This is a genomic window from Bartonella sp. AP88HLJMH (assembly GCF_042195605.1).
Classification (GTDB): Bacteria; Pseudomonadota; Alphaproteobacteria; order Rhizobiales; family Rhizobiaceae; genus Bartonella.
Genome location: NZ_JBHIOR010000002.1, coordinates 1 through 57671 on the forward strand (window position 1 = coordinate 1; position 57671 = coordinate 57671).

Genomic DNA, 57671 nt, shown 5'->3' on the forward strand with positions numbered 1-57671 from the left:
GGTTATGTGAGTGATGGCAAACAAACCACTATTGGCTTTGATGGGAATAGATATGACTTTGTAAGCAGAATTATTGGCGGCAATGGCTATACCTACGGGACACTCCCTGCTGGCAGTAACGTTTGGACAGAATGGTTGAGAGTGGCTACAAATCCCATAAGTTCCCATACTTGCCTTGGAGATGCGAGCGATATGTGCCAAAAGACTTATGGCTCATCTCATCGTGAACAAGTTCCTTCAAGTAAATCATGGAGTAAAAAATGAAAAAACCTTTAAAATTATTGAGTACATTAACTCTATTAATCATCACTGGTTGTCAATTTAATAAAACTCCTACCTCCTCTATAGGAGCCTGGGAGAAACCGGGAGCAGATTTTACTGAAATAGGAAAAGCCTTGTTAGAATGTGGCATGCCAACGCCTTATGATGTCGATCCAGAAAACAGAAAGCAGAGCATTAATGCAAAAGCAACAATTTATGCTTGCATGGTTCAATCAGGTTTCCGTGATAAAGTGGGGGGAGGGACTTGGTGCGAGAATCATAGAGCCGAAAACTTACCCATATGTCGTCCAGGTGCTGTCATACCACAGCGCAGTGTCAAGAAGCGCTTGAACAGCCCTTTTTGTAAAAAGCATCCAGAACAATATGAATGTTATCCTTAAGTTTTGCTGTTTGTGATGATTAACAATCCGCTATCCTTGCCTTCACTTGGAATGGCGCGATTGTTTTCTCAACTAATCATCTCAATATTGTTCACCGTTGTTTTAAGCAGCGGTGACAGAAAATATCAACAGGCTTATGAGCTCTGTTTTATTGTAAATAAATCCATTGAAAGAGGGGAATAATGAAGAAAATCTTAAAACTATTGAGTTGTATAGCTCTCTTAAATACAGCTGGATGTGTTAACCAACCTCCTCCATCAACTTTAGCATTATGGGAAAAACCAGGTGTCGATAAAGCGATGATCCAACAATCCTTATCAAAATGTGGCTGGAAACCGGTTTATGCTTCTTCTAGTGATATGAATTCGTATGCGAGTGAATTTGCCTCAGTTTATGAGTGTATGAAAAAAGCAGGTTTCCGGTATAAATTGCAAGATTCAAAAGGGCTCTATTTTGTACAACCTCTGAAAAGTGACTCGTTTTTAGCTAATTTGATGCTAGCTGGATATCAGCAATTTATGGACAATGATACCTTTGGTGTGACCAACAAAACGAAACAGGAACGCGCTTTACTAACGCATTTTGAGGATGAAAGAAAACGTCAGCAAAAGCAAAAAGCTTTACAAAAGCGATCACCAAAGCGTCCTCCCCATCGTTAAAAAGGTCGTTGGGTAAAATCACGAATGAAGTAGGGGATCAAAGCCGTCTCCTTCTTTATTCAAGCGGGTGGCACTTTAAATAAGGCAGTATCCATGGTGTTGGAGCCGATATTATCGCTGGGACCAATCCTGTTTATGCAAATGGTGAGCAGAGCGGGAATATCACCTTGGGAGAAGGTAAAGATATCATTTTTGAAAGTGTACAAAACCAGCTCGTGGGTGTTGCTACAGCCCTTGGCTCTTAAGACGATTCATAAGAATCATTTTTACTCCTTTCTTCTATAGTTTTTACCCACACATCAGCCCCGCTTATGATGTGCAAGCAAGTGATTTTGATTGATTCAAGATAAACAGATTTGAAATGAGAGAATCCTACGTTATTCGGGAGGCTAATTCAATATAAATAACGCTAGATTATTATTATAAATCAATATTTTGTTATATAAAAAAACTAATCCGTAGGAGATTGTTGAAAATGTTGGAACTATCCTTGGTACTTTTGCTGGGCTTAGCAACATCAGAGCGAAAGAAAATATCGTACGAGTAGGGCAGCGAGATGGATACAAACTCTATGAGTATAACTACAGGGGCTATCCAGAGCGTTATCGCGGGGTGATGGCACAAGATGTTTTGAAGTCAAAACCTGAAGCTGTTTTCTTGCATAAGGCGATAGGTTTTTTGCATGTAGATTATAGCAAGCGTGGCTGTGAGATGGAAAGGGTGCAGTGATGGAACAAGAAAACACAAATTCTCTTTTAAAGTTGTTTGATCCAAAATTTTTGCGTCCTTTAATGTATCAGGTTATACCGCAGTTACCTAGATATTTATTGCAATAACGCTCGATGCCTCCAAGCACACCGTTGGAAGGACGATACAAGCCAAGTTTTTTTAGAACGGGCTGCTTGTCGCACAAACCCTTTTGATGCGAGCAATGGGGATAATACTCCGCAAAAATTGAGTCCTATAGAGCTTATTCGCGGTTCTCAAGCAGGGACAGAACGAGCTGGGAAAAAACGCCAGCAGAATTGATTATGTCTATGGATGATTTAAAACGCCAAATGCCTCCATTGCCGGATGTTTCAAAGAATACTGTTAAGATACAAGAGGTGCCGGAGCAACAAAAACATGACTTCTCAGAGCAGGGAGGTGTTGCATCAATGATTCCTCAATCTCCACTTGTTGGGAACATTGATCAGTCTAGTGGGGATGAAGCTGGGCGACAGCAAAAAAATGTGATGGATTATATTGCTCAACTTAATGAGAAATCTATAGCGGAAAACTCTTTGAAAAATGATTCTGGAAATGATGAGGAAAAGCTTTTTGATGCACCTATAGGAGAAGAAAAACATTTGAATGCACACTTACCAGAAGAGGAGCATTTAAAAGCAAGTGGTGATCTTGAACAAAAAACAGATTATATCAAGTCACTTGATAACTTTGTTCAGACAGGAGCAAATCCAAGTAGCTTATGGGAGCGTTTTAGAAAATCAGAATTTTCCGAGCATTTAATGGATTTTTTTGCAGGGCTTGCGTTAGGAAAGACACCACAAGAAAGTTTTTCAAATGCATCTATCCTTATGCGGCAGGGCAACAAGGAACGCGCACAACATAAACAAACTTTGCAATTTTTACGCTCTAAAGGGTATAGCGATGAAGATGCGCAAGCACTCACGCAATATCCAGATCTTGCCATGAAAATCATAGGCAACACGTTAAGCCCTCAAGAAGGCTATAGAACACTACTTAAAAGGCTTAATCGGGGGATTATGAATCTGTACCAACCGAATTGCAGAAATGGACCAAAGCGGGAGGCAAACGTTTACAAGGTCTTGTACACCGGCGTGTAGCAGAGGCAGGACTATGGGCGAAAGGGGCTTATGTTTCTTCCAATTATCAAACAGTAGAAACGCAAGCACCAACGGGGGTTTTCAAAGCAGACGCATTGGCACCGATTATTGGTTCTTTCTCAGGTCTTGGTGGATTTTTAGTGGGCAATGGACCCATTCAATGGGCTTTAGCCGCCATTATGGTTTTAGCCGCATGTACTGGTATTTTCTTTGTTGCTAAACGCTTTCAGGAGCACCGCCTATGATCTTATGGATGAAAAGAAACTTGATGGTAACAGGTGCGGCTTTAGCCGCTTTTTTTATTGCCTTAGCAAGAGCTTTTACTCTTGGGAAAAAAGCAGAGCAACAAAAGCAAACAGAAAAAGCTTTAAAAGCAGCCACAACACGTCTGGAGGTGGAAAGTGAAGTTAATCAAAAAAGTGATGCTGATGTGCATGCTGCTCTCTCTGACTGGTTGCGCAACAAATCAATATGCTTCTTCTTGTGTTGGTTGGTTACCTATTTATTTAAGCCGGCAAGATCTGAACGCCATCAGTTCAAACTTAGCAAGAGAGATCTTAAAGCACAATAATCTAGGTGAACGCTTGTGTGGGTGGAAACATGGTTAGAAAAAAATCCAAAAAACACACAGAGCTTACAGAATCAGAAAAAGAAATGCTTCAAGAAATGATCATCACCTATCAAAGCGTGAAAATGATGTCTCGCTTGATGAAGTGGATAGCATTTTTTCTTTTTTTGCTTATCCTTGATTTTGCACGCCTCATGGATGCGCTAGATAATGTCATTGCACATTTAAAGCAGTGGTTCTTAAAGAATTAGAAAAACTGTCATACAAGCAAAACTTCGAAAAATTCTTTTTACTATGAATTGTAGATCCAATCATAAGCGTAGTTCAGAATGCAAACCAAGTCGTAAGAGCTCTAGTGTTTTGGTATCTGGCTTTCGATAGATCAAAACTAAATCTGGCTTGATATGACAATCACGACAATTGTGCCATTGACATGTTAGTGCATGATCTCTCCAATGCGCCTTTAGCGGTTCATTCTCCGCTAACGCTTTGACCACAAGCAGCAAATCCTTCTCTAGTGTATTAGCATACCTACCTTTGCTGTCACGTTTAAGGTCAGACCGGAATGAACGCGTATAGACAATATAGCAAGCTTAGGTTTTCTTTTCAGATTTACGCATTTCGGTTCTATCTTCGCGTATCATGGTCCTTAAGCTGTCTAATGATGTGTGTTCGATGCGTCCCATTTCAGCATCCTCGATAGCTCGTAATGTTTCCGGATTTGGTTGAAAGATCCAAGCGGTAATGTTCGATCTCTAGCAATGCGGGTCATAAACATGCGTACTGCATCCGATACAGTTAAACCCGTAGACTTAATAACTGCACTTGCAATTTCTTGAACTTGATCAGGTATGCGGGCTTGAATTTTTCCCATTTCTAAATCCCCTATTCAATTGTAGTACAATGTACTGCACGTTAAGTCTATGTCAAGAGTTTCAACAATAGCTTTTCACAAGAGAACTTAGCAAAATTCAAAAAATTATTAGAGAAAGTTAGAAGAATAAGGTATGTTTTGTAGAAGAATATTGGAAAATCCTATTCCCTAACCTTTATTTATGAACCCCATACTTAAAAAAACATATAAATCAATGTGATATATGAATAAAAAAGAGCATAATATCACTAAAAGAGTGTTATAGAAATGATGTGTCATGACGATTTTACCACTCGATAGTGCTTCGATAAGAGAGGCAATAGCGCTTCTTGAACAAGGGAAGTTAGTAGCGTTACCAACAGAAACTGTTTATGGATTAGCGGGCGATGCAACCAATGGGAGGGCAATTTCTTCTATTTATTCTACAAAGGGTCGTCCGCAAATTAATCCTCTTATTGCGCATGTTAGCGGCATCGAAATGGCGGAACGTTATGTTAAAATTGACTTTCTTTCACGCCAATTAATAGAGGAATTTTGGCCAGGGCCTTTGACATTGGTTTTGCCTTTAAAGGAACAGCATAATATCCATCCTTTAACAACCTCTGGTTTGAATACCTTGGCTGTTCGTTTTCCAGACAGTCGTTTTGCGGAAGTGGTACAACATTTTGGCCGTCCACTTGCTGCTCCTAGTGCGAATCAATCGGGGCGTCTTAGCCCTACTTCAGCTGAGGCTGTTTTTGCATCTTTGGGGGAATCTGTTCCTTTGATATTGGACGGAGGACCTGCTAAAATAGGGCTGGAATCAACGATTATTAAAATTTGTGGTGAAAATATTTATCTTTTGCGTCCAGGCGGGCTTGCGGCTGATGAAATTGAAGAGGTTGTGGGGAAGCCTTTAAAACGGATAGATCAAAGGGCGGCGATTGAAGCTCCTGGGATGTTAAAATCGCATTATGCTCCCAATGCTACGGTTCGTTTGAATGTAGAAAAGGTGGAAAATGGTGAAGCGCTTTTAGCATTTGGTTCAAAGCGTGTTATGGGGGCTGAAAATGCCGTTTCTATTTTAAACCTTAGCGAAGATGGAAAGTTGGAAGAGGCAGCCTCTCATTTATTTCAATATATGAAGGAATTAGATTCATTTAAAGTGAGATGCATCGCAGTAGAACCTATTCCATCATACGGATTAGGAGAGGCTATCAATGATCGTCTTATACGGGCTGCGGCTCCAAAGGAGAAATGAACATGGAGCAGGAATTAATTGAAGGGTTTAGGGAAATTGTTGGTGCTAAGCATGCTATAACGGATCAAGCTTTGATTGCACCGTATTTGCTTGAAGAGCGTGGGCTTTTTCATGGAAAAACACCTTTACTTTTACGTCCATCTTCTCGCGCAGAGGTCTCATCGATTATGCAGTTAGCGAGCAAAACGCGCACACCGATTGTGCCACAGGGTGGAAATACAGGGCTTGTGGGGGGACAACAACCAGATGAAGGAGGAGGGAGCGTTCTTTTATCCATGGAGCGATTAAATAAGATTAGAGCTATAAATCTTGAGGGAAATTTTGTTGTTGTAGAGGCTGGTGTTATTTTACAGGATTTACAGAAAAAAGTGGATGAATCAGGTCGTTTTTTCCCTCTTTCTTTGGCATCTGAAGGTTCTTGCCAAGTAGGAGGAAATCTTTCGTCGAATGCTGGAGGGACAGCTGTTTTAGCTTATGGCAATATGCGTGATCTTTGTCTTGGTTTAGAAGTTGTTTTACCGGATGGGCGTATTTTAGATGATTTGCGTTTTGTTAAAAAAGACAATAGCGGTTATGATTTAAAAGATCTTTTTATTGGTGCAGAAGGCACATTGGGAGTTATAACCGCAGCCGTTTTGAAGATGTTTCCAAAAATAAAAGGAAAAGCTGTTGCTTTGGTGGGATTATATAGTCCGGCGAAGGCCTTAGAGTTTTTATCTCTGGCTCAAGAATATGGAGGAGGGATGTTGACAGGTTTTGAGCTCATGGGAAATCCCAGTTTGCAAATGGCTTTAGATTATAAGATGTGTGAGAAGCCTCCTCTTCAGCGGAAACATGAATGGTATGTATTAATGAACATTTCATCGTTGCAAGGCAATGATGAGGCGTTATCGGTATTGAGTACTATTTTAGAAGAAGCTTTAAAGAATGCGGTGATAGAAGATGCAGTTGTTGCGCAATCTTTAAAACAGCAAGATTTTTTTTGGCAATTACGAGAAAGTATATCATCAGCACAAAAGTTAGCAGGAGGGTCCATTAAGCATGATATTGCAATCCCACTTGCTTCTATTCCTGATTTTATTGCTGAGGCAGCGCTCATTGTTGAAGATATTGCTCCAGGAGCACAGGTGATTTGTTTTGGACACATGGGCGATGGAAATTTACATTATAATATTACACAACCTGTAGGAGCTGATACGACAGTGTTTTTGCAGTTATGGTCAACAATGAATCATCGCATTCATAGTTTAGTGGTGGACTATAGAGGTGCATTTTCTGCTGAGCATGGAATTGGTCAGCTTAAGCGCGAAGAACTTTGTTCTTTTAAATCGCCTGTCGCATTGGATATTATGCAAGGGATTAAAAAAACACTCGATCCTTTAGGGATAATGAATCCTGGAAAAGTATTATAATTCAAGAATGGTGATCATGCATTTTTGTTTAGATTTTAATAACCAAAAAAGAAACCAGTTGTTTTTTATTCAAACTTTTAATAATCCAATGAGAAAAAGCTGCTAAAGGGTGTATGTTATTTAAGATAAATTGGGATAATGTATATGGCTAATCAATGCTTTAATCAGGCAAAAGCGGTGCTTGAATTTCGGTTAGATCCGTGCCATTTGCCACAAACGACGACATATTTTTCATCCAAAACGGGTAATCAGGTTATTTGTTCGTTAAATGAGCGTGGTGTTTCTTTTAAAACGGATATGCCTTCAAGCTTATCGCATTTAATACCCCCTTATCATTTTCAAGGAATTGCAGCACGTACCGTAAAAACGCGTTCAGGAGAAAGAGCTGTTGCATTAGAATTACTTCATGCCGATGAGGAAGCTTGTATACCGCTTTTGGTTTCCAGAGATTTGAATAATGTTCTTCTGGATTGGCGGTTATGGGCGGATACTTATGGCCTTCCCATGCTTATGATCAATGAAGATAATCGCATTCTGGTTGTAAAAGATCGTTCTGATTTACATCGATTTTTTGGTACAACAGCACATTCTAAACAAAAGCATTTTTTACTTCGTTATAGCAATCCGTTAGGCTTGCGTTTGGTGATTGCGAATCGAATTGCACTCCAGTAAATTAACATGCATTCATTTTTGTACGACCGTCAGCATTTATCTTGTTGTGCTGTAAAACATCGTTGTTTGGGGAGGTAACATAAGGCATGTAAACTTCACACATGAAGTGTTTTTAGAAGATATGGCGAATATTCTTAAGTTTGCTTGTTGGTCTTTGTGTAAGTGCAGCATATGAGTGGGAAGCAAGAGGAACCCGCTTAATGAGAATTCAGACCTTTACAGACGGGATTTGGTGTGACTTTTGGTTCTTGAAAACAAAGAGAAAGTCAATGATTGTAAATGAGAGTTTTTTGACACCATACATTGGCAGCAGGAATCGATGATGTAAAACGCTTTTTTCAGAGAGGTAAAAACGGTTTTCATAACAATAGAAACTGTTTTTTTGCGGTATAATTTTGGGTTTTTGCCACATTATTAAAAACACCAGAAGATTACTGGAAGTGTTTTTGAATTTTTTTTTATAAATCATTTCTCCATGTTGAATGAAAGCTTTGAATATTGCAGAATATTCTTATTTCATCTCTCTTTTATAATCAAAATCATTTAGATAGAAAGGGTTATCGTAATATTGAGAATTGGAAAATACAATGATGGTATCGGTTTTTATTTTTATTCCAGAAAGCTGGCAGAATGGATTTATACTATTTGCAGGTAGTGTCGTAAAATGGGAATGATAAGCATGAGAGATATTGTTTAAGAATTTGTATGTGAATAACATAACTATCTTTTTTGGGCATTTTATTTTTCGTAAAAGCGGAATTTCACTAAAAACGCGATAAATAAAAGAAATGATAGTATATACGTTTTTCCTCAGGATTTTATAAGAAAGAAAGTGTTTATAAAAATGATGAGAAGATGCGTTTAAAGTAAAGACAACAGTAAAATGATTATTTTATATTACATCTTCAGATTCAGAAAATTTTCCTATTTTATCATGAGTAGATATCCTATTTACAATATTTGATTGTTCAAAGGAAAGCACACTTATTTTTTCAAAATTATGGTCAACGTAAAACAGTGAGAAAATTTTTGTATCATGCTCTTATATAAAATAATAAAATCGTAAAAAAAGAATATTCAAAGGATTTAATTTTCTCGCGCAACGGCTCTCCATCCGATATCTCGACGAACAAAACCTTCTGGCCAATCAATACAATCAACAGCTTCATAAGCACGTTTTTGTGCATGCGTAATCGTTTTTCCTGTTGCAGTTATATTGAGAACACGTCCACCATTTGCAATGAGTTCTCCATCACGCAACACTGTACCAGCTTGAAAAACTTTCACATCGGGAAGAGAGTTTACTTGATCAACGTTACGGATAACAGTACCTTTTTGGGGAGAGTCTGGATAACCATTAGCAGCCATAACAACGGTGAGAGCAGCTTTTTCAGACCACCGAAGAGGCTTATTTTCAAGTTTTCCTTGAGCAGCAGCAAGAAAAATTGGCAAAATATCATCTTTGAGGCGCATCATTAAAACTTGACATTCAGGATCACCGAATCGTACGTTAAATTCAATTAATTCGGGTCCTTTTTGCGTTATCATTAATCCGACGAAGAGAATACCTTTAAAGGGGGCGCCTATTTCTTTCATGCTTTTTAAAGCTGGTTCAACAATTTCTTTGAGAGTACGATTCACTATTTCTTGGGTCATGATGGGCGCTGGTGAATAAGCACCCATACCACCGGTGTTTGCTCCAGTATCCCCATCACCTACACGTTTATGATCTTGAGCAGATCCAAAAGGAAGAGCAACTTTACCATCACAAAGGCAGAAGAAGCTTGCTTCTTCACCTTCAAGAAAAGATTCTACAACAATTTTGTTTCCTGCATCTCCAAATGTACTTTTGAAGCAGGCATCAACTGCGTTAAACGCTTCTTCCATAGTTGTTGCAACCACGACACCTTTGCCAGCTGCTAAGCCATCAGCTTTAATAACAATGGGAACACCTTGTTGCTGAATGTAAGCTTTAGCTTTAGAGGCATCATTAAAGCATTGGTAACTTCCTGTAGGAATGTTATTCTTCCGACATAAATCTTTTGTAAAGGCTTTTGAACCTTCTAGTTGAGCAGCTTTTTGAGTAGGACCAAATACACAGATGTTAGCGCTATTAAGAGAGTCTGTTATACCCGCCACCAAGGGTGCTTCTGGTCCTACAATTACAAGATCAATAGAATGTGCCTTACAAAAATCAATAACAAGGGGATGGTCATCAATGTTTAAATTAATATTTTCACCAAATTCTGTTGTTGCAGGATTTCCAGGAGCACAATATAACTTTGTTAGCAGTGGTGATGCTGCTATTTTCCATGCTAAAGCATGTTCTCGTCCACCTGAGCCAATAAGAAGAATATTCATTGCTTGCTCCTCTCATAAAAGATAATTAATCTCATCCCCTTCTCATAAGAATGAAATGTCTCTATCGCAAGACCAAAGGTAAATCATTTGATGAAAAAAAATAAAAATATCGCGCATGTTCAGTCCTATGATAGCCAAGGACGGGTTATGGATGCATCTTCCAAACAATGGGTCTACAGCTTCCTTCCCCGTTCTTTATGGTTTTATGCGCAATTGGCGCGTTGGGATCGACCTATCGGTTGGCAATTGTTGATGTGGCCTTGTTTTTGGTCAACAACAATGGCTTTTTTCTCTTATAACATGCATTACGATACTCTTTTATCAATGTTTCTTCATTGGGTTTGGTATCTTTTTCTTTTTTTTCTGGGATCTATTGCTATGCGAGGGGCAGGATGTACTTGGAATGATCTTATTGACCATAAAATTGATGCTCAGGTAGAAAGGACACGTTCTCGCCCATTGCCAACAGGTCATGTGAGTCGGTTTCAAGCGAGAGTTTTTATCCTTGTGCAATGTTTTGTTGGTTTAGTTGTTTTATCACAATTTAATAGGTTTAGTTTTTTTCTAGGTATTTCGTCATTAATAGCTGTTGCATTTTATCCTTTTATGAAACGCGTAACATATTGGCCGCAGTTTTTTTTAGGCGTTGCATTTAATTGGGGGGCATTAATGGGGTGGGCTGTTGTCTTTGGAAGTTTAAGCTGGGCACCAATCTTGCTTTATGTGGGATCAATTTTGTGGACCATAGGATACGACACAATCTACGCACATCAAGATAAAGAAGATGACGTTACTGTTGGTGTCCGTTCTACGGCTCTTCTTTTTGGTAAAGCAACCAAGCGTGCTTTAGTATTTTTGTATGGTGGTTTTGTGATGTTCATTAGTCTAGCATTTTATTTAGCTGGAGTCCCTGTTCTTAGTTTTTTGGGGATTTTTGTGGCAAGCATCCATATGTTTATTCAAATTAAAGTCATTGATATAGATGACAGTTCACAATGCCTCAGGCTTTTCAAATCTAATTCGCTTATTGGTTTTGTGATTTTTGCTGGTTTAGTATGTGGGGGTATATGGATGATATTTTATCCTGCGGTCTAAAAATAAGTTAGCTAAAATCATAGTTTCTACTGAATACAGTATGTTTTTTTTAATAAGCTTGTTGCTAATCTATTTTTAAGCGATACAGTAGAAAATATTACTAATCAACTGTTACAGTGAAAATAAAATTCTTCTATTTAAATAAAATAAATCATCTTCTTTTAGAATTTTTCGAATAAAAAATATTTGTTTAATTGTTGCGAAGAAAAAATCTTCATAACGATGAAGTTTGAAGGATTAGGGATAAAGTTTTTGTCTTTTCCAATCATTGTTTTCAATACAATCGCGTGTAAAAAGCAGACGATCATGTAAACGAAATGGGCGATCGCACCAGAACTCTATAGAAAGGGGTTTAACACGAAACCCAGACCAATAAGGTGGTCGTGGAATATTACCTAGAGCATAACGCGCAGTATATTGAGCAATTGCTTTTTCGAGCACAAAACGATTGTCTAAAGGTTGAGATTGTTTAGATGCCCATGCACCAATTCGACTACCACGTGGTCGCGATTGGAAATAGGCATCGGCTTCCTGTTGACTTACTTTTTCAACAATTCCTCTAATTCTGACTTGACGACGGAGCGATTTCCAATGAAAACCTAAGGATGCTTTCATTGATTTTAAAATTTCTTGTCCTTTACAGCTTTCATAATTGGTATAGAAGACAAAGCCTTGGGGACTGTAGTCTTTGAGGAGAACCATACGAACATTAGGGAGTCCTGTTTCGTCAACTGTTGCTAATGCCATAGCATTCGGATCATTTATTTCACTTATCGTTGCCTCTTCAAGCCACTTTGCGAAAAGTTCAAAAGGTTTTTGCATTTGCATAAAATGATCATCTGTTGGTATTTTTTTGCTCATAGTTTCTCCAAATATCAGTGAGCATGGGTGAGGCATTTTCTCATTTACTTTATCATCAAGAAGTCACAGTACCATTTTTTCTTATTTTCAAAAAGCCAATGCTATCGTGTATTTCTATGGTAGTTTAATTATTTTTACTTTAGCATAGACTACAAGGAGCTATATTAAATAAATATCTCATTTTATCTGGTATTTTAGTTTATTGATAGACATATAAAGAGAAAAGAAGAAATTATTCTTTAGAATAGACTGATGAAGCTATAAGGGATATTGAACAACGTATCAGTTGATATTTTGAAAACGAAGAAATTGAAAAGAGGGCAATATGCGTGATCCCTACACGATTCTGGGTGTGGCACGTACCGCAAAATCGCAAGAGATTAAATCGGCATTTAGAAGATTAGCGAAGAAATATCATCCAGACCATAATAAAGATGATACAAAGGCTAAAGAGAAATTTGCTGAAATTAATCAAGCCTATGAAATTATAGGTGATAAAGATAAAAAGGCACAATTTGACCGCGGTGAAATTGATATGGAAGGAAAACCGCTTTATCAAGCCTATGGTGCTGGTGAAAATTTTAGCAATAAACAAAATCCCTTTTCAGGAAGAGCAAAGGGATTTGATTTTTCCTCTTCAGGTGGTGCAAGTTTTGATGCGAGTGATATTTTTCGGGATCTGTTTGGAGGAGGTGGTAGCTTTTCGAATTCCACACACTATAACCGTCCCCAACAAGGAGCACATGTTCGTGCTAATCTTGCCATAACATTAGAGCAGATGGTTGGCGCAGAAAAGGTGGAAGCTGTTTTTCCAAATGGAAAAAAGTTAAAAATTAAACTGCCAGATTATATTGAAGACGGACAGACTATTCGTTTAAAAGGTCAGGGAGAAGAGGTACCTCACGGGCAAGCAGGAGATGCATTAATAACCATTCAGATTCAAAAACATCCTCGTTTTCGGGTTGAAGGAAGAGCACTCCATCTTGATTTACCAGTTTCTCTTAAACATGCTGTTTTGGGAGCAAAAGAAGAAGTTGAGACGTTGGAGGGGCGTGTGGTTTTAACGATTCCTGCGTGGTCAAGTTCTGATCGCGTTTTACGGTTGAAAGGGAAAGGGCTTCGTTTAAAAAATGGTACAAGAGATGATCTTTATGTGCATGTTCGCATTATGTTGCCGGGAGATGAAAATGCCGCCGCACTAGAACAGTTTTTGCAAATGCAACAAGATTAATTTTAAAAATTTTATATATAAAAGCGTAGTTTTTGTTTGATTTTAAACCAATTGCTTGAAGAAAAAGTTGACCTGTGTCATAGGCAGGTGAATAATACTAATTTTAAGTAACAATGGGGCAGTGCTGATGGCTAAGGGTAATGGTTTATTGTACGGTAAGCGTGGTTTAATTTTGGGGTTGGCCAATAATCGCTCCATCGCTTGGGGAATCGCTAAAGCGGCAAGTGGCGCAGGGGCAGAGCTTGCTTTTACCTATCAGGGTGAAGCAATGAAAAAGCGTGTCGAGCCTTTGGCTGAAGAATTAAAGGGATTTGTTTGTGGACATTGTGATGTTTCTGACAGTGTCTCTATTGATACGGTCTTTAGAGAAATAGAGAAGAAATGGGGAAAACTTGATTTTTTAGTTCATGCTATTGGTTTTTCTGATAAAGATGAATTAAGTGGTCGTTATATTGATATCAGCGAATCAAATTTTATGATGACCATGAATATTTCCGTTTATTCCCTAACAGCTCTAACGAAGCGTGCAGAAAAATTGATGCCAGATGGTGGTTCAATCTTGACACTAACCTATTATGGTGCAGAAAAGGTTGTTCCCAATTATAATGTAATGGGGGTTGCCAAAGCCGCTCTTGAAGCGAGCGTGAAATATTTAGCGGTAGATTTAGGTCCCCAAAATATTCGTGTTAATGCTATATCTGCTGGACCAATTAAAACGTTAGCGGCTTCTGGTATTGGTGATTTTCGTTATATTTTAAAATGGAATGAATATAATGCTCCATTACGTCGTACGGTAACAATTGAAGAGGTTGGTGATTCTGCGCTTTATTTTCTTTCAGATTTGTCTCGTTCTGTTACCGGTGAAGTCCATCATGTCGATTCGGGTTATAATATCATAGGTATGAAGGCAGTTGATGCACCAGACATTTCTGTCGTTAAAGAATAAAGTTTGGTTTATAAGATTTTATTAGACAGCAGTAATTTGACCAAATTTAAGGTGTCCAAGAGTATTTGGGAGAAAAGAGCTGTTTTGTGTATAGCACACAACATACGTTATCGTTGTATATATTTGACAGAGAAATGGATCTTTTTTCATGTCGCATAATACATTTGGTCATTTGTTTCGTGTAACAACATGGGGTGAAAGTCATGGTGCTGCTCTTGGTTGTGTCATTGATGGTTGTCCACCTGGAATTATTTTTACTCTTGCAGAAGTTCAAGCTTATCTTGATAAACGCAAGCCAGGACAATCAAAATACACAACGCAGCGCCGAGAACCAGATGAAGTAGAGGTCCTTTCAGGAGTTGTTGTTCAAGACGATGGAACGACATTGGTGACAACAGGTACACCAATTTCTCTGTTGATTCGAAACACAGATCAACGCTCTCAAGATTATGGAGCAATTGCTCATCAGTATCGTCCAGGACATGCGGATTATACTTATGATATTAAATATGGCATTCGTGATTTTCGAGGCGGGGGACGTGCTTCGGCAAGGGAGACGGCAGCACGTGTTGCAGCAGGTGCATTTGCTCGTAAAATCGTTCCTGGTTTGATTGTACGAGGAGCAGTGATAGCAATTGGTCCTCATAATATTAATCGTGATCGTTGGGATTGGTCAGAGGTTAATAATAATCCTTTTTTTACAGCTGATGCAGAGATGGTTCACATTTTTAGTGACTATATCAGTAAACTCCGTAAAGAGGGGACATCTGTTGGTGCGGTTGTTGAGATCGTTGCAGAAAATGTTCCGGCAGGTTTAGGAGCTCCTATTTACGCAAAGCTTGATCAAGATATTGCCTCGTTACTTATGTCGATTAATGCGGTAAAAGGTGTGGAAATTGGTGATGGTTTTGCGGCAGCCCGCTTGAGGGGAGAAGAAAATGCCGATGAAATGCGAATGGGAAATGATGGAAAACCGCTTTTTTTATCAAATCATGCGGGAGGTATTTTAGGGGGAATATCGAGTGGACAGCCGATTGTTGCGCGTTTTGCTGTAAAGCCTACTTCATCAATTTTAACACCTCGTCGTTCCATTGATGTTGATGGTCATGATATAGACGTTATAACAAAGGGACGTCATGATCCATGTGTTGGGATTCGTGCCGTTCCTGTTGGTGAAGCGATGGTTGCTTGTGCTATTGCTGACCATTATCTAAGACATCGCGGTCAAGTTGGGTGATTGAAAAGGTGAACAATGGCGTATGATGAAAAAAAAATTGTTTCTGCACTTAAAGCTTTTGAACGCGGTGAAATTGTTGTGGTGACAGATGATGATGACCGTGAAAATGAGGGTGATTTAACTGTTGCTGCAGCGCATTGTACAGAAGAAAAGATGGCGTTTATTCTTCGTCACACAACAGGTATTGTGTGCACACCTATGCCAAAAAAAGAAGCAAAACGGTTTAATCTTTCTCCTATGGTACCAGATAATAACTCTGCACATGGGACGCAATTTACGGTTACTGTTGATTTTAAACACGGCATAACAACAGGGATCTCAGCACATGACCGTACATTAGCTGTACGTAATCTTGCGAATTCAAATGCAAGTGCGGATGATTTTGTTCGTCCAGGGCATGTTTTTCCTTTAATTGCGCATGAAGGGGGAGTGCTCATGCGTTCAGGTCACACGGAGGCCGCTGTTGATTTATGTAAATTAGCTAATTTGCCGCCGGTTGGTGTTATCGGTGAGTTAGTTAATGATGATGGAAGCGTTAAACATGGCGATCAGATTATGAAATTTGCGCAAGAACATCGGTTGCATATTATAACGGTTGCAGATTTAATTGCTTACCGCCAACGTAAGGAAATATTGATCAAGCATGTTGGAGAAATGCCTATTGAAACATTCGTAGGTCCCGCTATTGTTCAAAGTTATCAACTCCCTTGGGAAGTCGTTCAGCATATTGCAATTGTTTTTGGTGATGTCCGTGAGGGTGAGAATATTCCTGTGCATTTACATCATGAAAACATTGTAAGTGACGTTTTTTGTCAAACTTCAGATATTATGGTGATGATGCGGCGTATGATGGAAAAAGAAAAACGTGGCGTATTTATTTATTTGCGTGAAGGATCTGTTATACAATCAACTGTTGGTATTCAAAACATGACAAGAAACAGTTCAGAAAACCATGTGCAGGCGATTGCACGCGAAGAAGAATGGCGCAAAATTGGTTTAGGATCACAAATTTTAAAATATTTAGGAATAGGCTCTGTTATTGTTTATGCTTCTAAAGAGCATCATTATGTAGGTTTGGAAGGTTTTGGAGTTCGTATATCCAGAACAGATATTTTTTGAGGTTCATATGAAAAAAGAGATACAAGAGGGGGATATTACGACCTTAAGCTTTGAGCAAGCGCTTAAGCAACTTGAAGTTATTGTCGAAAATTTGGAACGTGGCGATGTGCCTTTGGAACAATCCATTGATATTTATGAACGCGGTGAAGCGCTTAAAAAGCATTGTGAAAAACTCTTAAGAGTTGCTGAAGCTAAAGTTGAAAAAATCCAGCTTTCAGAAGAAGGTTTTCCAGAAGGAGTGGAACCACTTGATGCTAAATAATTTAAATCTTTTTGGATATTTATTGTGGGACTTAAGAGAAGCAATAACCTTAGTTTATAAACAGAAAGTTTTATTGATTTCTTTTTTATAAAATAAGTTAAAAATGAGGAAATTATAGCTCATCTCAAATAGAAAAGAGCATTTTTCAGTAAAAAAGATGCAAAACTGTAAATAAAAGAGTAGAGAAGATATATTTTTATCATTGTGTTTTCTTGAGTTAAGATAATAGGAAGGATTTTTTTTTGTCTCAGGTCTTAACACCATTGCTTGACCGTGTTTGTTTTCCGCAAGATTTGCGGGCATTGCCTGAGTCTGATTTGGTACAGTTGGCTGATGAGTTGCGGACCGCAACAATTGATGCGGTTTCTGTAACAGGTGGTCATCTTGGGGCGGGACTTGGTGTTGTTGAGCTCACTGTTGCATTACATTATATTTTTAATACACCAGAGGATAGGATTATTTGGGATGTTGGTCATCAAACCTATCCACACAAGATTTTAACGGGGCGTAGAGAAAAAATTCGCACATTACGTCAGGAGGGCGGATTATCTGGTTTTACAAAACGTTCAGAAAGTGTGTATGATCCATTTGGAGCGGGGCATTCGTCTACTTCTATTTCAGCGGGGCTTGGTATGGCAGTGGCAAGTGCTTTGAAAGCAGAGACAAGACGCAATATCATAACTGTCATTGGTGATGGTGCAATGTCTGCGGGCATGGCTTATGAAGCCATGAACAACGCTGGTGCTTTGAATGCACGCTTGATTGTTGTTCTTAATGATAACGATATGTCTATAGCACCACCTACAGGTGCTATGAGTGCACATCTTGCACGATTAGTGTCTCGTCCTTCTTATCGTCATTTGCGTGAACGCGTAAAGATGTTGAGCGAAAAATTGCCAAAGTTTTTTTTGGATAAAGCCCGTCGTTCAGAGGAATTTGCGCGTGGCCTTTTGGTTGGGGGAACTTTATTTGATGAGCTTGGCTTTTATTATGTTGGACCCATAGATGGGCACAATTTGGGGCATTTATTGCCTGTTTTTAAAAATGTTCGTGAATATCCTAATGGTCCTGTTTTGGTGCATGTTGTAACCCATAAGGGAAAGGGATATCCACCTGCAGAGGCCTCGTCTGATAAATATCATGGTGTTAATCGTTTTGATGTCACGACAGGAAAACAGGTAAAAGCATCAAGTAATATTCTACCCTATACCAAGGTATTTTCTAAAGCTTTAATAGAAGAAGCTCGCCATGATGATAAGATTGTTGGCATAACAGCAGCGATGCCAACAGGGACAGGACTTGATTCTTTTGCGAAAAAATTTCCTGAAAAAATGTTTGATGTTGGTATCGCTGAGCAACATGCCGTAACTTTTGCGGCAGGACTTGCTTGTGAAGGGTATAAGCCTTTTGTTGCAATTTATTCTACTTTTTTACAGCGTGCTTATGATCAAATTATTCATGATGTATCAATTCAAAAATTACCGGTACGTTTTGCTATTGACCGAGCAGGTTTTGTGGGGGCAGATGGTGCAACACATGCTGGAAGTTTTGATATTGTTTTTTTGGCGACTCTTCCTGAGTTTGTTGTTATGGCACCTTCTGATGAGCTTGAACTGATGCATATGGTGCGTACAGCTGCAGCTTATGATCAGGGACCAATTTCTTTTCGTTATCCGCGTGGTGAGGGGATTGGTATAGATTTACCGCAACGTGGTGAGTTATTAGAAATTGGAAAAGGGCGCGTTCTGCGTGAAGGAAATAGAATCGCTTTGGTTTGTTTTGGAACGCGGATGTCAGAAGTGTTGCAAGCTGCTGATGCGTTGGAGGCTGAAGAATTGTCTACAACGGTTGCAGATGCACGGTTTGCAAAACCTTTAGATAAAGATTTGATGCGTCGTTTGGCACGTGAGCATGAGGTATTGGTGACAATTGAAGAAGGGGCAATCGGTGGATTTGGAGCGCACATATTACAATTTTTAGCGCAAGAAGGGCTCTTAGAGCATGGTTTGAAAGTTCGTACACTAAAATTTCCTGATGAATATTTGAATCATGGTTCACCAGAAAAAGTTCTTTCACGTGTCGGACTTGACGCTATGGGTATTTTAAACACGGTTTTTGCTGTTTTGGGACGCGAGATTCGAACAGGATAGAAAATTCGAGTATGAGATGGCTTCCAGAAAAAGACTCGATATTTTTTTAGTTGAAAAAAACTTTTTTACGACACGTTCACGCGCACGTGATGCAATTATGCGCCAAACTGTTAAAGTTAACGGAGAAATCGTTTTTAAAGCTGGGCAAATCGTTTTTGATGATGCAGAGATTACCGTTTGTGATCCAGCGCAGAATTATGTTTCTCGGGCAGCGTTAAAATTGATTGCTGCACTTGATGCATTTCCAATTATAACGGACAAAGTGACAGCCATTGATGTTGGTGCATCAACAGGTGGTTTTACGCAAGTTCTCTTAGAGCGTGGAGCAGATCATGTCATTGCCGTTGATGTTGGGCATCATCAATTTGATAAACGTTTATTGGGCAACAGTGCTATAACGTTATTAGAAGGCTTGAATGTCAGAGATTTTAAACAGGAACATTTAGGTGGGCGAGAAATTGATCTTATCGTTTCAGATGTTAGCTTTATTTCGCTCAAACTTGCGTTGCCTCCCGTGTTGTCTTTAGCCAAGAAGGGTGCCCAAGCTGTTTTACTGGTAAAGCCTCAGTTTGAGGTTGGTCGTAAACACTTTAGTAAGGGAGGAATATTAAGTCCATCAAGTGCTAAGGAAACTGCTGAGGCGCTTTTTGTTTGGTTAAATACACAAACAGGGTGGAGTGCAAAAGGTTTAATTTCTTCCCCTATTACAGGTGGTGATGGCAACGTGGAATATTTACTATTCGGAGAAAAACAAGAGTGAATGACAATGTCATAATCGATCATATCGGAGCAAATGGTTATGGTATTGCTAAGACGTCTCACGGCTTCGTTTCTGTTCCTTTTACTTTACCAGGAGAGTGTGCTGAAATTACTGTTCATGGAAAATATGCAACATATATAACATTAAAAGAAAAATCATCAGAACGCATTGATACTCTTTGTCAGCATTTTGGAGAATGTGGAGGGTGTACTCTTCAGCATTGGCATATGGATGCTTATCGCGTATGGAAACAACAATTGGTTGTTGAGGCGCTTAAAAAGTATGGACTTAATAATGTTGTTGCGACTTTAATAGAATGTAAACCTTATAGCCGACGGCGGATTACTCTAACAGCATCCATGACCCCACAGGGGCAAAAAGTTGGTTTTAACCGTTATCTCTCTCATGAGATTGTAGCTCTTGAGGAATGCCCAGTAAGCCGTCCAGAGCTTATTTCTCAGTTGCATAATATCAGAGAGCTCTGTGCTTTTCTAAAGAGCTCTGCCAAACGGTTTCATGTTACGATAACATGTGTTGAAAATGGTTTAGATGTTGCTTTAAGCGGTTGCATTATACAGCATGAATCACTTCGTCAGAGAATGATCAGTGCTGCTCTTTCATATGGGATTATACGTTTATCTGTTGACGGTGAAGTTTTGGTTGAACGAGAAAAACCAGAGATTTACTTTGGAGATGTCCGTGTTGAATTTCCTTCTGGTGGTTTTCTGCAAGCAACTTGTGAAGCTGAAAATATAATGGGCAATATTATTTTGACTCATTTAAAAAAAGCAAAGAATGCTGTTGATTTGTTTTCAGGGGTAGGAACATTTACCTTGCGTATGGCAAAAAAGATGAATGTTCATGCAGTAGAAAATAACGAAGATGCATTAAGAAATCTAAATACAGCAGCACGTTTTGCGACTGGTTTAAAAACGGTCACTTGTGAAAAACGTGATCTTTTCCGACATCCCCTTTCTGTAAAGGAACTTGAATGTTTTGAGAGTGTTGTTTTTGATCCTCCCCGTGCTGGTGCAGAGCAACAAGTACGTGAATTAGCGAAGACTACAGTATCACGTGTTGTGGCAATTTCTTGTAATCCTACTACATTTGCTCGTGATTTATCTCTTCTTGTTGCAGGGGGGTATACAGTAGAAAAAATCATACCGATTGATCAATTTTTATGGTCACCACATGTCGAAATTGTTGCTGTTTTGAGCAAAAAGAAAAAAAAGAAAGGTTGGAAACTTTAGCCTAAAATTTTTTAAATGCCATGAAGATTTTTTTAAAAGTTTACCTGAGTATTATTATAAAATCTCTCCAAAATTTATCTATAATAATAACCTTTTTCTCGTTGAGTTAAGAGCACTGAATGTAGAAAGTGCTTTTTTCTTTTAAGCTTTTTTATTATGAAATATAAAAGACAAGTTACCCCACACAAAAAACCCACACAAAAGACTAATATCTTACGAAAAAGATGTGTCTGAATAAGCCTGTGCCGTCGTTATATTTGCCATCCCCTAATGTTTCTTAAAACTCTTGGTACTTGAGACGGCCCATAAGAGGAATCTTTAGTCTTTTCTTGTACAGTTTTTATCCATATAACTCTCCCCGCCTGTAACGTATAAACGAATGATTTTGATTGATCGAACAGACACAGATTTAAAATGAGAGAATCTTGCGGTATTCAAGGTTCTAATACAATATGAATAACGCTAGATTATCTTTATAAATCAATTCATTGTAATCTCCCCCTCACAAAATGGTCGTAATAGACGAGAAGGAGGCAATACTGGGAAGGAATGAGCAAGCTTATTCCTCTATAAGCGCAGTTCCACCGATTGTCATATTATTGATTCGAAGATGAGGTTGACCAACACCAACAGGGACATTTTGCCCTGCTTTTCCGCACATACCAATACCATTATCTAGTTTACTATCATTACCAATCATTGTGATACGTTTCATAGCATCCGGTCCATTTCCAATAAGAGTTGCACCTTTGATTGGTGCACAAATTTTGCCATTTTCTACTCGGTATGCTTCAGTACATTCAAAGACGAATTTTCCGGAAGTAATATCAACTTGTCCTCCACCAAATGAAACAGCATAGATACCACTTTTAAGTGAAGAAAGGATTTCTTCAGGTGTTTTATCTCCTCCTAGCATGATTGTATTGGTCATTCGTGGCATTGGTGCATAAGCATAAGATTCACGCCGTCCATTTCCAGTTGATTTACCTCCCATAAGCCGTGCATTAAGCCTGTCTTGCATAAAACCAACGAGTTTTCCATCTTCAATGAGAACGTTATATCCTGAAGGGGTCCCCTCATCATCGACAGTGAGAGAGCCACGGCATTGTGGAATTGTTCCATCATCAACAACTGTAACACCTTTTGCTGCAACTTGTTGTCCTAAAAGTCCAGCAAAAGCCGATGTTTTTTTACGGTTAAAGTCACCTTCTAAACCATGACCTACGGCTTCATGGAGCATAACACCAGGCCATCCGTTAGCTAAGACAACATCAAAAGATCCAGCAGGTGCTGCTTCTGCTTCTAAATTTGTTAAAGCCATACGTAAGGCTTCATCCGCGGCTTTTTTCCAATTGTCTTCATGAATAAATTGGTTAAATGCTTGTCTCCCTCCACATCCATAAAAACCATTTTCACGACGATTGCCTTCAGCTGCGACCACAGATATAGAAAGTCGCACAAGGGGACGAATATCACGAACCAAATAACCATCTGCACGTAAAATTTCAACATGTTGTAGCGAGCCGGAAAGAGAAACAGTCACCTGATGCAATTTATCATTTTTAGCACGTAAATAGGCATCAATTTTTTGCAAAAGAGCACTTTTTTCTTCAAATGATGGAGCATCAAGGGGATTATGCGGTTGATAAAGTCTTTTGTTTGTTTGTTGAGGTGCTATGCTATAAGTCCCTGCATGATTATTATAGGTAACAGCTTTAGCAGCTTCACTGGCACGTTTGAGTGCAGCAGCTGATAACTCACTAGAGTGAGCATATCCAGTAGCCTCTCCAGCAACAACGCGTAGTCCAAATCCCATATCTTGATGAAATGAACCGTTTTTAAGCTGTCCATTATCAAATAAAAGAGCTTCGCTTTCTGTATACTCAAGGTAAAGCTCACCATCATCAGCATGATGAAGTGTTTCCTGTATAAGTGATTGCACTTTAGAGGAAGCAATATCAAAATGATCAATCAGCGATTTCATAAGAATTATCCTATTTTTATGGGGGCTCAGAAGATTTTTATCAATCTAATTTTAAGAATCTTTCAAAATATACGATGAGATTTTGATTGTTTAAAATGTATTGATTTCATTCATGTCGGTAAGGTTGCATAGGCGTCGCCAAGACCATGAAGGTCAACAAAACCTCCAATCCCTTGTTCCGGAGTTGTAAAGATAAAATAGGTTGCCATTTTTCCTTTTAAAAAGAGCTGCAATATGTCTTCTTTAAGAAAGGCTTCAGCAACACAATTATCACCAAGACAACGACGATATTCCATTCTGCCCATATTTTTATCGTCAATTTTAATTCCAACGCCAGGACGTAATTCAACGCGAATCGGAACAAAAACACGCATCAAGGCACCTTGCTTTTGAGGAAGTTTATAAAATGTAACGCGCAAGGTAATATCTTGACGCCCTTGTGTGTGAACGTTTTGTACAACTTCACACTGCATGTTAGGTGTACCTGGTGGTAGAGAACACACTTTTGTCCATGCACCATAGGTTTGCGGAGCAGGGACATCTTGTGCATAGGGTGTTTGTGCAAATGCATGACTGATAAAACTACTATAAAGCGTGTAAAGAACAGCACCAATAAAAAAAGTTTTTTTGAGTAATTTATAAAGTATCACAGAAAATCCTATCCGACTCAACACCCACAACTATGCATAGATTTACATAAAAAAATGAATTCCCCATAAAAAACCATAACACAAAATCAGTATTTACCCAAATATATTAATTCATATGATATATTTTTATGATACATTTGTAATGTGGAGAGAACGTTGATTGAAAAAATGTATTTTTATTGCCAATATTTCCATTTACTTTTAGGGGATACGTGCGAAAGAGATATTTCATATTTTCTCAAAAATACGATTGGTCTTAATGGGTCATTTCCATACGCTAGATAATATTTGTCAGATAATATTGGATTTGTGAATGACAGAAATGGAAAAGGGCTTTGAGTGGAATGTCAGTTTCAGAAGAATTATCGGTTGTGAATGGTAAATCAACGCCACCAAAATCCGGTATTGGTGATTACATCACATTATTAAAGCCACGTGTTATGTCTCTTGTGGTCTTTACGGCTCTGGTTGGTTTGCTTGTATCGCCTGTTCCTATTAATCCGTGGTATGGTTTTTTAGCAATTTTATGTATTGCTGCTGGTGGCGGTGGTGCGGGAGCACTGAACATGTGGTATGATGCTGACATTGATGCTGTGATGGAACGGACTAAAAAGCGTCCTATTCCCATGGGTAAAATCAGCTCCCAAAAGGCATTTATTTTTGGCATGGTTCTTTCTATGCTCTCGGTATTGGTTATGGGGAGCTTCATTAATTGGTTTGCGGCATTTTTTCTTGCGTTTACGATTTTCTTTTATGTCGTTATCTATACAATTTGGTTAAAGCGTATCACACCACAAAATATTGTTATTGGTGGTGCTTCTGGGGCTTTTCCACCAATGATTGGATGGGCCGTGACAACAGGGACAGTGAGTATTGATAGCTTTTTATTATTTTTAATCATTTTTATGTGGACCCCCCCTCACTTTTGGGCTCTTTCTTTATTTTCATCTCTTGATTATGAGGCTGCAGGTATCCCTATGATGCCTAATGTACGAGGTGAACATTCAACAAAAAAACAGATTTTATTTTATACTGTTTTGATGGCATTGTGTGCTGCTGCTCCTTGCTTTACTGGTCTTGGCGGAATTTTTTATGGTATTTTTTCAACAATTTTAAGCATTATCTTTATTTATTTTGCCTATCGTTTATGGAAAGCTGATACACATAATGAAACTATTTTGATGGCCAAAAAAACGTTTTTCTTTTCGTTACTTTATTTGGCAGCTATCTTTGGAATTCTTTTGATTGAATCTCTTGTTTGGTATTTTATCGCTCTTTAGTTGCGTAAAATGAAAGAGCAAATTTTAAAAGAGCTTTTCTTCAAGAAAATGCTGTAAGAAAACACGATAGAGTGTGTTCTTATGCAAAAGATGATATTGCACGTTTTTTTACATTGCTTATTCATGTATAATAATAGGTTGTTTGAATATATAGCTAAAACTATAGAGATTAAGGATGATTTATGTCTGGACTTCCCCCTTTAACGATACGTCTTTGTGGTCCACGTGGATTTTGTGCAGGGGTTGATCGTGCTATCCAGATTGTTCTGCTTGCATTAAAAAAATATGGTGTTCCAGTATATGTTCGTCATGAAATTGTACACAACCGCTACGTAGTTGAGGGATTACAGCAACGGGGTGCTGTTTTTGTCGAAGAACTTAATGAGATTCCAGAAGAACATCGCAATCAACCAGTTGTTTTTTCTGCTCATGGTGTACCAAAATCTGTTTCAGAAGAAGCACGATACTATAATTTGTTTTATCTCGACGCAACATGTCCGTTGGTCTCGAAAGTTCATAAACAAGCGATACGACATCAACGTCATGGTCGTCATGTTATATTGATTGGTCATGCTGGTCATCCTGAGGTGATAGGGACAATGGGACAGCTTGAAGAAGGGGTTGTGACGCTTATTGAAACGATAGAAGATGCTTTGCATTATCAACCCAATGATCCAGATAAATTAGGATTTGTTACACAAACAACGCTTTCTGTTGAAGATACTGCAGGAATTATCGATATATTACAACAACGTTTTCCTACATTAGCAGCACCAGCGGCTGAATCAATTTGCTATGCTACAACGAATCGACAAGATGCGGTTAAAGCAGCGGCAAAGGGGAGTGATTTGTTTTTGATTGTTGGAGCACCAAACTCTTCTAATTCACGACGTTTAGTAGAGGTTGCCGAAAAGTCTGGTGCGCGGCAAGCTATTTTAGTTCAGCGCGCTGATGAAATTAATTTTGAAAACCTAAAATCTCTTTCTATAGTCAGTCTTTCAGCAGGGGCTTCGGCTCCTGAAATTATTATTGATGAAATTATTTCAGCATTTCGTGAGCGTTATGATGTCACAATAGAATTAGCTGAAACAGTGGTAGAAACGGAAAAATTTTTAGTGAGTCGCGAATTACGCGACGTCATTTTAACGTCTCAAGATATGGCTTTCGTTAATGGTCAAGCAAATAATGCAAAAAATGAAAATCAGAATACAGACATGTCTACAACGAAAGCAGAATAATGGCCGTTTATACAGATATTCACCCAAATGATTTAAAAGTGTTTTTAACACGTTATGCAATAGGATCACTTTTGTCTTATCAAGGTATAGAAGAGGGGATTGAAAATTCTAATTTTATGTTAGAGACAACACAAGGGCGATTTATTTTAACACTTTATGAAAAGCGTATTTCAAAAGATGATTTACCTTTTTTTTGTCGCTTGATGCAGCATTTAGGACAGCGTGGAATTCCTTGTCCTCAACCTGTTATTCAAAATGATGGAATGATGATCTGTGAACTAGCAGGACGTCCTGCTGCTATTATTACTTTTCTGGAAGGAGAGTGGATCCGCCAGCCCAATATAGATCATTGTGGCGAAGTGGGGACGGGGTTAGCACAATTACATTTAGCAGGACAGGATTTTACACTCAGTCGTAAAAATACTCTTTCTGTTATGGATTGGAAGGTATTGTGGCAACGTTGTCAAACCAAAGAAGATGCATTGTTAAAAGAATTTGGACAAAAAATTGAGTTGGAATTGGCTTTTTTACAGGAAAATTGGCCATGTAATTTACCAATAGGCATTATTCATGCAGATTTATTTAATGATAACGTTTTTTTTGTGAATCATCGTCTTTCTGGGATGATAGATTTCTATTTTGCTTGTAATGACTTTTTTGCTTATGATTTAGCGATTTGTTTAAATGCTTGGTGCTTTGAGCCTGATCATTCCTATAATCTTACCAAAGCACGTAAGTTATTGGAAAATTATCAAAAAATAAGACCATTGATCCCTTTAGAATTGGACAAGATGGTCTTATTAGCTCGTGGTGCATCTCTACGTTTCTTACTCACACGTCTATATGATTGGTTTAATACACCGCCTAATAGCTTTGTTATTAAGAAAGATCCATGGGAGTATTGGCACAAGCTTTGTTTTTTCAGTAATGTAAATTCGCTAAGTGAATTAGGTTTTTAAATTTTATGGCAACTCAACAAAAAGTCGTTGAAATTTATACAGATGGTGCTTGCTCAGGGAATCCTGGAGTTGGAGGATGGGGAGCAATTTTACGCTGGAATGGTCATGAACGGGAGCTTTATGGCGGTAAGATCCATACGACAAACAATCAAATGGAACTCATGGCGGCAATTTGTGCATTAAAGGCGCTTAAAGAGCCCTGTTTGGTCGATCTTTATACAGACTCAGTTTATGTACGTAACGGTATATCTAAGTGGATTGAAGATTGGAAAAAGAATAATTGGCGCACTGCATCAAAAAATCCTGTTAAAAATATGGAGCTATGGCAAGCTCTTGAGGATGCTAGTTCTTGTCATACAGTTAGATGGCACTGGGTAAAAGGGCATGCGGGACATCCAGAAAATGAACGCGCAGATGCCCTTGCTCGCAAAGCAATTACTCAATATCGTGAAAATGGACGTTTTCCAGCATAATTGCTTTTTGAGAGCTTTTTCTTTTATCACGGAGACGCAAGAGGGGTTGGCTGCGTATGGAATATGAATGTTCCACTTAAGGCGTGATCTTTAAAAGCAACTGTATAAAAAATTTTTTGGTTTATTTCTTCTGGTGTGAAATAGAGTGGAGCACTGAAGAGTGTATATTCTGCGTTATCACTGACTTTTCTTGCTGCTCCAATTTGCATTTCTCCTCCATCTAAAAAGAGAGAGGAAGGAGTGGTTTTGTTGTTATTTTGTATTTTTATAAGAAGGGTACTATTATTTTTTTCAGCACTTATTTTTAGTGCATTCTGCGTCATGCGGGGCAAAGAATTTTGCGCCTTTTTTAAGAAGGAAGCAGGAAGCTGTTTATTTTTAAGAGCAGATGGCGAAAAATCAAAGTTAACAGTAAATGGAAGACAGATTTTGTGACATAATCCAAGAGTGAAAGCACCACTTAAATTTTTGCTTGAACCAGAAAGATTGAAGGGCAATATTACTTTATCTTTATAACCTAATGACCAATCATTTTCTGTTTCAAAAAGCTGTGGAGTAGGATAAAAGATTTCATAAGAAATCTGTTGGTTGAAATTAAAAAATGGTGCCATGCCAGAATTACCTGGATTACGCCAGTAAGTTTTCCATCCTGGTTTAAGCTCAATTTCAATAATGCCTTCTCTTATTCCAGAAAGAGAAGGTTCAGTGATCGCTAATCGGATACGACCACCATCTGATTCATACCAAGATGTTGCGAAAAGCTGGAGTTTTTGTTCTGTTTGAGCATTTACAGGAATGTTAAGTAATTCTAAAACTATGAATGTTAAGCTTAAAGTAACTAAAAGCTTTTTATAAAAGAAAGTTGCGATATTTTGTAAATTTGTAAATATATAACTTTTTTTCATTGGAGTTTTATTTTCCTAGTGTGCTAAATGAACAAACTTTTATCATGTCAATTATGGAGAATAACAGATTAATGAAGCGGTGTAATGGCTTTTTAGGTGGACAATTACTCATAGCAATGCCTGGGATGAATGACAAACGCTTTATTCGTTCTGTTATTTATATTTGTGCGCATTCTGATGCCGGTGCGATGGGCATCATTCTCAATCAATTGCATCACATTGATTTTCCAGAGCTTTTGCTTCACTTAGGAATCATAGACAGTGGCCAAAAAAAAAGTCTTTCTGAACCAATAAAACAGTTTCCAGTTCGCTATGGTGGTCCTGTTGATCCTTCGCGTGGTTTTGTCCTTCATTCAGATGATTATGCTTGTGAAGAAACTGTTTTTATTGCGGATAAGATCTGTTTTACTGCGACAATTGATATATTAAAAGCGATCAGTTGTGAACAAGGTCCGCAACATGCACTGGTCGCATTAGGCTATGCTGGATGGAAAGCGGGGCAACTTGAGGCAGAAATTTCTGCAAATGGTTGGCTAATCAGTTCTACATCACCTAGTTTTCTTTTTGAAAGCGATTTAAGCTGCAAGTATGATAAAAGTTTAACACGCATGGGTATCGATCCAACTTATCTTGCTTCTGAAATGGGACACGCGTAGAGTTTTTTCTAAGCTTTTTAACTTTACACGTTATTTTATCCCTTATGTTTTTATTTTATAAGGGAAATGGCTCTGAACGAGCGTAATTAATTCTTCTATGGCAATCGGTTTCGTTACAAGTGTACTTTGAACATATTTACAGCCTTCTTGACGGAGGAAGATTGCTTCTTTTTCATTTTCAACACCTTCTGCGATAATTTGCAAATTAAGATCTGTTGCCATATTAATGATAGACTTTAGAACAATTTTCTTCTTAAGAGAGTCGATTGAGATAAGTGAACGATCAAGTTTAACCATATCAAATGGATAACGTACGAGATAGGTCAGAGACGAATAACCTGTTCCAAAATTATCGAGTGCGAGATTCATTCCAAGTGTTTTAATTTGTTCAAGAAAGTGCGCTGATTGTTCAGGATTATTTCTTAAGACAAATTCAGATATTTCAATCATCAGACGCCCTTTGTGGAGCGGATGGCGAAGCAAAGCGGCACGCAATTGACTGATAAAACGAGGATGAATCATTTCTGCGCTTGGTAAATTAATTGAAATAAAGAAAGATTGTTGGGAAAACTTTTCTTGTACATTTATAAGATCAATAATGGCATTATCGATGATAAATTGTGACAAATCCATAACAATTTGTTCATTTTCTACGATTTTTATGAAATCAGAGACATTTAAATTTCCATAAGTGGGATGATGCCATTCTACAATTGTTTCAAAACCAATAATATGTCCGTCTGATAAATTAAGAATAGGATGGTAGAGGATTTTCATCTCATTACGTTTTATGGCATAATGAACATCTTTCTCCAGAGTATTATGTTCGAGACCCAAAGTGCGAAAATTAGGACGAAAAGGTTCAATATGGTTCCCACCCATTTGTTTTGCGCGAATCATCGCTAACTCACTATCATTAAAAATATCTTTAGCCGTCGATCGGCTTTCACTCCATGTAACCAATCCGATAGAGGTTGAAAGGATTATTTTATTTTCTGAAAGTGAAATAGGTGCTGAAATTGTTTTGTGCAAATGATCTGCAAATGCTGCAATTTTTTGTGGTTCGGTTTCACTGAGTAAAATAATTGCAAAGCGGTCTGCTGAAAGACGCGATAAGGTGTCTTGAAAGTTAATGAGACGATTTAAACGACGTGCGATTATAAGCAGTACAGTATCCCCAACTGCTATGCCTAATTTGCGATTAATTTGGCGAAAATTGTCAAAATCAATCATAAAGACAGTTGGTCTAATTTTGATATTTGCTTTCGCTAAAGAGGTATAATTTTGTAGTCTATCAAAGAAAATTTGTTGGTTAGGAAGTCCAGTTAAGCTGTCGTGGATTGCATCATGCAATAAGCGTTCTTCGGATTTTTTATGGTTAGTAATATTGACAATGGTTCCAATGACACGTGTGATTTTTCCATCTTTTTGCATAGCCGGACGTGCACGAAGAGAAAACCAATGATAATAACCACCACCGGAAGAAAGCCGAAAAATTTGATCAATGCGCCCTTTTTTATTTTTAAGAATGATATCCAATACGGCTTGAAAGCGTTCACGATCATCATGGTGCAAGGCTGAAATCCAGTTGCGCATAGGTCCATTGAGGTTATGAATTTCAGTACCAAAAAGGGTTGCCATGTTTGGATGTACAACAATACGATCACGCTCAATATTCCAATCCCAAATAATATTTCCAGCTCCCTTTGCTGCGAGTACTTGTTGTTCAAGGTCGGAAAATATTCCTTCATGGAAAGCGTCATTAGAAAAAGTTTGTTGCAGGACAGTAAAGCTTATGAGAAGAACAATGAGCACTAATCCTCCCGCTAATGCTGGCTGGATAATATCATTGTTTAAATGTCCAGCTATGCAGGCATAGGCTCCAACACACCAAAAGCTAATGAGCAACCATGTTGGAATAAGCATAATGGCGCGGTCATAGCTTCTGATTGAGAAATAGATGATTAATATTATACCAAGCACAGCGGTAAGGCCAAAAGACAAACGCGCAATTCCAGCTGCTCTGATGGGATCATAAATAGCAAAGGCTCCTAGACTGCAAAACGCAATGGTCCAAGCGATAGCACCGTAACTAAAATGATAATGCCAGCGGTTAAGGCTGAGATAGGTAAAAAGAAAAATGAAGAGTGTAGCAGTAAGTGCTACTTCTGTACCAGCACGCCAGATTGGTTGGGTTGTGAGTGTAACTGCAAAGAATTTATTTAAAAAGTTGAAGTCAATACCAATATAAAAAAGCACAGCCCAAGCAACTGCCGCTGTTGCAGGAAACAGCCCTGTTCCACGGACGACGAAGAGAACAGTTAACAAAAGCGCTAAGAGACCTGATATCCCAAGAAGAATACCATGATAAAGCGTATAAGAATTAATTGCATCTTTATAAGCTTCAGGTTGCCATAAATAGATTTGCGGTAGATTTGCAGAGTTAAGTTCGGCCACAAATGTAATAACAGCACCAGGGTTAAGGGTAATACGAAAGATATCAGAGTTTGCACTAAGTTGACGATCGAGGGAAAAACCTTCGCTTGGCGTTATGGATTGAATCCTTGATGATCCAAGGTCTGGCCAAAAAAATCCAGAACGTGCCATGCGGTAATGGGGGGCAACGATGAGACGATCAACTTGTTCATCTGTTGGATTTGCAAGAGAAAAAACTGCCCAATTTCCGGAAAATTTTTCATTTTTTGCCTGCACTTCAATACGCCATACAATACCATCTGGTCCTGGTGCTGTACTTGTTTGAAAAATAGAGTTGTTTGTATGGTGAATTTCAATTGCTTTTGAGAGATCAAGAGCAGCATCTTGAGAAGAAATTTTAATTGGTTCAATTGCTTGTGCTGATGTAAGATGGACAAAAGAACTAACGACTACAATGAAAATGATGTCAATTATTTTACGCAAACTCTTCACAATGTCCCACTCTCAATATTTTAGGATGTTTAATTTTCATTTCGACTTTTGAGAAAAAACGTCCACCTTTTATAATTTATTTACATAATAAATTGTTATCACTTTTTCTTAAGTTATGTGATTTTATATACAAATAGACCACACACCCATTTGCTTCAATGGAACCTGAAGCGAATGAAGTTTTATATTTTAAAAGGGCAAAGTTAAACCATGAATTTCCAGATTTCACGGATATACCTTCACTTATTAGAATCTTTATCACATGAAGTATGAATTGGGTAGTTTTGTACGCCTATTTGCCCAATATTTCCAAAACTTATTTAATGAGGAGAGCTTTTGTGGTAAATTTTATGATAAAATATGTGATGTTATTGTGATGCTGCTTTGAAAAGAAGTTTTTACTTTAGCTTGTATGAAAGAGTTGACGTTAAATCATCAAAATTTATGAGGGGTCCTACAGGTCCGACAGCAGTTAGTGTTGGAGTGGAGTTTGTAAAAAGACGATGTGCTAAATCAGTTAATCTTTTAGGAGTGATGAGATTAAGGCGTTCAATTGTTTCCGATATTGGAATTGGTCGACCATAAAGGAGTATTTGGCGAGCAATGAGATGTGCTTGACTAGAGGGATTTTCCTGTGACATTGTCAGATTTGCACGATATTGCGTTTGTGCTCGTTGCAGTTCGTTGGTGTGAATATTTTTGCTGACCTTGGAAAGTTCATCAAGAATCACAGGAATAAGTTCTTTGAGCCCTTCTTGTCCGGTAGCTGCGTGAACACCAAAAAGCCCAGTATCTGAAAATCCCCAATGAAAAGCATAAATAGAATAGCATAATCCACGTTTCTCTCTTACCTCTTGAAAAAGACGTGAAGACATACCACCACCAAGAATGATAGAAAGAATTTGGGCTGCATAAAAATCACGCGCGTGATAAGCACGTCCTTCAAACCCTAGAACAACTTGTGTATCCATTAAATCGCGATATTCACGAAAGTCGCCACCGACATAATTTGCAAGATTAGTAAGAGGTGCGGTTGAATGGGAGCGAAAAGTACCAAGACGACTTTCAACTTCTCGCAAGAAACTTTCGTGCTTTACAGCTCCTGCAGCAACGACAATCATACGATCTGCACTATATTGTTTATTGATGAAATCATGGAGATCAGTAGATGTAAATGATTGAATAGTTTTAGCTGTTCCTAAAATAGAGCGTCCAAGGGATTGATGACGAAAGGCTGTTTCTGTAAAGTGATCAAAAACAATATCATCAGGAGTGTCATGGGCAGCACCAATTTCCTGAAAGATTACTTGTTTTTCTCGTTCTAGTTCATCGTCGTCAAATTTTGAATGCATTAAAATATCGGCTAAAATATCTATAGCAAGTGGGATATCGCTTTTAAGAACACGTGCAAAGTAAGCTGTTGTTTCAATACTGGTTGTAGCATTGATTTCACCGCCAACATCTTCAATATCGGTTGCAATTTGAAAAGCAGTACGGTTTTCGGTTCCTTTAAAAGCCATATGCTCAAGAAGATGAGCAATACCATGCTGTGTGGAGGTTTCATTGCGTGAGCCCACTTTGACCCATATTCCGAGGGCAACACTATCAATTTGTTGCATTGTATGTGTGGCGATAGTCAAACCATTACTAAGGCGACATATATCTACATCCATGTATTTACAACTCCATTAAATAAGCTAAATACCTCATTGTAAGGGTATCAGAATATTCTTGATTTAAATTAATGCAGCTAACTTTAATAAGATGCACGCGATTTTAAAGAAATATAATCTTTTACTATTTTTTCATCATTAGCAAGATTTATAAAATGTTCTTCATGTTTCATTACATCATTGAGATGAGATGGCCATGGAGCATGAAGTCCACAAGCGCTTTTAATAGTATCAGGAAATTTAGCTGGATGAGCCGTGGCAAGAACGATCATTGGAATATGCGGTTTTTTGTTTTCACGCGCTACTTGAAGAGCGACCGCTGTATGTGGATCAACAAGATAGCCACTTTCCTTATAGACACTATCAATTGTTTGAGCTGTTGCAGCCATGTTGCTTTTTCCAGCGGAAAATAGGGAACGAATATTTTTGAGTTGCTTTTCATCAAGAGTAAAAAGACCCGTTTTTTTCAAGTTTTCCATTGCATTGCGAATCCACATTGGATCACGATTGCCACTTTCAAAGAGCAAACGTTCAAAATTAGAAGAGACCTGAATATCCATAGAAGGTGATGTTGTATGGACTATTGGTTGTGTTTTGTAAGTACCACTGGTCAATGTACGTACAAGGATGTCGTTATCATTCGTTGCGATGACCAGTTGAGCAATGGGTAATCCCATACGGGCTGCGACATAACCTGCAAAAATATCACCAAAATTTCCAGTAGGAACAGTAAATGAAACAGCTCTATCAGGTGCTCCTAAAGAAAGTGCAGATGAAAAATAGTAAACAATTTGCGCCATGATACGCGCCCAATTTATAGAATTAACACCTGAAAGTGCTCTTTTTTTACGAAAATTGTGGTCATTAAACATTGCTTTGACAAGAGCTTGGCAATCATCAAAATTTCCTTCAATGGCAATGGCATGAACATTGGAACAATGATTGGTTGTCATTTGCCGTTGTTGAACAGGCGATACACGTCCTTTAGGAAATAAAATAAAAATATCTGAGTGTTCTTTTCCAGCAAAAGCTTGTATCGCAGCTCCTCCTGTATCACCTGATGTTGCAGCAATAATCGTTGCACATCTATTTTTTTCAGTCAAAACATAATCCATCAGTCGAGAAAGAAACTGCATTGCTACATCTTTAAAAGCTAAAGTAGGACCATGAAAGAGTTCAAGGATAAATTCATCTGCTCCAGTTTGTCGTAAAGGACAGATTGCTGGATGGTGAAAGGTTGCATAAGATTCAGCGATCATATTTTCAAAAGCTGTATATTCGATTTCGTTATTCACAAAGGGCCACAGAATAGTTTTAGCAATTGTTGTATAGGACTGACCACGAAGTGCTCGTAACGCATCAAATGATAGCTGAGGAAATTTATCTGGCAAATAAAGTCCCCCATCACTTGCCAACCCTGTCATGATTGTTTCCGTAAAGCTTAAAGCAGGAGCTTCACCTCTCGTGCTGATATATTCCATAAGTCTTATCCTTTTTTATTTCTGGCAAATTGGTGAAGTTATTTATTTCACGTTTTTCATAATATTTAAATTATTAAATGGATAGAGCTTCTTTTCTTCTTTTTAATTCAATAATGAAAGGAAATAGCCTTAAGCATTTTTATTTTTGAGATATAAACACCAAATGTTCACAGAAAATCTGTTACAGTCAAAAATTTCCTCTCTATTATTCATTCACTTAAATTTTACAACGTATCTTCACTTGTACACCTTCTTAAATAATAAAATTAAATAGATAGAATGGTATTTACTGAAGAACTTTTGTATAAAACTCAATCATTTATAGTTATTTTATGCTCTTAATACTTTGTAACAATTAAATCTGCTAAACTGAATGTTAAAATGATACATCTCAGGACTCACATTGGAAGATTTATAAGGTAATTTTATGGCATTTCGTGTGCAAATCTATACTTTGAATAATCTTTTTTAGCTTAATTTATCACTTTGTATAATAATAGATATTATATTTGTGCTATACAGTATGGTAACCTAAAGTTTATCCATAGAAAACATACAACAGCCTGCTAAATGATGGGAAGCAGGCTGTAAAGTATTTTCATTTTAAATAGAAAAAAATAACTAAGTATCTTTGAATTATTTGCCTTTAATTTTTCCTATTGCCCATCCAATTATCCCGCTAAATATGGCCATAACAGATCCAGTCAAGAATCCAAAACCCAAAGCTCCTACTGTAGAAAAAACTCCTAGCGTAATTGGTTCAAACACTTTCTCAAATTTTCCTTCAAAGGCAGATTCACTTTTTGCTTTATGAGTGAAACTTGGGACATAAAGAGCAGCTATATCGATAGCTTTTTTCTTTCCTTGTTCTATTAAAGAGACAGTTTCCCATTGAGTATCATTTTTCAAATGATTGGCATGAACATTTATAACTTGTGAAAGCAAAAAAGCAACTGCTATAAAAATATTTAATACGTAAGTTTTCAATACTTTAGTCATAGTTTACCACCAATACTTTTATTTTAATCTGAATTGAATAGATGCATCGGCAGAATTAGTGCACATTGAGAGAAACAGAAGCATTTAAAGCTTTTTTCACTCTTAGTGTGATAATTCATTAGTTTTTGTCATCAACAATGGATAAACACGGAATATGTTCATAGTTTATATTTCATATGAGAAGGTCTTATTCTGATGAAATTTCAATTTTAACGAGATTTAAAATACAATATTATTTTACTTATTATCCATCCTAAAAACATGCCTATCGTACTTGATGCATATCCAAGTGCCATCCCCATACCAAAAGCCCCGAGTGTAAGAGGTTCAACAACCTTTTCAAATTTTCCTTCAATAGTAGCTTCATTACCCACTCCATGATTTAGACTAGGTCTATAGAGAGAAACGGTATGGACTGCATCCTTTCTTTTCTGTTCTATTGCAGAAACAAAAATATTCTCACGATGAGTACTATTTTGTAAAGAGTTTGCATGCACATTTACAACCTGAGAAAGAGAAAAGGCAGATATAATGAAAATACTTAATATATGATTTTTAAATAATTTAATCATAATTTACCTCAAAGATTTATACTATTCAATATATATGAGTAAATTTATACTTAATTTATACTTTGGATATTTGGATGTAATCTACAACATTTATATTTTGTAGCATAATGAGCTTCATTATGTAATTATTTACAATGAATTATAGCCACATAATAAAGCTATTATTATAGAGTTCTAGACGAGGTTGAATTATTTGAACATCAATACTATGTCCTTTATCCAACTTATTATCGATCCTATAAAGCTCATTACATGTCCAGTAAACAATAGCCCCATTCCTATAGTCATAGGCTCAACGACCTTTTCAAATTTTCCTTCACCTATTGTTCCATGTTCTGTTTGATAATTTACAGACGGAGCATAGAAAGCAGTCGTAGAAACTACATCGGATTTCGCATATTTTACTTGTTCCATTGGGAAAACAGAAAATTCCTCTTTTGGATTATCGTTTTTCAAATAGTTTGCATTAACATTTACAGTTTGTGAAATAAAAAAAGTGCTCGCTATAAAAATGCTTAAAATATAATTTTTAAATATTTTCACCATAACTTTACCTCAAATATTTTTAAGTTATATATGTAAGAAATATACATAATGTTTATGTATATCACACTATATACAAGCCATATAGTTCAATATGTATTTTTAGTCAATAATAAAAATACATATAAAAATATAACTATAATTTTTATAAACGTTATTGTAAAAAAGTAACAGTAATAATTACAAATTATATTTTTTAAAAACTTTATACAATATTTTATTATGTGTTATATATAAACTAACATATGGTTATCGTATAATTTTTATAAAATGACATTAATATATTTTTTAAATACATTTATAGATAATAAAATTGATCAAAATTTTTACATATTAAATATATAAAAAATTATTTATTATCGATAGTATAATAGAAAAAATGAAATTTATGATGTGGTTATAAAAATATTATTAACAATTAAAATATGAATGGACACGCTAAAATTTTATTATTTATAGTATTTATTATAGATAGTCATTATTGTAGAATGTGTGTTCTATAGATATTATTAAATTATTATTCAATGGTTATTTAATTGCATCGTGATAGCAGAATAATAATTCTTACTTTACTATTAAATATATACATTTATCTTATAGATAATAATATGTTATAGATACTAAAAAATGTACAATTTTCTCATAGTGTAAAGTAGAGTTCCAAATTGGATAGAGATAAATGATATTATCTTTTTATCGCCAATGTGAACAGCATATTACTATGATGCAAGGCAGTGTATAGAAGAATATAATTTAGACATATTTATGAGTGCCAAAAGATCAGCATTGGATAATATTTTTCAATATTTTCTTCTTTCCAAACTGAAAAGCCGCTTTTATTTTTAGAAAGTGGATTACTTTTGAAAAGATCTGATTTCATTGCTTATTTAAAAAGGCTATTAAGTGCTTTCGGAAAATTTTAAGCAACTATTGGTATCTCTGTCGCTTGTTTAACATGATTATATGTTTCATATTTATGTGCTTTTTTAAAGAAACCGTTCTCAAGGTACTCAAGCCTATTTTGCAATGATAGATATGATGATAAAGCCCCCATAATATAAAATTCTTAGGGCATCAGAATTTTTGACGTTTATAAAGAAGAAAGATGGCATTGCCATACACTTTTCTCGCTCCTAATGTTGCTACAATTTTTGCCTTTTGAGATGATTCATTAAAAGGCATTTTTATTTCTTTATTTATTTAATTCAACATATCCAGATTTGAAATGAGAGAATCTTACAATATTCGGTTTTTTTGCTTAATTTGAATAATGATAAATTATGATTATAAATCAATATATTGTCTGTAAATTACTTGGTATGAAATGTTTTTTATAAAATGCACATCTTCATAAGAGTGTATTCTTTTTGTTTTTTGTAATCTTAGGGAGGTTGTACCAATTGATGCTGTTAAAATACTATTTAAGCAGCAAAGTAAATAAGCCTTCAACAAGTTTATGATGGATTGAGTAAATATAAGCCTTTGTAACTCAAAAAGGACGCATTTGTCATTTTCAATAAACTCTTGTGTTCCATAGATTCCGCGAATTTTAATATTTCTTTTTTGACAAATATAATAATTTATCAGGATGAGCTGCTGTGGTTGGGAGTGGGATATTGGATTTGAGATAGATAAGCAGGGTTTAATTTTTATGAGTTTGCACCCCTGTTTTTTGCTTTTTTTTTAAGTACGTGCAATGGTTAACAGACTTATGATCTCAATGAGGTGCTATATTTTTCCTTCACATTGAGATGCAATTTACCCGTGTCGTGAATTACGCATTTATTGAAGTCATTATAAAAGGAGCAGCGAGAAGAGCAGGACATTTGAATAAAAATGCTTCTTACAAGAGTTTACAAATTGATATATTCAAGAAATTTTTTATAATAGATCTCGCCATACTGCCATTGCTTCTAAGACTTCTCCTAAATGAGCATGTTTTGCAATAACTGTTTCTGCACCAGCTTCTGCAAGTGCATTAGAGTGGCCAAGATAGCTATGTGATCCTCCCGTAAAGCCGATGACACGCATGCCTGCTGCTATGGCTGCGTGTACACCATGAAGTGAATCTTCTATAACGATAGTGTTTTGGGGCTCTGCCTGTAATTGTTGTGCGGCAAAAAGGAAAACATCAGGGGCCGGTTTCGTTCTTTTTGTTCCAACTTCAGGTGCTGAAAATATTTTACCTTCAAAAAGGTCATAGAGATCAACCGTGATGAGCATCTCTTTTATATCTACGCTTTTTGCATTAGAGCAGATACAGTAGGGATAGCGTGTTTGGATAATTTCTACAGCTTCTCTTACATCATCAATAGCCCGTAATTTAGTTTTTATTTGTGTACGAAAAATATTAGTCATTTGATCTATGAGATGAGCAGAAATAGGTTTTTCTGTTTCCTGTTCAACGTGTTTAAGAATATCGCGAAAGATAAGCCCTGCAAAACGCTCACTCAATTCTTCGGGTGATATTTCATATCCTGTTTGTTTGAGCAATTGAGATCCAATTTTTGCTGCAAGATATTCAGAGTCGACGAGAACTCCGTCACAATCAAAAATAATAAGATCTATCTGAGGCATAAGATATTCCTTTACATGTTACGAGATGGACAACTTTCATGAAAACGATATTGAGAAGATCTTATTTCATAAAAATACGCTTTGAAAATGATTCTTAATTCTTTTACGAAATAAAAGATATGGGAACAGTACATTGAAAAAAAGAAAATTAAGGTTTCATTCATATGAAAGTTTTTTTTTACTAAAAAAACAAAAACAATCATCAATTTTGTAGAACTTTAACGATACGTTTACGCTATTTTGTAAATATAGATTGGTAATGCGGGCCTATAAACTATTTTGGTTGATTATAGGGCAAATTCAGTTAATTTTGTTGGGTTTTTCATGACAGTTATTCAGCTTCAAAAAGATTTCCTTCGTACTCCCTCACAAATGCCATGGCGCAATAAAATTTTTAAAGGAGATTGTGTTTCCGTTTTAGAAAAACTTCCAAAACATTCTGTTGATATGATTTTTGCGGATCCACCCTATAATTTGCAATTGGATGGAGCTTTATACCGTCCAGATCATTCGCTTGTTGATGCGGTTGATGATGCATGGGATCAGTTTGAGAGTTTTGCTGCTTATGATGCTTTTACTCGTGCATGGTTGCTTGCTTGTCGTCGTGTATTAAAACCCAACGGAACACTTTGGGTTATCGGATCTTACCATAATATTTTTCGGGTTGGGACGGCATTACAAGATTTAGGTTTTTGGATGCTTAATGATATTATTTGGCGCAAGAATAATCCGATGCCTAATTTTCGAGGGCGCCGTTTTCAAAATGCTCATGAGACGCTTATTTGGGCCGTGCGAGATCAAAAAGATAAAAAGTACACATTTAATTATGATGCCTTAAAAGCGGCAAATGAAGATCTACAAATGCGTTCAGATTGGCTTTTCCCTCTCTGCACTGGAGCTGAACGTTTAAAGGATGATTCGGGGCGTAAATTACATCCAACACAAAAACCGCAAGCGTTATTAGCGCGTATTATTATGGCTTCTAGTAAACCTGGTGATGTTATTCTCGATCCGTTTTTTGGTTCGGGAACAACAGGTGCTGTTGCCAAGCTTTTAGGGCGTGATTTTGTTGGGATTGAACGCGAGCAAGATTACATCGATGCAGCATGTGAGAGAATTGCGGCGGTTCAACCTTTAGCGCAACCAGAACTAGCGATTTTGGATAGAAAAAAAGCAGAACCGCGCGTAGCATTCAACAGTTTGCTTGAAGCAGGTTTACTCTATCCTGGAGAAGTTCTGTATGATCGTAAGAAGCAAGTATCTGCTATTGTAAGAGCTGATGGTACGATTATGCATGGTGGTGAAGCGGGCTCAATTCACGCAATGGGAAGAAAGGCTCAAGATTCGCAGAGTTGTAATGGTTGGACCTTTTGGTATTATGAGGAAAATGGACGGTTGAAGTCCATAGATCATTTAAGAATGATCATACGTTCACAAATGTTAAAAACGGGTGTTTTATGAACTAAGCTGATTGCTTCATTCTATTGACCACCAATATACCTGATCTTGATTGAGATGGACGTGAGGGTGTTTTAGCCTTTCTTAGATGTTTTTTATTGACACACTAAATCTCGCTTGTAAGCGACAAGCGAGTATTTTATGCTTCTTTTAGAAGAAATTAAAATGAGAAATTTTCACTCTATGTTCTCATTTTAGTTCCAAAACAGTAAAATTTCAATATAAGCTTATAAAAATGAAATATCAGAATTAAAAGGTTCATTCAGAAGTTCAAAATTAAGTGCTTTTTTGAATACGTACATCTGTAAAGTGCATATAATATATTGATTATAAAGATAATTTAGCGCAACTCATATCGAATTGCCCTCGGAATATCGTCAAGTTTTCTTATTTCAAATTTGTTCCATATTGAATCGATGAAAATTACTTTCTTGCATGTCATAAACGGGGTTGGCGTGTGAATAAAAATTGTTAACGAAAGAACTAAAAGTACCTCTTATAATCCGTTTCACGTACCAAGGGATGTTGAGGGGGCTGGTAAATATAACGATGGTGCTAACTTGCTCCGTCATAAGCGAAAAAAGGATAGATCCTGAAATTTAAATCTAAAGCTTCTAAGCGTTTCTATCGCTCCTTAATTTTTGTCTGTAGAAAAAATTGGTTATTTCATTTTTTAAAATTTTTCTTTTACAGATTAATAAATGATCGCTAGAGATACAAAAGTCTCCATTAGAAAACATTTTTATGAATAGGGAAGGTTATTTAAATCTAAAAGAATTGGGAAGTGCTACGGAAATGGCTTTTTTCATAACAGTAGGTAATGCTTCTTCGGCAAGATGTTGAATGTTACACCACCAACCATTTTCACAATTCATTTCATGAACATCTTCGGTATAGTAAACATCAAGTTTTAGAGAAAAGTGAGTAAAAACATGCGTAATTTGTCCTTTGAATTGCCAATTGGCAGTAAAGGGTGCGTTTTGTAGCCCATTTTCGTTGTTTATGCCAATATTGTTAGGAATTTGGGTCATTCCACCAAGGAGCTTTTGCGTCTGTCGTTTTTCCAAATAAATTTGTTTCTTTTTATTAAGGACCACAAAAGCAATACCTGTTTTTGAAGGGCGTTCTTTTTTAGGGGCTTTAACTGGAAAAGACTCCGGTTGTTGCATCTTTTCTGCTTTGCATAAACATTGAAGAGGGCAGGTATAACAAGATGGTTTGCGTGGAGTACAAATTGTTGCTCCCAAATCCATCATTGCTTGAGCAAAGTCACCAGGACGATTTAAAGCAGTAATTTTTTGTGTTTTTTCTTTAATTTCAACTTTTGCTTTTTGCAATATTGAAGTGATAGCAAAAAGTCGCGCTACCACACGTTCGACATTACCATCAACCACTGCTACAGGGTGGTTAAAAGCAATCGCAGCAATGGCTGCGGCAGTATAATCTCCAATACCGGCTAGAGTTCGCAATTCTTTTACAGATTGTGGAAATTGTCCCGCGTAGTTTTCAACAAGCTGTCGCGCACATTTTTTAAGATTACGTGCGCGTGAATAATAACCAAGTCCAGCCCATGCTTTCATGATATCATCTTGGGAGGCTTTTGCTAAAGAGGAAAGATCAGGCCATAGTTTTAGAAACTTTTTAAAATAAGGCTTAACTGTTTCAACGGTTGTTTGTTGAAGCATGATTTCAGAAAGCCAAACTTGATAAGGATCAGGACGGATACCTTGTTTTTGCTTTTCGGGGGTAATCCGCCATGGAAGATGTCTGTGATTTTGATCGTACCAAGCAAGGAGGTGCGAAGAAATTTCATACATGATTGCTTTCAAGCATAGGGAGATATAAAATGCAAAAGAAAAAATTATTTATTTTGTAATTCATGTTTTTTGCTCTTTTATTGTCAAGGCTCTGGTGAGAAAAGGCTTTTTATTTTGTTGATATTTCATAAATTGAGGAGGCAACAATTTTTAGATGAAACAAATGATTTTAATTTAGTAAGCGGTTGAACAATGATCTAAAAATGAGAAAACAACTTAAAAAACGTATCTTTTATTCTCTTTCTGAGGCGGTATACAAAATACTTGATCCAGTTTTACGCAAACGGACAGGGCTTAATGTAGCGCTTATAGAACATTGGCCACAGATTGCGGGCTATGATATCAGTGAACATACAATGCCGCTTAAAATTATTTGGAAACGTCGTGCAGATCAAGATGAAGTTTTTCAGCCAGCAACACTTGTTGTCGCATGTGAAGGATTTGCTGCGTTAAAATTGATGCATGAAACAGAGGAATTACTTCATAGAATTAACGGATTTTTTGGCTATATTGCTATTGATCGCATCAAGATTGAGCAAAGGAGTATGTCGGTTTTTATGAATCACTTGCCTCTAAAACCGCCTTTGAGTGAACAAGACAAAAAATGCGTGGAAAAAATGCTTGAAGGAATTGAAGATAAAAGTTTGCACCAAGCACTTTATCAACTTGGCTGTTGCATTTTTTTGGAAAAAAATAATAAATAGAAAGATATTTTATATATTTTTCTTTAATATATGAGAAAGCATTGGATTCCTATTCGTTAAATAACAACAGAAAAGTATTATTTATGGTAAAATATCGTTCTTTTTTATCTTTCGGGATAATTTTTCTCTTCATAACGATTGTACAAAACAGTGTAACAGTTGCTTTAGCGCGTGATCCCAAATCAGTGGCAACTGTTGATATGGCAGAGCTTCTCCAATCGGGTAAAGTAAAGGATCGCTTTGAGGGAGAGGCGGATGCACCAGTCGTCATTGTTGAGTATGCTTCGTTGACATGTACCCATTGTGCGCATTTTTATAATGATATACTTCCCCAAATTCGTAAAAAATATATCAAAACAGGAAAAGTAAAACTTATTTTCCGAGAATATGCTTTTGATCCTCGGGCAACAGCAGGTTTTATGTTGGCACGGTGTGCACCGGAAGATCGCTATTTTCCTTTGATAGAAGTTTTATTTCAAAAACAAAATGAATGGGCTTTCGGAAAAAATGCTCTAACACCATTGAAGAAAATTGGCTTAATGGCTGGTTTTACAGATGAAAGTTTTACTGCGTGTTTGAAAAATCAGTCCATTTTAGATGAAGTAAATGCATCTTTTGAACGCGGTAAAGAGCTTGGTGTCACAGCAACACCTACTTTCTTTATTAATGGTAGTAAATATGAAGGTGCCATGAAAGTAGAAGAATTTTTTTCGGTGATTGATAGTTTTCTAAAAAACTGAATCTTAATCTTCCAGAAGATGGATAGTGATACTTTTGGTCATTATCTCTTTTGGAAGGATTAATATTATGCATTTATGAAGCGATATCGTTGAGCCAATTTTGAATCAAATCATTGCTTTTAAGTGAGCCTGGGTTGAATGATGTTTTGAAGCTGATATGGGAGGATTTGTACAGTGAAAAAATGGGTTTATAGTTTTGGAGATGGAAAGGCAGAAGGAAGTGCAAGTGAGCGTAACCTTCTCGGAGGTAAAGGGGCTAATTTGGCAGAAATGAGTAATCTTGGTTTGCCCGTACCACCCGGATTTACGCTGACAACAGAAGTTTGTAATTTTTATTATGCCCATGACAAATCATATCCAGAAGAGCTACAGGAATCTGTTAAGCAAGCACTAAGATACGTTGCTGAACAAACAGGACGTGAATTTGGGAATGAACAAAGACCACTTTTGCTGTCTGTTCGTTCAGGGGCTAGGGCTTCTATGCCAGGGATGATGGATACAGTGCTTAACCTTGGCATGAATGATGAGACTGTAAAAGCCATTGCTTTACAAGCCAATAATGAACGTTTTGCTTATGATAGTTATCGGCGTTTTATCCAAATGTATTCTAACGTTGTTTTGGGGCTAGACCATTCGTATTTTGAAGAGATTCTTGATGAAGCAAAGGCATGCAATGGTTACACTATTGATACAGAAATGACAGCAGATGATTGGAAGAATGTTATTATTTCTTATAAAGCCTATGTTGAAGAAAAATTAGGAACCCCTTTTCCACAAGATCCTGAACAACAGTTATGGGGGGCAATTGGAGCCGTTTTTTCAAGTTGGATGACGGCACGCGCAGTTACTTATCGCCGTTTACATAGCATTCCTGAAAGTTGGGGAACGGCAGTTAATGTGCAAGCTATGGTTTTTGGTAACATGGGAGAAGATTCGGCAACAGGTGTTGCTTTTACACGCAATCCATCGACAGGGAAAAAAGAACTTTATGGTGAATTTTTAGTTAATGCGCAAGGGGAAGATGTTGTGGCGGGCATTCGAACGCCTCAAAATATTACAGAAAGTGCGCGTATTGTTGCTGGTTCAAATAGACCGTCGTTAGAAAAAATTATGCCTGAGGCTTTTTTGAAATTATGTCAGATTGCGCAGAAGCTTGAGCAGCATTATCGGGATATGCAAGATCTCGAATTTACCATTGAAAAAGGTAAATTATGGATGCTTCAGACTCGTTCAGGAAAACGCACGGCTCGTGCGGCTCTCAAGACGGCAATTGAAATGGTTGAGGAGGGGTTAATAAACCGTGAAGAGGCTGTGATGCGTATTGATGCAAAGTCGCTGGACCAACTTTTGCATCCAACACTTGATCCTAAAGCAGAACGTTTTGTTATAGGACGTGGTTTACCTGCTTCTCCTGGAGCCGCAACTGGTGAAATTGTTTTTACTTCAGAAGAGGCAGAAACTGTGTCGGCGGAAGGTCGCAAAGTTATTTTGGTCCGGGTAGAAACAAGTCCAGAAGATATTCATGGTATGCATGCTGCAGAAGGAATTTTAACAACGCGTGGCGGTATGACAAGTCACGCTGCTGTTGTTGCGCGGGGGATGGGAAAACCATGTATTTCTGGTGCTGGCAGTGTGCGGATTGATTATAACACAAATACATTGTTTGCCTCAGGAGAAAGCCTAAAAAAAGGTGATGTTATCACAATTGATGGTGGAAGTGGAGAAATTTTCAAAGGGAAAGTTGCAATGTTGCAGCCTCAGCTTTGCGGAGACTTTGCAAAATTAATGGAATGGGCTGATGGGATGCGACGTATAAGAGTTCGCGCTAATGCTGATACACCATCTGATGCCCGTATGGGGCGCTCTTTTGGGGCTGAAGGTATAGGTCTTTGCCGTACGGAGCATATGTTTTTTTCTGATGAACGTATCGTTGCCATGCGTGAAATGATTTTAAGTCATGATGAAAGTGGTCGTCGTAAAGCACTAGATAAGCTTTTGCCAATGCAGCGTTCAGATTTTAGTGAATTATTTGAAATTATGTGTGGTTTACCTGTTACTATCCGCTTGCTAGATCCACCATTACATGAATTTTTGCCTAAAACGAAAGCAGAAATTCTTGATGTTGCAACAGCTATGGGTGTTTCTGCTGAAGTGCTTGCTGAACGCACTCAGCAGTTGCACGAATTTAATCCTATGCTTGGATTACGAGGATGCCGTTTAGCTATTACTTATCCTGAAATTGCAGAAATGCAAGCGCGGGCGATTTTTGAAGCAGCAGCAGAAGCTGCCCAAAAATCTGGATCTCCTGTTATGCTTGAAATTATGGTGCCACTGGTTGCGCTTAAATCTGAACTCGATTTTGTGAAAGCGCGTATTGATCAGGTTGCTGAGGAAGTGATGAAAGAAAAGGGAAGCACTATTCAATATATGGTTGGGACGATGATTGAACTTCCAAGAGCGGCGCTTCGAGCAGATGAAATTGCTGAAACTGCTGAATTTTTTTCATTTGGAACAAACGATTTGACACAAACTACTTTTGGGATTTCCCGTGATGATGCAGCTCCTTTTTTGGCAACCTATTTTCAAAAAGGTCTTTTAGAGCAAGATCCTTTTGTGTCTATTGACCGTGATGGAGTAGGGGAACTTATTACCATTGCTGCACAGCGTGGACGCTCAAAGCGTGCAAAAATAAAATTGGGAATTTGCGGTGAACATGGAGGCGATCCTGCCTCTATTGCTTTATGCGAAGAAAATAACCTGGATTATGTTTCGTGTTCTCCTTTTCGAGTGCCAATTGCTCGTTTAGCAGCAGCTCAGGCCGCAATAGCAAAAAGGATGTAATGGGTTAATATTTTTTGTTGTATCGTTATTACTGAAATAAATTTTTATATATTCTTTTATTTTCTTTAATAAAGGAAATAAAAATGCTTCTAAAATGCACGATAAGTTGTGTTACGCGAGAAAGTGTTTTTTTAGAGGTTTATGAGAGAAAATATAAAGCACAGGATAGACAAAGATGTATTATTAATGCACTTTTTATTGGCGAACCTCTTGATAGAGAGAAACGTGTTATTGTGCAGTCAATTTACGCGTTTGCTTTTTTATAGGGGAATGAGCTCCTCACGCAAAGTAGAATGCTGCAAACAAATGCATTTTTTTTGCGCATCATGCTGTTTGAGATAGACATTTCTCAGTGATGCCCCATTTCACATTGATATTCGTGGAATGGGGATTATGTAAAACTCCCCGTAAGTTTATAAAAATCTTCCCAAAATTTATAAACTCCATTATGCACTCCCATCTTTACATTTATAAAGGAATATCAAAGTTACACAATCTATAGATTTATAAAGATAATTTTTTATTTCTCATATTGAATGAAAGCTGTAAATATCATAAGATCTTCTTATTTCGACTTCTTTTATAATGAATCAATCAAAACCATGTTTTTTGTATGTTACAGGCGGGATGAGCGTCTGTAGGTAAAAAAATAAAGCAAGGATATGCCTCTTATGAAACGTCTCAAGTGAGAGCTATCACAAATTGAAGGTAGGTACAGTGTGTAATGGTGCCGGCTTGCTTCTTCACAAGCGTAAAGATGATGCGCGGCGCGTGCAGTGGGACTACTATTATTATTCATGGGCGTTGTTGCGAAGTGGTTTTAGGTGCTTTAGAGATGTTTTTTAAGAAAGCCCGTGAATGGCAATCCAAGTATATTCCGTTTGGGACATTTTGTTTTAGGTGAGGGGGAGTGAGACCAAAAAGACATGTGATAAAGTAAGAGCATGAGGCAATAGGTAATTTCCGTTATTTTAAAGATATTGCTTTAGATGTCTTTGAAAGGCGTAAAGCTGAATTAAAAGGAAATGGCAAAGATGAAAAATGGTGTTTACCTTAAAATTTCATATTCTTCCCAAATTAGGCTGTTTTCCTGTTTTAAGAGATTATACAAACAGAGATGCGCAATATTCTTGCCTCCATTTGGCATATAAAAGCTATAACAGCTGAGAGAAGTACTAAACTGTCTTAACATTTTTTTCAAACATACTGCTGCGGTAAGTTTGGATGTTGATTTATAGACAATACTAAACGCACACGCTCTCTTAAGAAGACAATGTCATAAAACACATAACTTTCCAGCAATAGATTAGAGAGAAGTGCCGGTTTTTTATCAGACACTTTGCAAAACAACAACCATAACACAATTAGCTTTACGTCTACTTATCCTTACAGGTGTTTGCACAAATTCTTTGCATCATATTTATAAAGATCAAATTGACGATAATATATGGACAATTCGTGGTTCGATAATATGAAAGGTTTACGTGATACTACAAAAATTTCGTGTCCTTTTATCATCAGAGGCAATAAAAATGCTAGAACAAGCGCGTTTGCTATTTTGCAATATTCTTTTTTCTGCAATCGGTTGTGGTTTTTTTGAAGCAAATTATACGGCTCAATATGTAATGTGTAAGAAAACCATTCTGATTGATTGAAAATAAGAGGGCTTGAGATGAAGGAATGTTTGAGGGGAGCATTAAACAAATGAAAGATGAATTATCATTATAAATTAAGAGATTATTATGATTAGATTCAATTTAATAAACCAATTTCACGCATTTTCATTAAAATTGTGTGATTAATTTTACCTGTTACAGGAAGATCAAATATTTTTTGAAACTGTTTTAAGGCTTCTATCGTCTTTTGATCTTCTATTCCTGTGACAATAACCTCCTCATTCCCAAAAATATGTAAAGCTTTTTGCACTTGTATAATATCTTCAACAGAAGGCTCTAAAATAGCTTCTTTTAAGTGTGTCATATTTTTTGTATTGTTTGTTTCTATTTCGCTTTGCTTAATTAATATCGCGATTTCATCTGCTGCGGGATTAGATAGAACATTCTTTTGCATTCTCTGAGCAGTTTGCTGTTTCCATAAAGTGATGGCTCGGCGTGTTTTAGGTCCTTCCAGTCCATCTAATGGTCCATCATAAAGTCCTAATTTTGCTAGTTCTTTTTGCTTTTCCAGCATGCTTGCTGATTGAGAGGGTAAAGGTGAATTTGTGTGCTTATGGCTTTGAGAATGTACAGAAGTTACACGGGAGAGTTCTTGTGATTTTTCTTCTTTTTCCGATAAAGTAGAGCTCTTACCTATACTTTGAACAGAGGAAAATTTCATTTGAGTTAAAATATTTTGATGCGTTGTCATTTGCGAAAATAAAGCATTAAATGAAATAAATAAAAAACTAATGCTAAAAAGAAAAGATCCAACAAAAAATAAAGTATTTTTTCGTGTATAGAAATAAAGAGTTTTTGCACTCCAAAAAATAAAATGAAAAATTATAAGAAGAAGTGTTATAACAATACTACTATAGTATTTACGGTGTTTTACAGTTTTTTTTCGGTAGGTCTTTCGTTTTGTTGCCATTACTTTTATTTTCAGTTGCGTTTATTTTTTACAAAGAAACAAATATAAATTAGGAAACGAATATGAATCAGTTTTTACTTCCAGCCAGAGAGAAGTGCATTGACATTATTGATTTTTCCTTTCAAACTCCTAAAATGAGCGGCTTCATTATATCAATTTATAAGTTGATAAATCAACAAGAGTTCTTATCAACGTTTATTCATTTTATTTTATACAAATCTTTAATGTGTATAAAGAGAGCACCAAATGATTAGCATTCAAGATCATTTTGGTGTTTGCAAACTGCATTATCACATATAATTATCTAAACAATAATGCCACGTTATTCTTCATTTTGGGGCATATGTTTGCCTATTATTTAAAATAAAATTGAAAATATTTGCCTATAACGCTAAAAAGATGACAATCATTATCTATTCTTTATAATTTACATATAGATGGTTACTTATCCATAAACGGTTTGGTAATAATAATTATCTCTTAATATTATTATATTTTGGTATAAATTCCTTCTATTAAATAATTTTCATAAGTATTAATTAAATTGATGTTTACAATGTTATAGAAAAAACTGGCTTGAGATGTAATCATAAGAGATGCAGTTATTTTTTGATGTTTTTATTGACAGGTTGACTATTTTCATAACATTCCAGTAAAAATTTTATAGATAATATAAATATTTTATCGACACTAGAGTCAGAATAACAGAGTTTACTCTTTTTAGCTTTTTCAACTAAGCTAAGATGGTGGACTATTATTTAAAATAATTATGTACACAACACGATTATTTCTCTCATTTTTTATCATAGTATGTTCATTAACATGACCAGCTTGTAAGTGTATAATTTTGATGTTAATTTTTTACTGAATAGACAATGTATCCCATTTTATACAGCGGAATTGTGCCATATTTATAAAAAAGCCAATGATATAGATCCAATACATGAATACTCAATTTTATAAAAAGCACATTTTATAAATTGTTTATAAAGCAACAGTGTATAAAATGCTTCTTTTATTGTATTTACCACTGCGGTACATTGATTGTCCATGATACGTTTTTTAATCAAATTATCATTTTTTTTATTTTTTATTTTTGTCATTATTTCATTTTTTGTAGCAGATCCAAGCAGTAACCATTCTTCTAGCCCCCAAAATAATGAGACAACAACGAGCGATGTGATTGTTGCTTTTAAGGAAGCCTTAAATGACTTAGGCGCATTTTGTGACCGTAATATAAAAACCTGCAAAGTAGGAAAATCCTTTTTAAGTTCACTTGGTGAGCGCGCATATTACGGTGCAAGAGCTGCTTATGAATATTTAGGGAACATATTAGGAAACAAAAATGATATCAGAGACTTCCCCTAATGTTTCTTACAAAATCGAAATACAAGAGTTCTTACAAAACCATGCAATGTTATCTTGAAATAAGGATTTTTAACGTTCTTCGTGTTATTTATGTTAGGAAGAATAAATATTTATTTTTTATAAGTGTATTCAAGAATGATTATTCAAACGAAACAGGACTAAAATAATGGCGGAAACAATCGGTAATATTATAGAGAACTTTTCGCTTTTGGATAATTGGGAAGATCGTTATCGTTATGTCATCGAGCTTGGCTATGAATTGCCACCTTTTCCAGAAAGCGCTCGAAACGATGCTCACAAAGTTCCTGGTTGTGTTAGCCAAGTGTGGCTTCTATCTTCACGTAATAACTCAAAAGATCCAATATTGACGTTTCAAGGTGATTCCGATGCTCATATTGTGCGTGGACTCATTTACATACTTCTTGCTTTTTATTCAGGCAAAAAAGCTTCTGAAATTCGCAATTCTGATGCTCAAGAGCTCTTTGAAAAACTTGGTTTAAATGAAAATCTTACACCACAACGATCAAATGGTTTGAAATCAATGATTAAACGGATTCGTAACGAAAGCTATATGTAATCCCCTTGGTAGAAATTGCTATATATACAAAAGCTTCACACAAAACATGTATACTAAAATCAACTTTATGCACGAAACCATTTTTTCGCAAAATAAGATTATTTAGTTTTTTTCCGTTTGCTTTTGCGTCCAAGCCCCATTTCTTTGGCCAAAGCCGATCGTGTTTTTGCATAATTAGGCGCCACCATAGGGTAAGAACTATCTAACTGCCATTTTTCACGATATTCCTCTGGCAACATTCCATAATGTGTCATGAGATGACGCTTTAGAGATTTAAACTTCTTTCCATCTTCAAGGCAAATGAGATAATCAGGAAATACTGAACGCTTCGGATTAACGGCAGGCCTTTGTTTTTCAACTTCGACTTCTGTTAACTCTAGATTCCCTGCTTTACGAAAAGCAGCATGGACATCAGCAATTAAACTTGGCACTTCAGTCGGTCGAATAGAATTATTACTCACGTAGGCAGCAACAATATCAGCAACCAATGTAATAACTAAATTGCTTTCAGTCTCTAAGACTGCACGATGTTCCATTCTTGTTTCCTTTAATTTAAAATTGAGTAATTCAAAATCGAGATATAGTGCATATACTCATGATATAAAGATCTCATGCACATGAGTTTCATATTGTACAAAAATCTTTTTTGTCAATTCAATTATTCTATAAAATTGCCAAAACACAAAAAAATCAAATAAATACCTATTTTTTGTCATAATATACAATAAGAAAAACGAAATTATTACATGCTAAAATATATTTTTACCCTATAACATATCATACATAATATATAATACATCACAAATATAAAAAAATATATGATAAAATTTATTTATTTTTTTTGAGAACGTAAAAATAAAATTACTAATTATAAAAATATAATATATAAATTATTATATTTTGTTTTGAATACTTATAGTTTAGTAAGTTTATGTTTAATAAGTTTTAAATTTGTTTTTATTATTTATATTTATAAAATTTAATAATAAAAAACATGATATATTATAAATATGACATAATAGTATTATTTGTAATATAAAACTATTCATTAAAAGGAGATAGGACATTTTTATTTTTTATACAGTAATAATAATATTTTAGATATATTTATTCCTTTCTGTAAAATTATGCGATTATACTGTTTCAAAAAAAATCAATTCTTTTTCTAATAGTTTAATTGTTTTACCAGTCACTTTCATTATAAAAGTGGTGTTATATCCCTAGAAAACAATAGCTGTGATATGTAATGAACAGAAAGGTATTAGTTTTAAAAATTATCATGGTGCTATTTTTGCAAGTGAATAGAACTTATAGATTTTTACACTTGCATCAATCATTGTGATTCTAACATATAAACGAAGCTATTAACATATTTTAATATAGGATTGTGTATGACTCGCACTTTTGCAATTCCTCCCAAAGCATCTAGAATCACTCATAAGGAAATATATCATGGTATTTTTCGTGATGATCCCTATCATTGGCTACGTGCGTCTAACTGGCAAGATGTTTTTAAAGATCCTAACTGTCTTGATCCCAATATTCGACATTATCTTGAAAAAGAAAATGCTTATCAATCAGCTCAAATGGCTGATACAAAACCATTACGAGATTTGCTTTTTACCGAAATGAAAAACAGGATCCAAGAGAATGATAGTTCTGTTCCTATAAAACATGGTGCTTTTGCTTACGGATTCTCTTATGTTACCGGAGGCCAACAACCACATTATTTTCGGACACCAAGGAATGGCGGAGAAAAAAACGTGTACCTTAATGGTGATGTCCTAGCAGAAGGCAAAGAATATTTCAAATTTGGTTCAGTTCAAGAATCTCCTGACCATACACATGTGGTATGGACCTATGATGACAAAGGATCAGAGTTCTATACAGCTAAAATTCGTAATTTTGAGACATTATCTGACTGTACGGACATAATTACTGATACATCTGGTCAAATTGTATGGGATGCTAGGTCTGAAGGTTTTTTCTATACTAAGATGGATAAAAACCACCGACCTTCAGAGCTCTATTATCACCAATTAAACACAGATCAATCACAAGATAAGCTTATTTTTCGTGAAGACAATCCAGGTTTTTTCTTAGATGTAAGCGGTTCTAAGCTTAATGATGTTATTTATATTAATATTCATGATCATGAAACATCAGAGATCTGGTTGATTCCTGCTGAGGCGCCTTTTACTACTCCCCAATGTGTACGGAAACGACAAAAAGGTATTGAATATTCACTTACAGAAGGTGGTGATGTCTTTTATATTCTAACCAATTTAGATAATGCAAAAGATTTCAAAATTATGGTAGCGCCATATACATCTCCACAATCAGAAAATTGGTCTGAGTTTATCCCACATCAGCTTGGGTGCCTAATATTATCCCATGATGCTTATCAAGATTTTCTTGTCTGGATCGAACGTTTTGAGGGGCTTCCACGTATAAAAGTAATGGAACGTACCACTAAACAAGTTAATTCCATTGCTTTTACTGAAGAGGCTTATTCTTTAGGTCTGCAAGGAGTTGCAGAATATAACAGTCCAACTATTCGTTTTTCCTATTCGTCTATGACAACACCTGATCAAGTGTTTGATTATGAGATGAAAAATTGTAAACGAATGCTTTTAAAAACGCAAATAATTCCCTCTGGGCATAATAAAGATGCATATGTAACACGACGTATTACAGCAATAGCAGACGATGGTGAGAAGATTCCTATTTCACTTTTTTATCACAAAAATACTCCCCTTGATGGTGGTGCGCCTTGTCTGCTTTACGGTTATGGTGCTTATGGGATCTCTATACCTGCCAGTTTCAATAGTAATGTACTTTCTCTAGTAAACAGAGGTTTTATTTACGCTATTGCTCATATTCGCGGAGGAAAAGAAAAGGGAGTAGAATGGTATGAGAAAGGAAAACATCTCTTTAAGCACAATACATTTACAGATTTTATTGCTTGTGGGCGTTACCTTGTAAACAATAAATTCACTTCTCACGACCGGCTGATTGCTCATGGTGGTTCAGCAGGGGGGATGTTGATGGGAGCCATTGCCAATATAGCTCCACAGGATTTTGCTGGGATCGTAGCAAATGTGCCTTTTGTTGATGTCTTAGCGACAATGTTAGATGCTTCATTGCCACTCACTCCTCCAGAATGGGCCGAATGGGGGAATCCTCTTGAATCAGAAGAAGATTATAAGCTTATTGCTTCCTATTCCCCTTACGATAATGTCAAAGCTCAAAACTATCCCCCTATACTTGTGATGGCAGGATTAACAGATCCTCGTGTAACTTACTGGGAGCCTGCAAAATGGGTGGCAAAATTACGAGACCTAAAAACAGACGATAATGCAATTTTATTACGTATTAATATGGATTCAGGGCACGCTGGTGCAGCTGGACGTTTTTCAAAGCTAGAAGAAGTTGCCTATATCTATGCATATATTCTAAAGATAGCAGGAAAAGACTTTTGCTAATCCATAATATTTTGGTATGAAAGTCTCCGATAATTTATTGGATTATAGGGACTTTCATACACTAAAAAATTATTGAGACAGTTTAAAATTCACATTCTTCATAAAGTTTCAAAACATAGTCCCAATTAATTAAATGGTCTACAAAGGCTTCGAGGTACTTCGGTCGAGTATTGCGATAATCAATGTAATAGGAATGTTCCCACACATCGACACCCAAAATAGGGTGAGCATTGTGAATTAAGGGATTTTCGCCATTAGGCGTTTTCATAATTTCAAGCTTGCCATCTTTAACAGCAACCCACGCCCATCCAGAACCAAATTGGGCACTAGCAGCAGCAATAAAATCAGCGCGGAATTTGTCGTAACCACCTAGATCAGCGTCAATAGCTTTTGCTAACTTTTCAGGAAGTTTTTGGCCACCACCATTTTTTTTCATCCAAAGCCAAAAGTGGTTATGATTGTAATACTGCGCTGCATTATTAAACAAACCAATATTTTTTCCAAAACTTTTTTTAACAATATCTTCAAGGCTTTCATTTTCTAAGCCTAACTCTTTCACAAAATTATTGGTGTTGGTAAGATAAGCGAGGTGATGCTTATCATGATGATATTCAAGCGTTTCGCGTGACATATAAGGCGAAAGGGCATCGTAATCATAAGGCAACGGGGGCAATTCAAAAGCCATTTAAAAATCTCCTCGATTCTAATTGTTAAGCTTATTTCATAAGTCTAATTTGCCATTTACCGCATTTAAAAGCAAATGTTGAATACCTAGTTTGTATGAAATAGTTTTAATGTCTCTCTTTTTGTAAAAGAAGCTTTTAGGAAATGTATATTCATCAATCAAAAAGGGTATTGGTCTACATAAAGATTGCTTCTGAAGATTTTTTACATCTATGAGTGGGTAATAAATATCATTATCTTTTGAATAAAAAGTAAATGAAAATAGCTATTATTCCTTGTTTTTGTATCTCTATTTTTTCAAATACCATATAAAATGTTTTTAATTTTTGCAAAACTCTTCCAGTTTATGGGTGTATCATAATGTTTTCATCAGAATAATAAGTGTTATTTTTTAGGAAATATTTTTCAATGTGCTTGATTTTATTTTATGGTGCTACCCATGAATAATATAATGTAAAAATTAGTGGACATTACCATCTTTATGCTTAATGCAAGAGCACAGCAGCACTATCATACACTTACCGGTTGCCAATGTGGAGACAGTTTTTTTTAATTGAGCAAGATGGGATTTTAATATATCAAGAAAAGTAAATCATATGCAAATTTATTAGATACATGAGTAAACTACAAGATTTTCATTTTCTGTTCCTAGAAAATCAATACAAAGAGCAAAATAATTGATGGATAAATGGTTCCTACTTATGTTAAAATCACAACTGTATATCAGTTTCTGCTACGAATTTGTATCGATGGCAATGCCATACAAGACTCAGAAATTTTATGATAAAAAAGTAAGGTCTTTGATTTTCAAATATTGCGTTCAATCACAGGAATCGCTATAAGGTGCAGGAGTCGCTATAAAGCGTGTTTTTTTGGGGTATAGCCAAGCGGTAAGGCACCGGTTTTTGGTACCGGCATTCCCTGGTTCGAATCCAGGTACCCCAGCCAGTTCCGGTAAAATGTTAATAAAAGTTCGGCTTGAGAGTGGATCAATCCCCTTAACTATCTATTGCTATTCATAGAAAGTCTGGTAAGCTGAAAAACACCTATTTGTAGCGGGTTAGCTCTAAATATGGTAAGGTTCTCTTGCTATAGCTATCGCTTAAAGAGCTCTTTTAAAAGATTCTTTTCTATAAGACGAGGGGTAAATGATTTATGCGCACTTGCTTTAGAAAAACTATTTGGCTGGATTTTGCGCTCTATAGCAACACCAGCGTGCAATTTTTCGTATTCCACCATCTTCATTACGTCGTACAGCATAACAATAACGCTGATCAGGAAATATAT

At 36.5% G+C, this 57671-nt stretch carries 45 protein-coding genes, 1 tRNA gene and 6 pseudogenes (1 of these 52 running past the window's edge); 33 read left to right on the plus strand and 19 right to left on the minus strand.

The genetic code is table 11. The features are described 5' to 3' along the window. From ACFIMA_RS01160 to ACFIMA_RS01195, 8 genes and pseudogenes are all read left to right on the plus strand, one after another. Window positions 1-264 (plus strand): annotated as a pseudogene (locus ACFIMA_RS01160) (filamentous hemagglutinin); the annotation flags it as partial. Next, window positions 261-662, plus strand: coding sequence for a hypothetical protein (locus tag ACFIMA_RS01165; protein WP_375693012.1), 402 nt, complete (start codon window positions 261-263; stop codon window positions 660-662). The pseudogene ACFIMA_RS01160 and the gene ACFIMA_RS01165, both read left to right, overlap by 4 nt. A gap of 182 nt (window positions 663-844) precedes the next feature. Next, a complete protein-coding gene (locus tag ACFIMA_RS01170; RefSeq protein ID WP_273791330.1) occupies window positions 845-1321 on the plus strand; it encodes a hypothetical protein in 477 nt (158 codons plus the stop codon). A gap of 728 nt (window positions 1322-2049) precedes the next feature. After that, a pseudogene (locus ACFIMA_RS01175) lies at window positions 2050-3063 on the plus strand (hypothetical protein); the annotation flags it as partial. Next, window positions 3058-3413, plus strand: a pseudogene (locus ACFIMA_RS01180) (glycoside hydrolase family protein); the annotation flags it as partial. The pseudogenes ACFIMA_RS01175 and ACFIMA_RS01180, both read left to right, overlap by 6 nt. Beyond that, window positions 3410-3634: pseudogene (locus ACFIMA_RS01185) on the plus strand (hypothetical protein); the annotation flags it as partial. The pseudogenes ACFIMA_RS01180 and ACFIMA_RS01185, both read left to right, overlap by 4 nt. Continuing rightward, the gene (locus ACFIMA_RS01190) at window positions 3570-3776 is read left to right on the plus strand and encodes a hypothetical protein (protein WP_375632355.1); all 207 of its coding nucleotides are present in this window, start codon (window positions 3570-3572) and stop codon (window positions 3774-3776) included. The pseudogene ACFIMA_RS01185 and the gene ACFIMA_RS01190, both read left to right, overlap by 65 nt. Beyond that, window positions 3769-3987: a hypothetical protein gene (locus tag ACFIMA_RS01195; protein ID WP_375693013.1), complete on the plus strand. Its 219-nt coding sequence runs from the start codon at window positions 3769-3771 to the stop codon at window positions 3985-3987. Before ACFIMA_RS01190 ends, ACFIMA_RS01195 begins: the two co-directional genes overlap by 8 nt. A gap of 60 nt (window positions 3988-4047) precedes the next feature. On the opposite strand, the gene ACFIMA_RS01200 is transcribed toward ACFIMA_RS01195, so the two are convergent. Next, window positions 4048-4320 carry a type II toxin-antitoxin system YafQ family toxin gene (locus ACFIMA_RS01200; RefSeq protein ID WP_375693045.1) on the minus strand — a complete coding sequence of 91 codons (273 nt, stop codon included), beginning with the start codon at window positions 4318-4320 and terminating at the stop codon, window positions 4048-4050. Window positions 4321-4329: 9 nt separating this feature from the next. Next, window positions 4330-4610 (minus strand): annotated as a pseudogene (locus ACFIMA_RS01205) (type II toxin-antitoxin system RelB/DinJ family antitoxin). A gap of 277 nt (window positions 4611-4887) precedes the next feature. On the opposite strand from ACFIMA_RS01205, the gene ACFIMA_RS01210 reads away from it, so the two are divergent. The 3 genes from ACFIMA_RS01210 to ACFIMA_RS01220 all read left to right on the plus strand — a co-directional run bounded on the left by ACFIMA_RS01210 (window position 4888) and on the right by ACFIMA_RS01220 (window position 7934). Continuing rightward, on the plus strand, window positions 4888-5850 hold the full coding sequence (locus tag ACFIMA_RS01210; RefSeq protein WP_375613034.1) for an L-threonylcarbamoyladenylate synthase: 963 nt from the start codon (window positions 4888-4890) through the stop codon (window positions 5848-5850). A 2-nt stretch (window positions 5851-5852) separates the two neighbouring features. Next, window positions 5853-7262 (plus strand): FAD-binding oxidoreductase, encoded by a 1410-nt coding sequence (locus ACFIMA_RS01215; protein ID WP_375693014.1) that lies wholly within the window; start codon window positions 5853-5855, stop codon window positions 7260-7262. Between the two features lie 144 nt (window positions 7263-7406). After that, window positions 7407-7934: a DUF6101 family protein gene (locus ACFIMA_RS01220; RefSeq protein ID WP_375628324.1), complete on the plus strand. Its 528-nt coding sequence runs from the start codon at window positions 7407-7409 to the stop codon at window positions 7932-7934. Window positions 7935-9020: 1086 nt separating this feature from the next. Here ACFIMA_RS01220 and purD read toward each other — a convergent pair. Then, window positions 9021-10295 carry a phosphoribosylamine--glycine ligase gene (gene purD, locus ACFIMA_RS01225; protein WP_375693015.1) on the minus strand — a complete coding sequence of 425 codons (1275 nt, stop codon included), beginning with the start codon at window positions 10293-10295 and terminating at the stop codon, window positions 9021-9023. Between the two features lie 90 nt (window positions 10296-10385). On the opposite strand from purD, the gene ubiA reads away from it, so the two are divergent. After that, complete coding sequence (ubiA, locus tag ACFIMA_RS01230) at window positions 10386-11390, plus strand: 4-hydroxybenzoate octaprenyltransferase (protein ID WP_375678079.1); 1005 nt, start codon at window positions 10386-10388, stop codon at window positions 11388-11390. Window positions 11391-11627: 237 nt separating this feature from the next. Here ubiA and pdxH read toward each other — a convergent pair whose 3' ends face one another. Further along, the gene (gene pdxH / locus ACFIMA_RS01235; protein ID WP_375631578.1) at window positions 11628-12251 is read right to left on the minus strand and encodes a pyridoxamine 5'-phosphate oxidase; all 624 of its coding nucleotides are present in this window, start codon (window positions 12249-12251) and stop codon (window positions 11628-11630) included. 325 nt (window positions 12252-12576) lie between these two features. On the opposite strand from pdxH, the gene ACFIMA_RS01240 reads away from it, so the two are divergent. From ACFIMA_RS01240 to ACFIMA_RS01275, 8 genes are all read left to right on the plus strand, one after another. Next, window positions 12577-13482, plus strand: coding sequence for a DnaJ C-terminal domain-containing protein (locus tag ACFIMA_RS01240; RefSeq protein WP_375620646.1), 906 nt, complete (start codon window positions 12577-12579; stop codon window positions 13480-13482). A gap of 127 nt (window positions 13483-13609) precedes the next feature. Next, window positions 13610-14428, plus strand: a complete 819-nt coding sequence (fabI, locus tag ACFIMA_RS01245; protein WP_375619738.1) for an enoyl-ACP reductase FabI — start codon at window positions 13610-13612, stop codon at window positions 14426-14428. Window positions 14429-14576: 148 nt separating this feature from the next. Then, window positions 14577-15665 (plus strand): chorismate synthase, encoded by a 1089-nt coding sequence (gene aroC / locus ACFIMA_RS01250; RefSeq protein ID WP_375652325.1) that lies wholly within the window; start codon window positions 14577-14579, stop codon window positions 15663-15665. A 15-nt stretch (window positions 15666-15680) separates the two neighbouring features. Next, complete coding sequence (gene ribB, locus ACFIMA_RS01255; protein ID WP_375693016.1) at window positions 15681-16784, plus strand: 3,4-dihydroxy-2-butanone-4-phosphate synthase; 1104 nt, start codon at window positions 15681-15683, stop codon at window positions 16782-16784. Window positions 16785-16791: 7 nt separating this feature from the next. Continuing rightward, complete coding sequence (locus ACFIMA_RS01260) at window positions 16792-17046, plus strand: exodeoxyribonuclease VII small subunit (protein ID WP_375611123.1); 255 nt, start codon at window positions 16792-16794, stop codon at window positions 17044-17046. A 242-nt stretch (window positions 17047-17288) separates the two neighbouring features. Then, entirely contained in the window at window positions 17289-19196 is a 1908-nt protein-coding gene (gene dxs / locus ACFIMA_RS01265) for a 1-deoxy-D-xylulose-5-phosphate synthase (protein ID WP_375631585.1), read from the plus strand. A 16-nt stretch (window positions 19197-19212) separates the two neighbouring features. Then, entirely contained in the window at window positions 19213-19956 is a 744-nt protein-coding gene (locus ACFIMA_RS01270) for a TlyA family RNA methyltransferase (protein ID WP_375631587.1), read from the plus strand. After that, window positions 19953-21206: a class I SAM-dependent RNA methyltransferase gene (locus tag ACFIMA_RS01275; protein ID WP_375631589.1), complete on the plus strand. Its 1254-nt coding sequence runs from the start codon at window positions 19953-19955 to the stop codon at window positions 21204-21206. The genes ACFIMA_RS01270 and ACFIMA_RS01275 overlap by 4 nt, the downstream gene beginning before the upstream one ends. 559 nt (window positions 21207-21765) lie before the next feature. Here the strand turns inward: ACFIMA_RS01275 and tldD are convergent. Continuing rightward, window positions 21766-23190, minus strand: a complete 1425-nt coding sequence (gene tldD / locus ACFIMA_RS01280) for a metalloprotease TldD (RefSeq protein ID WP_375611127.1) — start codon at window positions 23188-23190, stop codon at window positions 21766-21768. A 110-nt stretch (window positions 23191-23300) separates the two neighbouring features. Next, window positions 23301-23840: an invasion associated locus B family protein gene (locus ACFIMA_RS01285; protein ID WP_375611128.1), complete on the minus strand. Its 540-nt coding sequence runs from the start codon at window positions 23838-23840 to the stop codon at window positions 23301-23303. 344 nt (window positions 23841-24184) lie between these two features. Here ACFIMA_RS01285 and cyoE point away from each other — a divergent pair, with 344 nt between their 5' ends. The 4 genes from cyoE (at window position 24185) to rnhA (ending at window position 27790) form a co-directional block, all read left to right on the plus strand. Further along, window positions 24185-25120, plus strand: coding sequence for a heme o synthase (cyoE, locus tag ACFIMA_RS01290; RefSeq protein ID WP_375613023.1), 936 nt, complete (start codon window positions 24185-24187; stop codon window positions 25118-25120). A gap of 182 nt (window positions 25121-25302) precedes the next feature. After that, window positions 25303-26358 carry a 4-hydroxy-3-methylbut-2-enyl diphosphate reductase gene (gene ispH, locus ACFIMA_RS01295; RefSeq protein ID WP_375611130.1) on the plus strand — a complete coding sequence of 352 codons (1056 nt, stop codon included), beginning with the start codon at window positions 25303-25305 and terminating at the stop codon, window positions 26356-26358. Beyond that, the gene (locus tag ACFIMA_RS01300) at window positions 26358-27317 is read left to right on the plus strand and encodes a homoserine kinase (protein WP_375613022.1); all 960 of its coding nucleotides are present in this window, start codon (window positions 26358-26360) and stop codon (window positions 27315-27317) included. The genes ispH and ACFIMA_RS01300 overlap by 1 nt, the downstream gene beginning before the upstream one ends. A 5-nt stretch (window positions 27318-27322) precedes the next feature. Next, window positions 27323-27790: a ribonuclease HI gene (rnhA, locus tag ACFIMA_RS01305; RefSeq protein WP_375613021.1), complete on the plus strand. Its 468-nt coding sequence runs from the start codon at window positions 27323-27325 to the stop codon at window positions 27788-27790. A 26-nt stretch (window positions 27791-27816) separates the two neighbouring features. On the opposite strand, the gene ACFIMA_RS01310 is transcribed toward rnhA, so the two are convergent. Beyond that, entirely contained in the window at window positions 27817-28695 is an 879-nt protein-coding gene (locus tag ACFIMA_RS01310; RefSeq protein ID WP_375628302.1) for a protein-disulfide reductase DsbD domain-containing protein, read from the minus strand. Window positions 28696-28766: 71 nt separating this feature from the next. Here ACFIMA_RS01310 and ACFIMA_RS01315 point away from each other — a divergent pair, with 71 nt between their 5' ends. Continuing rightward, window positions 28767-29351, plus strand: a complete 585-nt coding sequence (locus ACFIMA_RS01315) for a YqgE/AlgH family protein (protein WP_375631595.1) — start codon at window positions 28767-28769, stop codon at window positions 29349-29351. Window positions 29352-29393: 42 nt separating this feature from the next. On the opposite strand, the gene ACFIMA_RS01320 is transcribed toward ACFIMA_RS01315, so the two are convergent. The 7 genes from ACFIMA_RS01320 to ACFIMA_RS01350 form a co-directional block, all read right to left on the minus strand. After that, entirely contained in the window at window positions 29394-32279 is a 2886-nt protein-coding gene (locus ACFIMA_RS01320) for an EAL domain-containing protein (RefSeq protein WP_375652321.1), read from the minus strand. A gap of 398 nt (window positions 32280-32677) precedes the next feature. Next, window positions 32678-33952: a M16 family metallopeptidase gene (locus ACFIMA_RS01325; protein ID WP_375678077.1), complete on the minus strand. Its 1275-nt coding sequence runs from the start codon at window positions 33950-33952 to the stop codon at window positions 32678-32680. Between the two features lie 83 nt (window positions 33953-34035). Continuing rightward, window positions 34036-35433 carry a threonine synthase gene (gene thrC, locus ACFIMA_RS01330; RefSeq protein ID WP_375631597.1) on the minus strand — a complete coding sequence of 466 codons (1398 nt, stop codon included), beginning with the start codon at window positions 35431-35433 and terminating at the stop codon, window positions 34036-34038. A 636-nt stretch (window positions 35434-36069) separates the two neighbouring features. Further along, the gene (locus ACFIMA_RS01335; RefSeq protein ID WP_375652319.1) at window positions 36070-36432 is read right to left on the minus strand and encodes a hypothetical protein; all 363 of its coding nucleotides are present in this window, start codon (window positions 36430-36432) and stop codon (window positions 36070-36072) included. A gap of 209 nt (window positions 36433-36641) precedes the next feature. Next, window positions 36642-37004, minus strand: coding sequence for a hypothetical protein (locus ACFIMA_RS01340; protein ID WP_375631599.1), 363 nt, complete (start codon window positions 37002-37004; stop codon window positions 36642-36644). A 189-nt stretch (window positions 37005-37193) separates the two neighbouring features. Continuing rightward, complete coding sequence (locus ACFIMA_RS01345) at window positions 37194-37550, minus strand: hypothetical protein (protein WP_375628294.1); 357 nt, start codon at window positions 37548-37550, stop codon at window positions 37194-37196. A 1878-nt stretch (window positions 37551-39428) separates the two neighbouring features. Further along, entirely contained in the window at window positions 39429-40124 is a 696-nt protein-coding gene (locus tag ACFIMA_RS01350) for an HAD family hydrolase (protein ID WP_375613014.1), read from the minus strand. Between the two features lie 372 nt (window positions 40125-40496). Between ACFIMA_RS01350 and ACFIMA_RS01355 the strand changes: the two genes are divergently transcribed. Then, complete coding sequence (locus ACFIMA_RS01355) at window positions 40497-41585, plus strand: site-specific DNA-methyltransferase (protein ID WP_375613050.1); 1089 nt, start codon at window positions 40497-40499, stop codon at window positions 41583-41585. A 755-nt stretch (window positions 41586-42340) separates the two neighbouring features. On the opposite strand, the gene mutY is transcribed toward ACFIMA_RS01355, so the two are convergent. Further along, the gene (gene mutY / locus ACFIMA_RS01360; protein ID WP_375620664.1) at window positions 42341-43399 is read right to left on the minus strand and encodes an A/G-specific adenine glycosylase; all 1059 of its coding nucleotides are present in this window, start codon (window positions 43397-43399) and stop codon (window positions 42341-42343) included. 203 nt (window positions 43400-43602) lie between these two features. Here mutY and ACFIMA_RS01365 point away from each other — a divergent pair, with 203 nt between their 5' ends. The 3 genes from ACFIMA_RS01365 (at window position 43603) to ppdK (ending at window position 47684) form a co-directional block, all read left to right on the plus strand. After that, the gene (locus ACFIMA_RS01365) at window positions 43603-44103 is read left to right on the plus strand and encodes a DUF721 domain-containing protein (protein ID WP_375638055.1); all 501 of its coding nucleotides are present in this window, start codon (window positions 43603-43605) and stop codon (window positions 44101-44103) included. Window positions 44104-44186: 83 nt separating this feature from the next. Continuing rightward, complete coding sequence (locus ACFIMA_RS01370; protein ID WP_375611143.1) at window positions 44187-44843, plus strand: DsbA family protein; 657 nt, start codon at window positions 44187-44189, stop codon at window positions 44841-44843. A gap of 174 nt (window positions 44844-45017) precedes the next feature. Next, window positions 45018-47684, plus strand: a complete 2667-nt coding sequence (gene ppdK / locus ACFIMA_RS01375; protein ID WP_375693017.1) for a pyruvate, phosphate dikinase — start codon at window positions 45018-45020, stop codon at window positions 47682-47684. A 1752-nt stretch (window positions 47685-49436) separates the two neighbouring features. Here ppdK and ACFIMA_RS01380 read toward each other — a convergent pair. Further along, window positions 49437-50270 (minus strand): peptidoglycan-binding domain-containing protein, encoded by an 834-nt coding sequence (locus ACFIMA_RS01380; RefSeq protein ID WP_375613011.1) that lies wholly within the window; start codon window positions 50268-50270, stop codon window positions 49437-49439. 1050 nt (window positions 50271-51320) lie between these two features. On the opposite strand from ACFIMA_RS01380, the pseudogene ACFIMA_RS01385 reads away from it, so the two are divergent. Together ACFIMA_RS01385 and ACFIMA_RS01390 are read left to right on the plus strand one after the other, a co-directional pair. Next, window positions 51321-51696 (plus strand): annotated as a pseudogene (locus ACFIMA_RS01385) (DUF5330 domain-containing protein). A 108-nt stretch (window positions 51697-51804) separates the two neighbouring features. Beyond that, on the plus strand, window positions 51805-52215 hold the full coding sequence (locus ACFIMA_RS01390) for a SufE family protein (RefSeq protein ID WP_375611146.1): 411 nt from the start codon (window positions 51805-51807) through the stop codon (window positions 52213-52215). Between the two features lie 98 nt (window positions 52216-52313). Here ACFIMA_RS01390 and ACFIMA_RS01395 read toward each other — a convergent pair whose 3' ends face one another. Then, on the minus strand, window positions 52314-52751 hold the full coding sequence (locus ACFIMA_RS01395) for a MucR family transcriptional regulator (RefSeq protein ID WP_012754848.1): 438 nt from the start codon (window positions 52749-52751) through the stop codon (window positions 52314-52316). Window positions 52752-53606: 855 nt separating this feature from the next. Between ACFIMA_RS01395 and ACFIMA_RS01400 the strand changes: the two genes are divergently transcribed. After that, window positions 53607-55700 (plus strand): S9 family peptidase, encoded by a 2094-nt coding sequence (locus ACFIMA_RS01400; protein ID WP_375693018.1) that lies wholly within the window; start codon window positions 53607-53609, stop codon window positions 55698-55700. A gap of 82 nt (window positions 55701-55782) precedes the next feature. Here ACFIMA_RS01400 and ACFIMA_RS01405 read toward each other — a convergent pair whose 3' ends face one another. After that, a complete protein-coding gene (locus tag ACFIMA_RS01405; protein ID WP_375628283.1) occupies window positions 55783-56385 on the minus strand; it encodes a superoxide dismutase in 603 nt (200 codons plus the stop codon). An 872-nt stretch (window positions 56386-57257) separates the two neighbouring features. Between ACFIMA_RS01405 and ACFIMA_RS01410 the strand changes: the two genes are divergently transcribed. Continuing rightward, window positions 57258-57332: transfer RNA gene (locus ACFIMA_RS01410), tRNA-Gln, on the plus strand. Window positions 57333-57561: 229 nt separating this feature from the next. On the opposite strand, the gene ACFIMA_RS01415 is transcribed toward ACFIMA_RS01410, so the two are convergent. Further along, window positions 57562-57671: the 3' portion of a toxin-activating lysine-acyltransferase gene (locus ACFIMA_RS01415; protein ID WP_375645519.1), read on the minus strand. Its footprint extends 355 nt past the window's final position; only the last 110 of its 465 coding nucleotides appear in the window; the start codon falls outside the window, past its right edge; it ends in the stop codon at window positions 57562-57564.

Coding starts and splice junctions, on each gene's coding strand:
- ACFIMA_RS01165 (WP_375693012.1), top strand. CDS start 261: ATGAAAAAACCTTTAAAATTATTGAGTACATTAACTCTATTAATCATC.
- ACFIMA_RS01170 (WP_273791330.1), top strand. CDS start 845: ATGAAGAAAATCTTAAAACTATTGAGTTGTATAGCTCTCTTAAATACA.
- ACFIMA_RS01195 (WP_375693013.1), top strand. CDS start 3,769: ATGGTTAGAAAAAAATCCAAAAAACACACAGAGCTTACAGAATCAGAA.
- ACFIMA_RS01210 (WP_375613034.1), top strand. CDS start 4,888: ATGACGATTTTACCACTCGATAGTGCTTCGATAAGAGAGGCAATAGCG.
- ACFIMA_RS01215 (WP_375693014.1), top strand. CDS start 5,853: ATGGAGCAGGAATTAATTGAAGGGTTTAGGGAAATTGTTGGTGCTAAG.
- ACFIMA_RS01220 (WP_375628324.1), top strand. CDS start 7,407: ATGGCTAATCAATGCTTTAATCAGGCAAAAGCGGTGCTTGAATTTCGG.
- purD (WP_375693015.1), bottom strand. CDS start 10,295: ATGAATATTCTTCTTATTGGCTCAGGTGGACGAGAACATGCTTTAGCA.
- ubiA (WP_375678079.1), top strand. CDS start 10,386: ATGAAAAAAAATAAAAATATCGCGCATGTTCAGTCCTATGATAGCCAA.
- pdxH (WP_375631578.1), bottom strand. CDS start 12,251: ATGAGCAAAAAAATACCAACAGATGATCATTTTATGCAAATGCAAAAA.
- ACFIMA_RS01240 (WP_375620646.1), top strand. CDS start 12,577: ATGCGTGATCCCTACACGATTCTGGGTGTGGCACGTACCGCAAAATCG.
- fabI (WP_375619738.1), top strand. CDS start 13,610: ATGGCTAAGGGTAATGGTTTATTGTACGGTAAGCGTGGTTTAATTTTG.
- aroC (WP_375652325.1), top strand. CDS start 14,577: ATGTCGCATAATACATTTGGTCATTTGTTTCGTGTAACAACATGGGGT.
- ribB (WP_375693016.1), top strand. CDS start 15,681: ATGGCGTATGATGAAAAAAAAATTGTTTCTGCACTTAAAGCTTTTGAA.
- ACFIMA_RS01260 (WP_375611123.1), top strand. CDS start 16,792: ATGAAAAAAGAGATACAAGAGGGGGATATTACGACCTTAAGCTTTGAG.
- ACFIMA_RS01270 (WP_375631587.1), top strand. CDS start 19,213: ATGGCTTCCAGAAAAAGACTCGATATTTTTTTAGTTGAAAAAAACTTT.
- tldD (WP_375611127.1), bottom strand. CDS start 23,190: ATGAAATCGCTGATTGATCATTTTGATATTGCTTCCTCTAAAGTGCAA.
- cyoE (WP_375613023.1), top strand. CDS start 24,185: ATGTCAGTTTCAGAAGAATTATCGGTTGTGAATGGTAAATCAACGCCA.
- ispH (WP_375611130.1), top strand. CDS start 25,303: ATGTCTGGACTTCCCCCTTTAACGATACGTCTTTGTGGTCCACGTGGA.
- ACFIMA_RS01300 (WP_375613022.1), top strand. CDS start 26,358: ATGGCCGTTTATACAGATATTCACCCAAATGATTTAAAAGTGTTTTTA.
- rnhA (WP_375613021.1), top strand. CDS start 27,323: ATGGCAACTCAACAAAAAGTCGTTGAAATTTATACAGATGGTGCTTGC.
- ACFIMA_RS01310 (WP_375628302.1), bottom strand. CDS start 28,695: ATGAAAAAAAGTTATATATTTACAAATTTACAAAATATCGCAACTTTC.
- ACFIMA_RS01315 (WP_375631595.1), top strand. CDS start 28,767: ATGAAGCGGTGTAATGGCTTTTTAGGTGGACAATTACTCATAGCAATG.
- ACFIMA_RS01325 (WP_375678077.1), bottom strand. CDS start 33,952: ATGGATGTAGATATATGTCGCCTTAGTAATGGTTTGACTATCGCCACA.
- thrC (WP_375631597.1), bottom strand. CDS start 35,433: ATGGAATATATCAGCACGAGAGGTGAAGCTCCTGCTTTAAGCTTTACG.
- ACFIMA_RS01335 (WP_375652319.1), bottom strand. CDS start 36,432: ATGACTAAAGTATTGAAAACTTACGTATTAAATATTTTTATAGCAGTT.
- ACFIMA_RS01340 (WP_375631599.1), bottom strand. CDS start 37,004: ATGATTAAATTATTTAAAAATCATATATTAAGTATTTTCATTATATCT.
- ACFIMA_RS01345 (WP_375628294.1), bottom strand. CDS start 37,550: ATGGTGAAAATATTTAAAAATTATATTTTAAGCATTTTTATAGCGAGC.
- ACFIMA_RS01350 (WP_375613014.1), bottom strand. CDS start 40,124: ATGCCTCAGATAGATCTTATTATTTTTGATTGTGACGGAGTTCTCGTC.
- ACFIMA_RS01355 (WP_375613050.1), top strand. CDS start 40,497: ATGCCATGGCGCAATAAAATTTTTAAAGGAGATTGTGTTTCCGTTTTA.
- mutY (WP_375620664.1), bottom strand. CDS start 43,399: ATGTATGAAATTTCTTCGCACCTCCTTGCTTGGTACGATCAAAATCAC.
- ACFIMA_RS01365 (WP_375638055.1), top strand. CDS start 43,603: ATGAGAAAACAACTTAAAAAACGTATCTTTTATTCTCTTTCTGAGGCG.
- ACFIMA_RS01370 (WP_375611143.1), top strand. CDS start 44,187: ATGGTAAAATATCGTTCTTTTTTATCTTTCGGGATAATTTTTCTCTTC.
- ACFIMA_RS01380 (WP_375613011.1), bottom strand. CDS start 50,270: ATGGCAACAAAACGAAAGACCTACCGAAAAAAAACTGTAAAACACCGT.
- ACFIMA_RS01390 (WP_375611146.1), top strand. CDS start 51,805: ATGGCGGAAACAATCGGTAATATTATAGAGAACTTTTCGCTTTTGGAT.
- ACFIMA_RS01395 (WP_012754848.1), bottom strand. CDS start 52,751: ATGGAACATCGTGCAGTCTTAGAGACTGAAAGCAATTTAGTTATTACA.
- ACFIMA_RS01400 (WP_375693018.1), top strand. CDS start 53,607: ATGACTCGCACTTTTGCAATTCCTCCCAAAGCATCTAGAATCACTCAT.
- ACFIMA_RS01405 (WP_375628283.1), bottom strand. CDS start 56,385: ATGGCTTTTGAATTGCCCCCGTTGCCTTATGATTACGATGCCCTTTCG.